The 57671-nt window shown below is 41.4% G+C and carries 59 protein-coding genes, 2 pseudogenes and 3 riboswitches (1 of these 64 running past the window's edge); of the genes and pseudogenes, 13 read left to right on the plus strand and 48 right to left on the minus strand.

The window, feature by feature from the left end:
• Positions 1 to 206, minus strand: a pseudogene (locus M3226_RS22660) (DUF6431 domain-containing protein); the annotation flags it as partial.
• 636 nt (positions 207 to 842) lie between these two features.
• Between M3226_RS22660 and M3226_RS22665 the strand changes: the two are divergent.
• Positions 843 to 1577, plus strand: a complete 735-nt coding sequence (locus M3226_RS22665; RefSeq protein WP_251570916.1) for a hypothetical protein — start codon at positions 843 to 845, stop codon at positions 1575 to 1577.
• Positions 1578 to 1696: 119 nt separating this feature from the next.
• Here the strand turns inward: M3226_RS22665 and M3226_RS22670 are convergent, their stop codons facing one another.
• Positions 1697 to 2104, minus strand: coding sequence for a gamma-glutamylcyclotransferase family protein (locus M3226_RS22670; RefSeq protein ID WP_251570918.1), 408 nt, complete (start codon positions 2102 to 2104; stop codon positions 1697 to 1699).
• Between the two features lie 566 nt (positions 2105 to 2670).
• Here M3226_RS22670 and M3226_RS22675 point away from each other — a divergent pair.
• Both M3226_RS22675 and M3226_RS22680 read left to right on the plus strand, forming a co-directional pair.
• Positions 2671 to 3417: an AAA family ATPase gene (locus tag M3226_RS22675; protein WP_251570920.1), complete on the plus strand. Its 747-nt coding sequence runs from the start codon at positions 2671 to 2673 to the stop codon at positions 3415 to 3417.
• Positions 3418 to 3701: 284 nt separating this feature from the next.
• Positions 3702 to 4622, plus strand: coding sequence for an alpha/beta hydrolase (locus M3226_RS22680; RefSeq protein WP_251570922.1), 921 nt, complete (start codon positions 3702 to 3704; stop codon positions 4620 to 4622).
• A gap of 93 nt (positions 4623 to 4715) precedes the next feature.
• Here the strand turns inward: M3226_RS22680 and M3226_RS22685 are convergent, their stop codons facing one another.
• The 3 genes from M3226_RS22685 to M3226_RS22695 all read right to left on the minus strand — a co-directional run bounded on the left by M3226_RS22685 (position 4716) and on the right by M3226_RS22695 (position 7391).
• On the minus strand, positions 4716 to 5123 hold the full coding sequence (locus M3226_RS22685; protein ID WP_251570924.1) for a hypothetical protein: 408 nt from the start codon (positions 5121 to 5123) through the stop codon (positions 4716 to 4718).
• 196 nt (positions 5124 to 5319) lie between these two features.
• Complete coding sequence (locus M3226_RS22690; RefSeq protein ID WP_251570926.1) at positions 5320 to 5811, minus strand: nitroreductase family protein; 492 nt, start codon at positions 5809 to 5811, stop codon at positions 5320 to 5322.
• Between the two features lie 233 nt (positions 5812 to 6044).
• A complete protein-coding gene (locus M3226_RS22695) occupies positions 6045 to 7391 on the minus strand; it encodes an MATE family efflux transporter (RefSeq protein ID WP_251570928.1) in 1347 nt (448 codons plus the stop codon).
• Positions 7392 to 7646: 255 nt separating this feature from the next.
• Here M3226_RS22695 and M3226_RS22700 point away from each other — a divergent pair, with 255 nt between their 5' ends.
• Positions 7647 to 8996 carry an MFS transporter gene (locus M3226_RS22700; protein ID WP_251570930.1) on the plus strand — a complete coding sequence of 450 codons (1350 nt, stop codon included), beginning with the start codon at positions 7647 to 7649 and terminating at the stop codon, positions 8994 to 8996.
• 60 nt (positions 8997 to 9056) lie between these two features.
• On the opposite strand, the gene M3226_RS22705 is transcribed toward M3226_RS22700, so the two are convergent.
• The 31 genes from M3226_RS22705 to M3226_RS22850 all read right to left on the minus strand — a co-directional run bounded on the left by M3226_RS22705 (position 9057) and on the right by M3226_RS22850 (position 37809).
• Entirely contained in the window at positions 9057 to 9911 is an 855-nt protein-coding gene (locus M3226_RS22705; protein ID WP_251570932.1) for an HAD family hydrolase, read from the minus strand.
• Between the two features lie 118 nt (positions 9912 to 10029).
• Positions 10030 to 10797 (minus strand): 3-oxoacyl-ACP reductase, encoded by a 768-nt coding sequence (locus tag M3226_RS22710; protein WP_251570934.1) that lies wholly within the window; start codon positions 10795 to 10797, stop codon positions 10030 to 10032.
• 14 nt (positions 10798 to 10811) lie between these two features.
• Complete coding sequence (locus M3226_RS22715) at positions 10812 to 12272, minus strand: acyl-CoA reductase (protein ID WP_251570936.1); 1461 nt, start codon at positions 12270 to 12272, stop codon at positions 10812 to 10814.
• Positions 12269 to 13411: a LuxE/PaaK family acyltransferase gene (locus tag M3226_RS22720; protein ID WP_251570938.1), complete on the minus strand. Its 1143-nt coding sequence runs from the start codon at positions 13409 to 13411 to the stop codon at positions 12269 to 12271. The genes M3226_RS22715 and M3226_RS22720 overlap by 4 nt, the downstream gene beginning before the upstream one ends.
• Positions 13408 to 14736 (minus strand): solute carrier family 23 protein, encoded by a 1329-nt coding sequence (locus tag M3226_RS22725; protein ID WP_251570940.1) that lies wholly within the window; start codon positions 14734 to 14736, stop codon positions 13408 to 13410. Before M3226_RS22725 ends, M3226_RS22720 begins: the two co-directional genes overlap by 4 nt.
• Positions 14737 to 14946: 210 nt before the next feature.
• Positions 14947 to 15055: riboswitch (TPP riboswitch) on the minus strand.
• 163 nt (positions 15056 to 15218) lie between these two features.
• Positions 15219 to 16019 (minus strand): HoxN/HupN/NixA family nickel/cobalt transporter, encoded by an 801-nt coding sequence (locus M3226_RS22730; protein WP_251571016.1) that lies wholly within the window; start codon positions 16017 to 16019, stop codon positions 15219 to 15221.
• 28 nt (positions 16020 to 16047) lie between these two features.
• The gene (gene bluB / locus M3226_RS22735; protein ID WP_251570942.1) at positions 16048 to 16692 is read right to left on the minus strand and encodes a 5,6-dimethylbenzimidazole synthase; all 645 of its coding nucleotides are present in this window, start codon (positions 16690 to 16692) and stop codon (positions 16048 to 16050) included.
• A 36-nt stretch (positions 16693 to 16728) separates the two neighbouring features.
• A complete protein-coding gene (locus tag M3226_RS22740) occupies positions 16729 to 17604 on the minus strand; it encodes a GHMP family kinase ATP-binding protein (RefSeq protein WP_251570944.1) in 876 nt (291 codons plus the stop codon).
• Positions 17605 to 17624: 20 nt separating this feature from the next.
• Positions 17625 to 17756: a hypothetical protein gene (locus M3226_RS32305; RefSeq protein WP_285857953.1), complete on the minus strand. Its 132-nt coding sequence runs from the start codon at positions 17754 to 17756 to the stop codon at positions 17625 to 17627.
• A 53-nt stretch (positions 17757 to 17809) separates the two neighbouring features.
• Positions 17810 to 18778, minus strand: a complete 969-nt coding sequence (gene cbiB / locus M3226_RS22745; protein ID WP_251570946.1) for an adenosylcobinamide-phosphate synthase CbiB — start codon at positions 18776 to 18778, stop codon at positions 17810 to 17812.
• Between the two features lie 6 nt (positions 18779 to 18784).
• Entirely contained in the window at positions 18785 to 19483 is a 699-nt protein-coding gene (locus M3226_RS22750; RefSeq protein WP_251570948.1) for an adenosylcobinamide amidohydrolase, read from the minus strand.
• Positions 19484 to 19493: 10 nt separating this feature from the next.
• Positions 19494 to 20105 (minus strand): histidine phosphatase family protein, encoded by a 612-nt coding sequence (locus M3226_RS22755; RefSeq protein ID WP_251570950.1) that lies wholly within the window; start codon positions 20103 to 20105, stop codon positions 19494 to 19496.
• Positions 20102 to 20845 (minus strand): adenosylcobinamide-GDP ribazoletransferase, encoded by a 744-nt coding sequence (cobS, locus tag M3226_RS22760; protein ID WP_251570952.1) that lies wholly within the window; start codon positions 20843 to 20845, stop codon positions 20102 to 20104. The genes M3226_RS22755 and cobS overlap by 4 nt, the downstream gene beginning before the upstream one ends.
• A complete protein-coding gene (cobU, locus tag M3226_RS22765; RefSeq protein ID WP_251570954.1) occupies positions 20845 to 21381 on the minus strand; it encodes a bifunctional adenosylcobinamide kinase/adenosylcobinamide-phosphate guanylyltransferase in 537 nt (178 codons plus the stop codon). The genes cobS and cobU overlap by 1 nt, the downstream gene beginning before the upstream one ends.
• On the minus strand, positions 21378 to 22481 hold the full coding sequence (gene cobD, locus M3226_RS22770) for a threonine-phosphate decarboxylase CobD (RefSeq protein WP_251570956.1): 1104 nt from the start codon (positions 22479 to 22481) through the stop codon (positions 21378 to 21380). The genes cobU and cobD overlap by 4 nt, the downstream gene beginning before the upstream one ends.
• Entirely contained in the window at positions 22481 to 23038 is a 558-nt protein-coding gene (gene cobO, locus M3226_RS22775) for a cob(I)yrinic acid a,c-diamide adenosyltransferase (protein ID WP_251570958.1), read from the minus strand. The genes cobD and cobO overlap by 1 nt, the downstream gene beginning before the upstream one ends.
• 15 nt (positions 23039 to 23053) lie before the next feature.
• On the minus strand, positions 23054 to 23623 hold the full coding sequence (locus M3226_RS22780; RefSeq protein WP_251570960.1) for a nitroreductase family protein: 570 nt from the start codon (positions 23621 to 23623) through the stop codon (positions 23054 to 23056).
• Between the two features lies 1 nt (position 23624).
• Positions 23625 to 24410, minus strand: a complete 786-nt coding sequence (gene cobA / locus M3226_RS22785; protein ID WP_251570962.1) for a uroporphyrinogen-III C-methyltransferase — start codon at positions 24408 to 24410, stop codon at positions 23625 to 23627.
• A 20-nt stretch (positions 24411 to 24430) separates the two neighbouring features.
• Positions 24431 to 25471 (minus strand): nicotinate-nucleotide--dimethylbenzimidazole phosphoribosyltransferase, encoded by a 1041-nt coding sequence (cobT, locus tag M3226_RS22790; protein WP_251570964.1) that lies wholly within the window; start codon positions 25469 to 25471, stop codon positions 24431 to 24433.
• Positions 25468 to 26985, minus strand: a complete 1518-nt coding sequence (locus M3226_RS22795) for a cobyric acid synthase (RefSeq protein WP_251570966.1) — start codon at positions 26983 to 26985, stop codon at positions 25468 to 25470. Before M3226_RS22795 ends, cobT begins: the two co-directional genes overlap by 4 nt.
• Entirely contained in the window at positions 26978 to 28348 is a 1371-nt protein-coding gene (locus M3226_RS22800) for a cobyrinate a,c-diamide synthase (RefSeq protein WP_251570968.1), read from the minus strand. The genes M3226_RS22795 and M3226_RS22800 overlap by 8 nt, the downstream gene beginning before the upstream one ends.
• Before the next feature lie 17 nt (positions 28349 to 28365).
• Positions 28366 to 29487, minus strand: a complete 1122-nt coding sequence (locus tag M3226_RS22805; RefSeq protein ID WP_251570970.1) for a cobalt-precorrin 5A hydrolase — start codon at positions 29485 to 29487, stop codon at positions 28366 to 28368.
• A complete protein-coding gene (cobM, locus tag M3226_RS22810) occupies positions 29487 to 30260 on the minus strand; it encodes a precorrin-4 C(11)-methyltransferase (RefSeq protein WP_144561825.1) in 774 nt (257 codons plus the stop codon). Before cobM ends, M3226_RS22805 begins: the two co-directional genes overlap by 1 nt.
• Positions 30257 to 30958, minus strand: a complete 702-nt coding sequence (cobI, locus tag M3226_RS22815) for a precorrin-2 C(20)-methyltransferase (protein ID WP_251570972.1) — start codon at positions 30956 to 30958, stop codon at positions 30257 to 30259. The genes cobM and cobI overlap by 4 nt, the downstream gene beginning before the upstream one ends.
• Before the next feature lie 2 nt (positions 30959 to 30960).
• Positions 30961 to 32151: a precorrin-6y C5,15-methyltransferase (decarboxylating) subunit CbiE gene (gene cbiE, locus M3226_RS22820; RefSeq protein ID WP_251571017.1), complete on the minus strand. Its 1191-nt coding sequence runs from the start codon at positions 32149 to 32151 to the stop codon at positions 30961 to 30963.
• Position 32152: 1 nt separating this feature from the next.
• Positions 32153 to 33256 carry a cobalt-precorrin-5B (C(1))-methyltransferase gene (locus tag M3226_RS22825; RefSeq protein WP_251570973.1) on the minus strand — a complete coding sequence of 368 codons (1104 nt, stop codon included), beginning with the start codon at positions 33254 to 33256 and terminating at the stop codon, positions 32153 to 32155.
• Between the two features lie 3 nt (positions 33257 to 33259).
• Positions 33260 to 33907: a precorrin-8X methylmutase gene (locus tag M3226_RS22830; RefSeq protein ID WP_251570975.1), complete on the minus strand. Its 648-nt coding sequence runs from the start codon at positions 33905 to 33907 to the stop codon at positions 33260 to 33262.
• A gap of 16 nt (positions 33908 to 33923) precedes the next feature.
• Positions 33924 to 34721 carry a precorrin-6A reductase gene (cobK, locus tag M3226_RS22835; protein ID WP_251570976.1) on the minus strand — a complete coding sequence of 266 codons (798 nt, stop codon included), beginning with the start codon at positions 34719 to 34721 and terminating at the stop codon, positions 33924 to 33926.
• Position 34722: 1 nt separating this feature from the next.
• On the minus strand, positions 34723 to 35682 hold the full coding sequence (locus M3226_RS22840) for a sirohydrochlorin chelatase (RefSeq protein ID WP_251570977.1): 960 nt from the start codon (positions 35680 to 35682) through the stop codon (positions 34723 to 34725).
• Positions 35683 to 35746: 64 nt separating this feature from the next.
• Positions 35747 to 37372, minus strand: coding sequence for a precorrin-3B C(17)-methyltransferase (gene cobJ / locus M3226_RS22845; protein WP_251570978.1), 1626 nt, complete (start codon positions 37370 to 37372; stop codon positions 35747 to 35749).
• A gap of 53 nt (positions 37373 to 37425) precedes the next feature.
• A complete protein-coding gene (locus M3226_RS22850; protein ID WP_251570979.1) occupies positions 37426 to 37809 on the minus strand; it encodes a (2Fe-2S) ferredoxin domain-containing protein in 384 nt (127 codons plus the stop codon).
• Positions 37810 to 37935: 126 nt separating this feature from the next.
• A riboswitch (cobalamin riboswitch) is annotated at positions 37936 to 38119 on the minus strand.
• A 180-nt stretch (positions 38120 to 38299) separates the two neighbouring features.
• Positions 38300 to 38486, minus strand: a riboswitch (cobalamin riboswitch).
• A gap of 285 nt (positions 38487 to 38771) precedes the next feature.
• Between M3226_RS22850 and M3226_RS22855 the strand changes: the two genes are divergently transcribed.
• The gene (locus M3226_RS22855) at positions 38772 to 39557 is read left to right on the plus strand and encodes an alpha/beta fold hydrolase (RefSeq protein ID WP_251570980.1); all 786 of its coding nucleotides are present in this window, start codon (positions 38772 to 38774) and stop codon (positions 39555 to 39557) included.
• A gap of 6 nt (positions 39558 to 39563) precedes the next feature.
• Entirely contained in the window at positions 39564 to 40052 is a 489-nt protein-coding gene (locus tag M3226_RS22860) for an undecaprenyl-diphosphatase (protein WP_251570981.1), read from the plus strand.
• 517 nt (positions 40053 to 40569) lie between these two features.
• Here M3226_RS22860 and M3226_RS22865 read toward each other — a convergent pair.
• Positions 40570 to 41298, minus strand: a complete 729-nt coding sequence (locus M3226_RS22865; protein WP_285857959.1) for a VCBS repeat-containing protein — start codon at positions 41296 to 41298, stop codon at positions 40570 to 40572.
• Positions 41299 to 41693: 395 nt separating this feature from the next.
• Positions 41694 to 42284 carry a molybdopterin-dependent oxidoreductase gene (locus M3226_RS22870; RefSeq protein ID WP_251571019.1) on the minus strand — a complete coding sequence of 197 codons (591 nt, stop codon included), beginning with the start codon at positions 42282 to 42284 and terminating at the stop codon, positions 41694 to 41696.
• 212 nt (positions 42285 to 42496) lie between these two features.
• Between M3226_RS22870 and M3226_RS22875 the strand changes: the two genes are divergently transcribed.
• The 3 genes from M3226_RS22875 (at position 42497) to M3226_RS22885 (ending at position 45622) form a co-directional block, all read left to right on the plus strand.
• Complete coding sequence (locus tag M3226_RS22875; protein WP_251570982.1) at positions 42497 to 42739, plus strand: hypothetical protein; 243 nt, start codon at positions 42497 to 42499, stop codon at positions 42737 to 42739.
• 121 nt (positions 42740 to 42860) lie between these two features.
• The gene (locus tag M3226_RS22880; protein WP_251570983.1) at positions 42861 to 44459 is read left to right on the plus strand and encodes a spore germination protein; all 1599 of its coding nucleotides are present in this window, start codon (positions 42861 to 42863) and stop codon (positions 44457 to 44459) included.
• On the plus strand, positions 44456 to 45622 hold the full coding sequence (locus tag M3226_RS22885) for a Ger(x)C family spore germination protein (protein ID WP_251570984.1): 1167 nt from the start codon (positions 44456 to 44458) through the stop codon (positions 45620 to 45622). The genes M3226_RS22880 and M3226_RS22885 overlap by 4 nt, the downstream gene beginning before the upstream one ends.
• Positions 45623 to 45752: 130 nt before the next feature.
• On the opposite strand, the gene M3226_RS22890 is transcribed toward M3226_RS22885, so the two are convergent.
• Positions 45753 to 46850 (minus strand): GerAB/ArcD/ProY family transporter, encoded by a 1098-nt coding sequence (locus tag M3226_RS22890; protein ID WP_251570985.1) that lies wholly within the window; start codon positions 46848 to 46850, stop codon positions 45753 to 45755.
• Between the two features lie 333 nt (positions 46851 to 47183).
• Positions 47184 to 47615, minus strand: coding sequence for a MarR family winged helix-turn-helix transcriptional regulator (locus M3226_RS22895; protein WP_251570986.1), 432 nt, complete (start codon positions 47613 to 47615; stop codon positions 47184 to 47186).
• A 167-nt stretch (positions 47616 to 47782) separates the two neighbouring features.
• Between M3226_RS22895 and M3226_RS22900 the strand changes: the two are divergent.
• Positions 47783 to 48210: pseudogene (locus M3226_RS22900) on the plus strand (MFS transporter); the annotation flags it as partial.
• The gene (locus M3226_RS22905; protein WP_251571023.1) at positions 48210 to 48611 is read left to right on the plus strand and encodes a hypothetical protein; all 402 of its coding nucleotides are present in this window, start codon (positions 48210 to 48212) and stop codon (positions 48609 to 48611) included. The pseudogene M3226_RS22900 and the gene M3226_RS22905, both read left to right, overlap by 1 nt.
• Before the next feature lie 39 nt (positions 48612 to 48650).
• Here M3226_RS22905 and M3226_RS22910 read toward each other — a convergent pair whose 3' ends face one another.
• The 6 genes from M3226_RS22910 to M3226_RS22935 all read right to left on the minus strand — a co-directional run bounded on the left by M3226_RS22910 (position 48651) and on the right by M3226_RS22935 (position 54480).
• On the minus strand, positions 48651 to 49040 hold the full coding sequence (locus M3226_RS22910) for a gamma-glutamylcyclotransferase family protein (RefSeq protein WP_251570987.1): 390 nt from the start codon (positions 49038 to 49040) through the stop codon (positions 48651 to 48653).
• 86 nt (positions 49041 to 49126) lie between these two features.
• Positions 49127 to 49738: a transglutaminase-like domain-containing protein gene (locus M3226_RS22915; protein WP_251570988.1), complete on the minus strand. Its 612-nt coding sequence runs from the start codon at positions 49736 to 49738 to the stop codon at positions 49127 to 49129.
• 370 nt (positions 49739 to 50108) lie between these two features.
• On the minus strand, positions 50109 to 50870 hold the full coding sequence (locus M3226_RS22920) for an SDR family NAD(P)-dependent oxidoreductase (protein ID WP_251570989.1): 762 nt from the start codon (positions 50868 to 50870) through the stop codon (positions 50109 to 50111).
• 138 nt (positions 50871 to 51008) lie between these two features.
• The gene (locus M3226_RS22925; protein WP_251570990.1) at positions 51009 to 51572 is read right to left on the minus strand and encodes a general stress protein; all 564 of its coding nucleotides are present in this window, start codon (positions 51570 to 51572) and stop codon (positions 51009 to 51011) included.
• Positions 51573 to 51834: 262 nt separating this feature from the next.
• Positions 51835 to 53880 (minus strand): molybdopterin-containing oxidoreductase family protein, encoded by a 2046-nt coding sequence (locus M3226_RS22930; protein ID WP_251570991.1) that lies wholly within the window; start codon positions 53878 to 53880, stop codon positions 51835 to 51837.
• Positions 53881 to 54048: 168 nt separating this feature from the next.
• Positions 54049 to 54480, minus strand: a complete 432-nt coding sequence (locus M3226_RS22935) for a MarR family winged helix-turn-helix transcriptional regulator (RefSeq protein WP_251570992.1) — start codon at positions 54478 to 54480, stop codon at positions 54049 to 54051.
• Between M3226_RS22935 and M3226_RS22940 the strand changes: the two genes are divergently transcribed.
• On the plus strand, positions 54458 to 55969 hold the full coding sequence (locus M3226_RS22940; RefSeq protein ID WP_251570993.1) for an MDR family MFS transporter: 1512 nt from the start codon (positions 54458 to 54460) through the stop codon (positions 55967 to 55969). The genes M3226_RS22935 and M3226_RS22940 overlap by 23 nt on opposite strands.
• 209 nt (positions 55970 to 56178) lie before the next feature.
• Positions 56179 to 56397: a helix-turn-helix domain-containing protein gene (locus M3226_RS32820; protein ID WP_374110670.1), complete on the plus strand. Its 219-nt coding sequence runs from the start codon at positions 56179 to 56181 to the stop codon at positions 56395 to 56397.
• 91 nt (positions 56398 to 56488) lie between these two features.
• On the opposite strand, the gene M3226_RS22945 is transcribed toward M3226_RS32820, so the two are convergent.
• Both M3226_RS22945 and M3226_RS22950 read right to left on the minus strand, forming a co-directional pair.
• Entirely contained in the window at positions 56489 to 57340 is an 852-nt protein-coding gene (locus M3226_RS22945; RefSeq protein ID WP_251570994.1) for a sugar phosphate isomerase/epimerase family protein, read from the minus strand.
• Positions 57341 to 57532: 192 nt separating this feature from the next.
• Positions 57533 to 57671, minus strand: the 3' end of a protein-coding gene (locus M3226_RS22950; RefSeq protein WP_251570995.1) for an amidohydrolase. 1037 nt of this gene lie beyond the right edge of the window; only the last 139 of its 1176 coding nucleotides appear in the window; its start codon lies off the right edge, out of view — the gene reads right to left on this strand; it ends in the stop codon at positions 57533 to 57535.

A 57671-nucleotide genomic window follows, 5' to 3' on the forward strand; every position in this document is an offset into this window, starting at 1 on the left:
CACACCAGGCATTTAAATCGACATATAGGGATTTTCATTGTTTTCTCGTCGGTTAACCCAAATCTCCAATAGTATCCATTTCTATGGATATTTCCTGCACCAATACATTTACAATTAGGGCATTTATCTAATATTGGAAAATCATTTTCCTTTCCTCTTTCTGCATATTCAATTAAATCAATTCCGAAATCATGAGAAATGACCATAAAAAAACTTCCCCCTCATAATATGCAGAAAATTTAGCATATTAATCCAGGAAAGTATAGTATTTAATCTGGAGAAATTTGAAAAAATTCTTCGCATTTTAGAGGAAATAAAGTGACTGTTTACAGCATTTTATTCAGTTTTCTCATCAACATAATCTACACCTTTTATTTTTGCGTTAATGACCTTGTTACTAAAACTGTCTCCTTTCATTACATCATGAAAACTTTGTCCATATTCTAAAAAACTTAATATTTCGCTTTCTGATAAATGATCCATAGGAAATGGAAAGTGTTCCGTTTCTTTAATCGAGTTAACTAATTTTTGAAATAAAGATTCTCCCTCTTTAGTAATAGAGACAATTTCTGATTAAAAAAAATATTCCAATTAATCGAGTGAAAACTCTGTCCTCTCTTTCAAGAGGTCAGATCAATATTCCTGGACTAGTTTTTTCGCTTTCAGTATCAAGCACTCCCATTTCTTCGACTAAAGAACTTTTAAAACACATCTGAGAATTCCGTGATACATACCTATTTCTTTTATCAACAAAAGCTGTGTTTCTATTAAAAGGAGGTTGTAGTCACTACTTATATCAAAATAAGATATAATGATAAAAAAATACATGAGGTGAATAGAAATTGAATTTTCATTCTGAGTCAGAAAAACATACTGAACAATGCAATGACCAAGAATATGAAACAAGAGATTACACGAATAGATTGGAAGCTGAAAAGGAAGTGGATGATAGAGGATTTCAAAAGTGGTTTAAGACTAGGAAAAATACAGATAATGAGAGCAATGGGAAAGTAAGCTCACCATCTAGGTTCCGATCATCAAAAAAGAAAAAGAAATTGGAGATGTCTTGGGTAAAACTTCTCTTTAAAATCATTGTAATAGGAGTTGTCTGTTACAACATCAAATACATTTTGGACTTTATGAAAAATCCTATTAGTAATTTTACTCAGATATTATATGTGGTTGGAATTTGTGCGGGAATAAATTTTATGGCCATTTGGATTCTCTTTTATAAGAATTCGGTCATAAGATTTTATCTTTCCTTAGTTGCCATTATCGGAGCCTTTGCCTATTACTTCTATGTGAATTATACGAATCATTCCTTTTTGGGGGATAACCTCATCACATCGATTCTTGTTATTATTTCAGTTTTGATGGTCATACACCCTAAAGTAAATTATTATCTGAAAAGTACCGTATTACTGTTGATCCCTATAGTAGGAATCTATTTTAGTGGCAATACATTTGCCCTCGTGTGGACTCTAATGTTTAATGCAGGATTGATCCTATTCTTTAGAGTGTCTAAATCAAATAAAAAGAAAGAACAAACAAAGAGAAATAGAAAGCATTCTGCTTAATAGTAGCTATTTGTTTGAGTAAATACCCATTAATAAAAACTTGAGGATTATCCAATGCTCCTCAAGCTTTTTTGTTTGCTGTTAATTAGTTCACCGCCGCTCATCGATCATCCTTTTAATCAAGTCGTTCTTTTCTTTTCCAATCTGTAAAGCTTCCAATCACCTGATTCAATATCATTTTTCAACATGGTTTCATGACGCTCGGCGATGAAATAAAGATAGGCTTCCATTTCACCAGTATCATGATAAACCACTTGCCTTTTGCGGTTGTATAAGTTATTTCGATTATTTGGATGGTAATCTTCCAATTCATCCAGCCTTAGAAGCTGTTCATCGGATACAAGGTACAATTCACCGTAAACTTTATCATTGATCGATTCCTTCAATGCCGGGTAACCGATTCCTGTATCAAAAAGTCGACCATTTGTCCACGCTTGATTGGCGATTAGTGTGGCCCCCTTCATTAAATAGTGATTTGTTTCATTTTTTCTTAATGTTCCATAAACAAACACAGCAATGTGGTTCATCTTACTTCAGTCCTTTCATTCCATACCAGCCTTTCGATTTGACGCAAGGTTCCCTGCAAATTTCTATAATCACGAAAAACCTCGCTTATTAAGGCAGCGGTGTTATAACAGGCTTCAATATTCAAGATTTAGGAAGATGTATGTTCATAGATGTAAACGGCAGAAAGATTGCACTCTGAATTCCATGCATTGCCAAAATTCTTGTGTCACTGCTGACGTCTCCTGTTGTTCTCCATCCTGCCCATCCCATTCGTTTGGCAGCTTCTTCAAAGAATTTCCCGTATTATTAAGGTATAAGGATGATAACTGCCTCAGGATGTGACAATGTACCATTACTTCATCCCATTAAACTTTTTCTTCCGAAATAGTGAAAATCCTCTAAAAATAAAAAGATTTTTTAAACTATATACGATTCACGTTAACTACCTGTCCAGAACCGACATAAGTTCAATCATGTTAAAGAAAAACATATTTTAGATATTTAGTTTTTCTTAACCTAAGAGCATTCTCTCTCTTAGCTAAACGTGTGATAGAATAAAATTAAAAAATAAGGCAGCTGATCGATTATGATAGATTCCCCGTTTGTTAGAAGTGTCATTTTAAACCGAGAAGATGTACCTTCATTTTCTAAATATCCATTTAACCTCCCAAGTATAAAGACTTTAAATCAGCTTCCATTTCATCCCAAGGTTACCTACCTGATCGGTGAGAACGGAATGGGGAAATCTACTTTATTAGAGGCAATTGCCGTTTCCTTAGGTTTTAATCCAGAGGGTGGATCTTTTAACTTCAACTTTTCAACGTTTGATTCCCACTCTGAATTAACAAACTATATTAAACTGATCAAGGGGATTGATAAGCCAAGGGACGGTTTCTTCTTACGTGCTGAAAGCTTTTATAATGTCGCTTCCAATATTGAGGAATTGGACCAGGGGGGGCTTGGTCCGAAGATTATAAATTCTTTTGGCGGCCAATCGCTTCATGAACAATCACATGGAGAGGCCTTCTTCTCAACCTTTATTCACCGTTTTGGAGGAAATGGAATTTATATTCTTGATGAACCTGAAGCTGCTCTTTCTCCCTTACGTCAAATGTCAATGGTTACGAGAATACATGACTTAGTAAATCAACACTCCCAACTAATTATTGCTACCCATTCACCAATCATTATGTCGTATCCACATTCTTACATATACGAATTAAGTGAAGATGGAATGCAGGAGAAAAAGCTTGAAGAAACTAATCATTTTCAGATTATGAAACGGTTCTTAAATGACCCAAAAAGAATGCTTCATCATCTTTTGGAATCATAAGTAGATTGTAAAAGGCATAAAATCAAAGGGAAGCACACGTTCCATGTGCTTCCCTTTGTGCTATGGCTGCAATCTCTATGTTGTAAGTCCCTTATTTCCAAGGCAAGCGCAAAATTTGACAAATTCAACAAAAACGTATGAATAACACAAGGACAATCATCCTTACTTTTCTCCTCTTCTAGTTTTCAAAAACAGGCACAAAAATGGGACTCTAGTATTTTTCCGTTTTTATGCTCATCGGCATACCATATAGTACCGATTGTTTAAATGGAAAGGAGGAGTGGATGTTGAGTAAGAAGAAAAAAGGCAAGTCACTTTGGCGCCCATTATTGGCAGCACCCGCTTTATTTTTTCTTGCCCCTGTTTCCATTGGATTGTATCTAACTCATCCCCTTCCGGCAAAAACCACGAAAACACCGAAGGAATACGGTCTTGATTTCAAAGATATAGAATTTTTCAGCCGAAAAGATCAAGTAAAGCTGTCTGGCTGGTGGATTCCGGCAGCTTCAAAGCAAAGCAAGAAAACGGTGATCACTGCACACGGGTATATGAATGAACGTACCATGGAAGGGATTGAAGGACTACAACTCGCCAAAGTTCTCTCGGAACATGGATATAATGTACTGATGTTTGACTTTCGAAATACAGGCAAGTCGAAGGGAAGAACCACAGGGATCGGATATTATGAAAGGCACGATTTGTATTCCGCAATTGAGTATGCTACACAGGAAAAAAGTCAGGAAAAGATTGCTCTCCTTGGTTGGAGTATGGGAGCTGCTGCTGCACTTATTGCCGGATGCGAACATCCTGCTGTTTCCGTCATCATTGCCGATAGTCCCTTTAGTGAATTAGGACCTTTTTTAAAAGAAAATCTCTCTTATTGGACCAAGCTGCCAAGAAAGCCTTTTACATCGATTATTTATCATTCGATGAGATTACTCCTCAAAATCGACCCTACGGAAGTTTCACCCATCAATCATTTAAAAAATACAAAAGGAAAATCGTTTTTCATCATTCATAGTAAAACAGATGAAGCCATTCCTTATGCTGAGAGTGAAAAAATTGTTCAATCGATCTCATCAGATAACCATAAAGAATTGTGGCTGACGAACGATTGTCCACACATTCATTCCATTCTTTTGAATAAAGAAGAGTATGCACGCCGTGTACTCCAATTTCTAGATCAGTACTTAAAGCTTGGTTAAATCCGTATTCAGCCGAGTTATCCCTTATAAACAAAAAGGGCGATGACACTCTGGCCGTCATCGCCCTTTTTTATGCTTATCATCATGTTCCAACTAAATACAATTTGCGTCCACTACCTGTCCAGCTACCGACATAAGTTCATTTATGTTCACCCATCCGCTAATATTTTGAGATTGATCAACACCTTCTATGGTAAAAGTCAGGCTAATATTGTTGGGAAGTTTCAAAGTGGATCTTTTGCCAATGCAATTCTGTGCTTTTTGCAGTGAATCCACCCTTACTCCTTCAAACGAAATCATATATCTTTGCATCGGTATATAAATTAATACTCCCCTTGAAAGGTCATAGGTCCTAATAAAACCTTCGGCAGTGGTTCCATCTCGGAAAGATAATCTGACCCATCGCTTTTGCTGATAGCAAGCAAGAATTTTTTGAAATAGTCCTTGTCTGTAGTCATAGTAATATAGATAGAAAGGCTGGTAAGGAATATCTGGATACAATGCAGTCTCCCCCTTTCTTTATCAGTACATCTTTTCATGTATATGAGGAAAAAAAAGGGTTGGTGCTTGTCATCACCTGGTATGTATAAAAAAAGCGAATAGTGCTGACTATTCGCTTTTTCTATTTGGTTATCCAATTTATCAAGAAAGGCAATTTGTACTTTATTTAAAGGATTCATAATAGATAATCTCTTCTTTAGAAAGAAAGTTCCTTAGCTTCAGGCTTATTTTCAGGAAATCCAATCCCGAGTATGGCTAATATCCGCCGGTCGTTAGGGATATTTAGCGAGTTTCGAACCCAATCTTCTCGTTTGGCAGATTCTTCTGCATCTTCAAAATTATAAACCGCTCCAAAGCCAACACCAACTTCAAGTTCTGTTGCTCTCAACCACATAAAGGAGGAAGAAATGGACCCATCTTGAATCCAGTATTTACTTACGTCTGGGCGCCCTGTAATGACAATGGCTGCAGAGGCTTCTTTTAACCATTCCATGTAGGGGGTTGTTTTTTCTAGCGTCTCGAGCTTCTGCTTATTTGTCACTAGGATCAATTCTCTTGACGGAAGATTATTCCCTGTGGGAGCTAGGTAGCCTGCCTCAAGAATACCTTCCAGTAGATCATTAGGAACGGGTTTGTCTTTGAAACTAGTAATCTCACGTCGTGTATGAATAGCTTTTAATACGTCCATAAAGACCCTCCTGATTTATTTACTTATTAAATTTGTAAACCTTTATGTTTAAAAAAATGACCCCGACAAATGAAATGGTATAAAATACAATGCCAGTAACGGTGTTCGGAGATAATAAATCAATAAATTCCATTTCATTCCCTCACTTGAAGTCTAGTTATGATATATCGCATTAGGATATATTATTATTTAAATTATATCATGTAAGGTCTGATTGATTAGACCACATTGTCCTAGAATTCAGTTTTAACCGATTTTAACTGAATGGAATCCCAATTTGTTCGATAAAAGCGAACCATTACGCTAACTCCAAACACTGTGAGATAAGAGTATAAGGAGATCCATGCGCCCATACTGCCCCAATCGAGGACAAAAGTGAAGGCATAACTGAGTGGAACAAAAAATAACCATCCTAAAACACAAGAGATTTTTAATAAAAACGATGTGTCGCCAATCCCTCTTAGACCACCGGCATAAAAATTTAATAGTCCATCAAACAGTTGCAAAAATGCCGAAATCTTAACTAATTCTGCGGCTGTTTTATAGACTTGGACATCGTGGGTATAAATCTTTGCAATTGGTTCTGCCCAGCAAAATTCAATGACACCCAAAATCAATAGAAAGATACACCCTAAAACGGACGTGTTTGTCCCTGCTTTTCTTCCTAATCTGGGGTTACCTCTGCCGACTTCTTGACCAACAAGAATGGTCGCCGTTGATCCAAATGCAAAAGCAGGCATGAATCCAAGACTCATGACACTTAGGGCCACTTCATTGGCTGCTAACGCATTCGTCCCTAATCGTGTAACAAAAGCCGTAAAGACAAACATCGCCATGGCCATCGAAAATTCTTGTATGCCTAATTTTGCACTTTCAGCTAAAATTAGTTTTGATTCTGCTCGGTCAAAAGCAATTCTTTTGCGTGTTTCATATTTTGGATGTAATTTTATGAAATAAATATAAGCACAAAAAAGAAACGTGACCAATTCTCCAGTAAAAAAGGCGATACCTGCCCCAATCAAACCTAATTTAGGAAGTGCAAAATTCCCATAAGTCAATCCATAAGTAAGAAAAATCATAAAGGCCCCGCCTAATATGGTACTGATCATTGGTGTTTTAGTATCCCCAATCCCGCGGAGAAATCCATGAATAACAAAGGTGAAAATCGAAAATACCATTGCAAAAAAACGAAATTGTAAATAACTTTTCCCTTCTCTAATCATATCAGGTGAACTGCCCATTAACTTAAAGATGGCTTCTGGAAATAATAAACCTACTAATAAAACCATTGTGGCTGCCGCTATACAAAGATAAAAGGCGATATAGGTACGTTCAACACCTTTTTTCATGTTGTTTGACCCGTAATTTTGTGCCACTAAATAATTGGTCGTATGCCCTATTCCCGAAAATAATGCCCAGGCATTATACATAATAATGTTCGAAACCCCCACGATGGCAATCGCAAGGGCACCCAATTGACCAACTAAAATGAGATTTATGGTTCCTGTAAGTGTTGATGAAGCAAATGAAGCAATCGAAGGTACCGCAAGCAGTAATATCTTTTTCCATTCTTTCAACATGTTGTTAATCCCCTATGATCCCTTTTTAGATGAAATATTCTATCCATTTAAGCATATCCATTCCCTGTATAATAGTTATTCTATTAATTTTGGATAATTCCTCCTATGCATGGTACTTCCCTTCCATGTCCCACAAGCCTGCAGCCCGCTAAAGCCGAGTTCCTCTAAGTACCTTTTTCTACCAATATGTTTTATTATTATTACAATAAATTATTTATCTATTTTTAAATGAATAGCACCGGAGGGGAAAACTTTATGTCTATACCAATCAAAAACCGCTTTCTTTTTATCACTGCCGTTGCTTTGGGAACGTTGCTGAATCCCTTGAATTCTTCGATGATTGCCGTTGCGCTTTCCCGCATCCAAAATCAATTTTCTCTTTCGTTCACAGATGCATCTTGGCTAATCTCCACTTATTATCTTGCCAGTGGCATCGGTCAGCCGGTAATGGGGAAGCTTGGCGATGCCTTTGGCCTCAAGAAAATGTATTTAATCGGGCTGATTATGATTGCAGCAGCATCTTTTGCAGCTCCCTTTTCTCCTAGTTTTGGCTGGCTGATTGCGATCAGGATTTTCCAGGCAATCGGAAGTTCAGCGCTTTTCCCGGCAGGAATGGGAATCATCCGCAAATCCATCACGGAAAATCAAGCACAGGCATTGGGTGTCCTTTCGATTTTTTCATCCGTATCTGCTGCATTCGGTCCTTCCATCGGTGGATTTCTCACACACTACTGGGATTGGCAAGCAATCTTTTTGGTTAACTTTCCATTCATTTTGGCAGCCTTTTTTCTGGGATTATTTATTCTTCCAAAGGATAGAAGAGATAGCAGCCGGAAAGTGACGATTGATTATATCGGAATCCTTTTATTTGCTTTGTCCATTTTAAGCTTGCTATTGTTTTTGCTGTCTTGGGAAAGTGGTGTGAACTGGGTTGAACTTTTGGTAAGCCTTGGTTTTATCTTCGTTTTTTATAAAATTGAAAGCAAACAATCGCAGCCGTTTATCAATGTATTAGCTCTTAAAGAAAACCTAAATATGAGCTTTGTGTATGTGCAGTTTATCCTTGTCAATGTGATTTTCTACTCGATCTTCTTTGGGGTGCCGCTCTATCTGCAAAATGTTCGCCATTTCGATCCCAAGACTACGGGGCTTATTATGCTTTCCATTGCCGGTTTTGGTGTTATTGTGTCGCCACTTGCTGGTCGATGGATTGACAATCGTGGTTCAAAGCCTGCTTTAATCGCAGGGACATCCTGCATGATTGCAGGTTCCTTACTTCTTCTTACCATCCACGGTTCATCGCCGGCGGCATGGATTTTCTTTTCTTTATCAGTCCTTGGATTAAGCAACGGCTTCAATAATCTTGGTTTGCAGACGGCACTTTACACGTTTGTTCCTCCTGCTGAAACCGGCACGGCTTCGGGGCTTTTTATGACATCACGATACATAGGGACGATTTTTTCTTCTAGTTTACTGGGGATTTTATTTGGGAAGCATTTTTCGACAAGCCATTTTCATGTAATGGCCATCATCTGTGTGATCATCGGAATCTTGATTATGCTGTTGACACTTCGGATGCCCCAGTTACAAAAACAGAGTCAATAGCAAAAGGGACACTGAATTGTGTCCCTTTTTTAAACAATGGAATTTGGAGCCTGTCTAATTTTACAGCATCAATTTAGATTTTAGATAATGGTAAACCCCATCTTCATCACAAGTGAAATCAGTCACGTCATCCGCGATTTCTTTAATGCTATCAGGTGCATTTTTCATTGCTACGGAATACTTTACGAGCCGCAGCATAGGCAAATCGTTATCGCTATCCCCAATTGCCATTGTTTCAGTCTCGGACAAATCAAAGTGCTTTAACATCTGTTGGATACCGGTTGCTTTGTTCACGTTCGCCACCATCAGTTCGACGTTATGTTCCGTCGAGATGGAGGTGGTAAAGTCTATTTCTTTCTTTAATTGCTCCAGCTCTTCTTTCCAGCGATTAATCTGTTCTTTTGATCTGGCAAAGAAATAGAATTTGGAGAATTCATCTCCCATAATTTCATCCGACCATGCAATTTTTTCTTTTATCGCTTCCTTACGGGAAAGCCACTCATTCATGCCAACACTTTCCGGCTTAGGGTCTCTTATTTCATTTTCTACATATAGCTGATCCTGTTTTAATGTCATTCTAGGAGTGCCATATGGAAACAGCTCATAATACACTTTGTTCTCCCTTGCCATTTGAATAACAGTTTCTACTAGCTCACGCGAAAGGGAATGCTTAAAAATCACTTCATGGCCTGCATATCCGACCATTCCATTGGAGGCTACGACTCCATCTACTTGAAAACCTGGCGGTACGAGTCCCTCTATTTCCTCAAACGCCCTGCCTGTAGCGATGAAAACCTTGATTCCATGTTCTCTCACTTCATCAATGATTTCTTTCGTATGTATACTTACCTTATTTTGATGGTTTAAAATGGTGCCATCCATGTCTAGAAATATGGCCTTTGGTTTTAAGTTCACTCATATCCCCCCTGAAATGTAAAAGAAGTTCATTTAGTAAGTATACACTTTATTGATATTTCCCACTATAATTCCATCTCCCGTCCTCAATTTCGCAAGCATCCTTTATTATTGAGGGTCATTTCATGACCAAGCCACCATCTACATTCAGGCATTGTCCAGTAATAAAAGAGGATAAATCAGAAGCGAGAAATAATACACTTCCGGCGATATCCTCTGGCCGAGCCAATCGGCGTAAAGGGGTTAACTGAATAATGGCATCTCTCACCTCTTCCTTTGTCTCCTGGCTTGAGTCTGTTGGATAGGTTAGGCCAGGAGAAACAGCATTCACATTAATACCGAATGTCCCTAGTTCTTGGGCGAGATTTCTGGTGAAACCTAGTAAGCCCATCTTTGCGGTTGTATAGTCATGATAAGGAACAATAGGAAAATCGATTAAATTACTAACCATATTGATGATTCTTCCCGACATTTGATTCTTCATGTGAGGCATGGCCGCCTTGCAAATGTTAAATGCCCCCTGTACGCTTCCTGTCCATTGTTGGTTGTAATCTTCCCAGTCGATTTCCCACGCCGTTTTCCTGGTTTTTGGATTAAAAGTATAATGACTTAGTGCATTATTTACTACTACATCAATTGCTCCAAGGGAATCGATAATTTGTTCCATCATTTCATTTACCTGATTCCTATTTGTTACGTCAGCCTGTATAGCGGCTGCCTGCCCTCCCAATGACTCTATTTCACTTACCACACTTTCGGCAAGGGCTTGATTCTTCAAATAATTGACCACCACAAATGAACCTTCCGCAGCAAACCTTCTCGCCATCTCTGCGCCAATCCCCCTGCTTGCTCCCGTAATTAATACAACTTTATCCTGCAAATTCAAAGGTAGCCCTCCTTCTATTCAAAATCTGTATCATACCGTTCCACATTTTGCTCTAGATTCCTTTCAATATCTGTCATCCTAACAAGATCGAGGAGATTAAACCTGCCATCATGGTGCCACCCTGGTTTTGCCTGGTTCATTTCACCGATCGAACATATTCTATTTACACCGTATGTTCCTAATTGATTGGCGAGTGAAACAAGTCTGTTTGGAGAAACAGCCAGACCGCATGATTGTAAATATGGCTGATAAGGCTTAATGGCAGATAGCACACTTTCCACCGATTCGACTGAGTATACATGAACTAACCGATTTAAAGGGGAACCTTCAAATCCAGTTTCTTTATGAAAAATGACTGTCCAGGATGTGTCTGCATGACTAGAGAAAACGGCCGCGTTGTCATGTTGGACGGATTCCAGCTGATAGCGGCTTCTTACCCGTTGAATGGCCATCGATTCTTCATCGTTAAGCTTTGCCCGTGGTCTTTTTTTATGATAACGTTCTAGTTCCGCTCCCAACATCTGAGCAAATTGCTTTGAACTTATGGACCCTCCCTCTTCCACATAAATTGTTTGGGGAGATAAACAGCTTTGTTGGTCGTAGATAGACACATCTTCAGCCATCTTTTTGATGGTGTCATAGTAAAGGTCAGGAGTTAATGCTTCTTTTCCGATGTAGGCAAAGCTGATTTTATGTCCGTAGCTCAAAAACCTTTTATGTGGAGGAACCTTCCGTCTAAGCTTTTCAACCGTTTCATTTGAACCGTATACAATCACCGCCTCGCAGTGTTCGATGGCCGGCTCTTCTAGTTCAATCGTCCCGCCCTTCCAAGGGAGGATGGCGATGGTTTCAGCCAGTTTTTTATCTACCTCCGCTAAGGACTTTGTAAAGAGAACGGGGAACAGTGGTTCAGCCATGGAGGTTTTCCCTATATTCCCTGACTTGACCAAAAGCCCCATGATGATACTCCATACCTGTACTCCCGGAACATTCCCTGAGAAAACATGGAATATGGTATTTGGTCCAAAGGCTTTGCTCATACCTCCTGATTTTCGAGGGCGAAACTCATCCAACATCGCGGGCTGGTCAAACTCCTCGTCAAGAAAGCGCAATAATTCCTTTTTACGAAAGGTCCGTATATATCTTTTTAATTGAAGCCGCACCATTTCTTCATCATAACCAGTAATCATAGGGATCAGATTTTCCGCTAATTTTCGAAGCGGATAGTCAGGCTGAAGCCATTTTTGAACGGCCAAGTCTATTTTTTCCACAATATCTGTAATGGATAAAGTGGATAGATATTGGTCCCGATTCCATTGAACTTGTTCTATGATTCCCTTCAATTCTTCTCCTGTGATCACAGGGAATTTTAATACAAATGTCATGTCCTTTCCTATAACTGTTTCTGAACGAAACTGGTTTAATTCAATCAAATCCGGTACACTGAAAACGTTCAGTTCCTTGATAGTATTCACTGCTGATTCACACCACCTGTATTTACTTGCATAAGCTGGTCAACCGCAATGGAACAACCTCTTGCCTCGGAACCCTTTATTCTCCCAAGCAGCACAAATCCATGCTCCGTTTTATACCCCATATCTTCTGTTAGAATAGCCAGACAGGAATTCCAATTGGCAAGATCATAGTGTGCAATTACGCCTCTTTCCCCATCCTTTACCGGCTCTAACGTGTCTGTGTTTAGTACAACAGTCTTAACCCATGATGGACTTTTTTTATCATAGATTTCAGAATTATTTAGATAAGTGCTTCGTATGGTTTGATCATAGATTTGAGAACTTAGCTCCGTCATTCCGTACATGTTTATACATTGATTGCGTCCAATTCCAAAAAACTCACGAAACTCCGAATATAAATGCTCCATTTCCACTTCACGGGATTGTCCCTTAAAGCCCCCTGTATCAAATATACGGCTATCTTTTGCCAGTTTGAACTGAAGTTGTTTCTCTTTTAGATCATCAATGATATGGACAAATGCAAAAGTCGCGCCTATTAGCAGCACAGGCTCCTCTTGTGACTCACACCATCTTAAATCTCTGATCAGCTCGTCTACATTCAGTCCTTTATCAGTAAAGAAGAATTTACTATTTTCAGTGCCGAAAAAGGAAACTGCATTGGTCAAATATCTAGATAAAGATGAATTTTTGTTCAGATCTTCTGCAGGTGAGAGAACAAAAATGGTGATTTTCTCACGATCAGGCAGCACAAAATGCTTAAAAGGTCCCTTCATTGATGCATCCCATACCGCAAGATCCGGGTGATAATTTTTCCCCTTTGCCTCAGGGTTTGTGGTACCCGAGGTCATAAAAACGTGTTTCACTTCTTCAATTGGCTCACAAGATAAAGTCAATTCTTTATATCCCTGAATGGGCATGGGTGGAATATCCTCCCATCGTTTGACGGAAAGCGGCGTCCTTTTTTTCGCCTGGCAAAACTTCTTATAGGCCAGATTATGCTGGAATTGGTAACGAAACAATTTTAGCGCCAGCTCATTATAGGAATGTTCCTGTTCCTCGTGTTGGTTAAATTTCCCTTCTTCACAACGGTTTATAAATTCAAGAATTTGTTGTGTTAGCATTTTGGAATCTTCTCTCATTTTTGAGCCCCTCTTTTCAGTCTATTGGGTATGTTTACAAGCAACAATTGAAGCAGCACCGATGAAAATGCCCCGATTAATATACTGTTAGAAAGGAATGTACCTAAGATTCCTTTTAGATTCGTGGCATAGTTAGGCAGTGAAATCGCAAGCAGAATGGAAAGCCCCATAATCAAATAGTTTTTTTCTGAATGCTCCGCTCTTGCTAAAATAGAAATACCTGTAGATACAAGCGTCGCGGCAGCAGGTAAAAAGATACCTCCAACAACCGCATCAGGTGTTAAGGCAAGCAAGGCCCCGATCTTTGGAAAAAAACCGAACAACAAGAAAATGGCACCTGCCACCATCACCGGAAATCTTGATCCGACACCCGTCAACCTAAGAAGCCCTACATTTTGTGCATATGCTGTGGTAGGGAAACCGCCAATAAGCGAGGAGAGGAATGAACCGGCGGATTCACCCGCAAATCCATTGCGAATTCGTTTGGAATCTATTTCAGTATGCAGCATCGCTCCTGCTGCTTGATAGACACCCATTGCTTCAATAATCGCTACCATATAGGCCACAAAAAAAGTAAGAAACGTGTCCCAATGAAAAGTTAAATTTCCATAGGGAAGCAGCTGTGGAATCCCGAACCACGGTTTACTATCGATCAAAGAAAAATTGGTCTTCCCTAGAATGACAGCAAGGACATCCCCAATAACGAGAGCAATTAAAAAGGAATAAGATTTCCAAATGCCTTTCCCAAAAAGAGATAATAAAATAACAATAATTGAAGTGGAAATCGACAGTATTAATGTGGATGGGCTGGCAAACGACTCATCACCAGGTGAACCCCCTAAAAATTCGTACAAGGTAAAGCCAGATAATGAAACTCCAACCAGAAAGATGACTGTTCCAGATATAACAGGTGTAAATATGACTCTCAAACGGCCAATTACCCCGGTAACAGACAATAGAAAAACGATAATGGAACTAAGAAAAATACCGCCACTCGCTGCAGCTAAACCATTCGCCTTTCCCGAAGCAATCATAATGGAATCAAAGGCAGCCGATGGGCCTTGAATAATTGGCAATTTTACTAATTTAGTAGCTTGTGTCAAGGTAACGATTCCAGCCGTAATAAATATAGCATTAACGATATTAGCCGATTGTGATAGAGGTAAACCAATCATCGCCGCGACAAAAATAGGATCAAGCCATACGTTTGACACACAAATATGCTGCAGAGCATATAAAAAAGTTTTCCATGCAGGGAGTTTCTCCTCCAAACCAATATTCATTTCTTTGTTACTCATACTATTCACTTCTTGTATCTTTTTCATGATGTAATCTCCTTCTCTGTTTATCTATTTATAAAGGATTAATCGACATTCCATCCCTATTTATAGATTGGGATTTGCAGCGACTCATCTTTGTTTTTCCGGTTTTCGGTGATGCTTATGTTTTTTCAAAAAAGGATTCCTGTGTTTTTTTTATTAGAAAAAGCCAGGTCCAATATTGGACCTGGCTCCGCAGCTTATGAAATAAATAGTCTTCCACCTAAGCTACTTTCCTCCGCTGGTATGGTCCAGATCAGGTCCAAAGGGTTAAAAAACATTTGTTTTTCTCTCAGCCCGTCAAGGGGCACCCCTAGTAGTATTGTATATTTATTAGATTCAGTTAATAATAACTCTTAAATAGATGGAAGTAAAGGTTCAATATTCAACTTTTTTTATTTTGTTGCTATAAAAGATTTAGTAATTTTTAATAAACTTGCGTTAGTACTTCCAATACCTTTCCATGTCAATACGTCATTAGTGGATGATTAATTTTTAACTGTTATTTCCAACTGCTTTTTGATCCGATAGCTTACGATGACATAACTTAGTCCAAATAACCCAAACAGCATAACCCCTAAAATCTCAAAATCCAGTTCAGCCGATGGGAAGAAGAACGTAAACGCTTCATAAAAGGATACCCCATAGGCTAATGCTACAATAACCCAGCCCATGATACGAGAAGCGGATTGCCCTAACCGATTGCTGTCTTTAATCAACCGAAAGGCTACGATGGAATCAAAGGTGTCTGTAATCATCATCCCAGCCATAAAAATGATTCCTAATAAAACCGGCAATAAACTAGCCGTATTCCCTGCCGCAATCGCCCACATCGATGTTTGGCTAACCGTTTCCGCTGCCAGTGCAAATAAGCCGCCAATTAGAATCACAAAAAAGGGATTCGTTGTTTCTTTCAACATCTTTGGCAGGAACTTCCCCTTGATTCCCTTGACCTGGAAATCTTCTTCAGCTGAGGATTTGGTCCGTAAAAGATTAAAGATATTTAAGGTACCAATTGCGAAAAGGGAAACAATGGAGATCCAAGTAACCAGTGCATTCACTAGATCCGGAATGGTAAAACTCTTCATAAAAATCCCTAAGATCGCCGCGATGATCGTTACAACTAACCCGTGCCCAAAGGAAAATAGCAAACCAACCCAGCGGGCAATCGGACTATTCAAACGCCCGTTATAACGGGTCAATCCATCTATACATGCCAGATGATCGGCATCCAATCCATGACGCAGCCCTAACACAAATACAAGAAGAATTAACGAAATAGTTTCCATCAATCAATCCTCACTCCCTTATAAACTCTTATTCCTGATTTCCCCATTCCTCATAAAATATTAGATTCTCAAGTGTTCTTCTTTTCTCCCAGTTCGCTTGCTCTAGAATGGGGGCAGATGGATATTCATTGGTGTATCCAATCGAAAGTAAGGCAACTGGATCAATATGGGGCGGTATATTCAGGATATCTCTGACATCATTTTTCTTATAAAAACTTACCCAGCCCATCGCTAATCCCTCTGCATATGTCGTAAGCCACATGTTTTGAATCGCACAGGCTACCGAAAGAATGTCCGTTTCTGGGATCGAATTTCTTCCTAATACATGGGAGCCCCCGCGTGTGGAATCACAGGTGACACAAATGGTTAACGGCGCCTGTTTGATGCCCTCCACTTTCAGTTCCAAAAATTTCGTTTTTTGTTCATCCTCATAGTGGATGGCCAATGCTTTTCGTTCCTTTTCTGCCGCCCAGGCCAACCGTTCTTTTATTTCGTCTGAAGAAACGATTATAAAATTCCAGGGCTGCATAAATCCTACGGATGGCGCATGATGGGCCGCTTGAAGAACACGTTGAATCACCTCAGGACTTACCGGATTGGGGAGAAAAGTACGGACATCTCTCCTTTTATAAATACAATCGTAAATCACTTCTCGTTCCTCTTGACTAAACATGGTAACCCCCTTTTGAACTCAAACTTTGCGAGTCTTTCAAATTATGATCTTTTCCTTGCTTTCATAATGAAATAAATTTATAGGAACACCCTTGAAAGCGAGTGACATTTCCCTAAATAAGTGTTTGACCACCTCATCACCGTTTGGAAGGTTTCCATCTAGTAAAATCCCCGCGACCGTTCCACTGTGGGCAACAACAATTCCGCCCTGATAGCAATCGGCCAGCTGATCTAATAGAGGAAAAACAGCCTTTGGCAATATTTTTTGATTCACCCGTGCACTGAGGGTTGCTGCCCCCCCAATATAAGTTAAATTTTTCTCCTTAAACCCTTTTGTAACGAGATCAAAAGCTTTAATAAATTGCTGTTGATCGTTCTGGCTGTATTCTTTCGGAACTTCATTAAATTCAATTGTATTGATCATCCCACCCAAGTCGATACCAACGAGGATGAATGGAGGTAAGTCCCCAAAGCTTTCGATCAACTGACCGTTGATATAGTCATAGGCCACTGTCTCCTCATACATCACCCCATCGGTCGGCTCCACTTTTGCAGCAATCATCGAGATGATTTCATTTGTAAGCGGAAGAGAGAAGCTGTCAGCAATTGCTCTTAATGCGGCCACAATGTCGGCCGAACTGCTGGCCATTCCCTTGCCGGCTGGGATATTGGATTGTATTTCGAGATACCCTCCTCCTCTTATTCCAAAGAGTTGCAGTAACAATTCTCCCGCTTTCTTCGCTTTCATCTTGTAATCTACGACTCTGATTCCGGAAACGGCTCGTTCTGGCACAAATCTAGCCTTACTTCGTAAACTTGGGATAGGTAAAGTGATTAAAAATGGGCGCTCATTGATGATTCCTTGGACCAATTCTCCAAATGTTCCATTGCAGCTTCCTTTTCCTAGTTTCATATCATTAGACTCCCAAGGCTTTAAATTTGGATTGGCTCACTTTCCGGGGACATTGGCTCAATTTTGGCAGGGATTGGCTCATATTCCGGAAACTTTGGCTCATTTTGGGCAACGATTGGCTCATTTTTCAACCAAATTGGATTATTTTCCATATTTACCCAAAACAGCCTATATAAAAAGATAAATATGCATATTCTATTACCAGCTACTTTAAACCCATTACCACTACTATCGATATGACTACAAATAAAATCACGCAGATAGTTGAGGTGGTTTTCATGATTGTTACGGCTCGGACTATATCATTTGCTTCAATGGACCGCAACGGTTCGCCCATTTTTGCCCGCTCAGATGGTACACCGAAATAATAATTCGTGCCCCCCAGTTGAATTTGAAGCGCCCCTGCAATGGTTGCTTCAGGATAACCGCTATTTGGACTCGGGTGAAGCCTGGCATCCCGTTTCATCATTTTCCATGCCCCCGCTATATCCAGTCGGTTCACCCAAGAAGCGAGCAGCATCATTCCAACCGTTAACCGGGCAGGAAGATAGTTTAATAGATCATCTAGTCGGGCCGAGGCCCAGCCTAAGTTTTGATATTTGTCATTCTTATAACCAACCATTGAATCTAACGTATTAACCGCCCGGTACAACATTGCAAGCGGGGCACCCCCGATCAGGGCAAAGCATAACGGTGAAATGATGGCATCGACAATGTTTTCCGCCACGGTTTCCACAGCCCCCCTTGAAATTTCACTTTCCTCGAGGTTTTCTGTATCTCTTCCGACAATCATTCCCAGACTTTTTCGCGCAGCCCTTACGTCCTGATTTTTCAAGTGACGGAATACTTCCAAGCCTGCATCAGCCAATCCTTTTGTCGCAATGGTCGTTGAAATTAACCAGATTTCCGCAAGGACAGCAAGAACGTGATTCAGCTGATTGAGGCCGTAAAGCAGAAACGAAACGATTAAATAGCTGCCGCCAGCAATCAGAAGCGGGAATAAGAGACCTGCCAGTTTCAAATACCTTTCCTTTACGATGATAGAACGAATCGCTTTTTCCAGTAGACTAATAGACTTCCCGATGATGACCACCGGATGAGGCAGTGAGCGAGGATCACCGATGATTCGATCAATAAAATAGGCAAAAACAATATAAATGGCATGAACTAACACGAATTCTCAGCCCTCCTGATTTCTTACTGCTTCACATGTGGCCTCATAAACAAGGCAGCCAATCGTATTCCCAATGGTGGTGGCGGTTCCGGCAAATAGATGGGTAGGAAGATGATCGGCTTGACTGGCTGCCAAGACAACCGAATCGGTGGTCGTTCCAGTCGCAAACTCTCCGGATTCTACTTTTATCTGTAAATCTTGCATTGCAGCGGCCTTAGCTTCGGTCGCTGTGATAATACCATTAATCATGGCCGCCTCTGTCAGTCTTCCATCAATAAACAAAAACGTATTAATGGTCCCGCATTGGTACGCAGAATACGTCTTTCTCTTTCTTCCTGCCCTTTCACGATTTCCTACTCCTGCGGTCACACAGCAGACGATCCGAAATTCATCGCCATGTTCCTCTTGGATGGAGGCACAATGAATTTTAGCCGCGGTTTGTAAGCCTGCCGTCTGTTCCAACGGATATTCCCATTCGGTAATTTTTTGTTTCATAAGTAAAATTGGGTCATTGGAGGCATAATCCAAGGGTACCTGCCAATTGACAAAATGGCTGACCTGTTGGAATCCCCCGCCATGAACGGCACTGCTGAAGGCGGCCAATCGGCGTGGGAATTGAAATAAGAGATGGTCCTCTTTTTTTACCATCCTTAATTCGGGCCATATTCTCGATGTGATCTGATTCTGTTTGCGAAATGGCTGCACCTTGTCCTCCTCACCCTTCTATCTTTTTTCCTAACGTAAAGATTCTCGTTTGGTCATTCCACTTCATCATTATGGCTTTGCCGTGTCCGAGTCCTTCGACGTTCCAAAATTCGTTTGGATCCCCTTTTACCCATTTACTTAGAATCCAGCGAATGGGCCCCCCATGACTGACGATGACGATTGTTCCAGTTGGTTGTTCAGTATTTAAAGTTGTCTCCAACCAATCATCGACCCTTTTCCCCAACTGGATTAGTGTCTCTCCGTTAGGAGGAGCGATCATATAAGGATCGAGTATCCACTTCTCAAGTCTTTCTGGATCTTTCTGCCTAATTTCTTCATAGGTCCTGCCATCAAAATCACCGAAGTGTAATTCTCTTAGGGCAAATATTGGTATTGGTTTTAACTGAAACTCATTTCCAATCACCTGAGCACTTTCGACGGCTCTTACTAGATCACTAGAATAGATGGCAGTAATCGGTTCAGTTTCCGTCCTTTTTAAAATCTCGCTCAAGCCCTTTAGCTGCTTCCGTCCCTGTTGATTTAATGCTGCATCAAAATGTCCCAGATAACGTCGTGCAGCATTTTCATTCGTTTCCCCGTGCCTGACTAAAATGATTCTCATCCCATCAACCTTCCAATCGCCAAGGCCAGAAATAGAGAGACACATTCGCTCCATTCCACAATCGCGCCATAACAATCCCCTGTTAGCATGTTTAATTTTCGGTAAATGTTGAAAATAAACAGGACGGTCAGAAGGCTCGTCATTAATAAGAGCACAATCCCGTTTAATCCTGTTACCCAATAGCTGATCACCAAAATCAAAACCAAATGGATCAACATAATAGGGTATGATAAAAAGGCTGATAGACCGGATCCTAGTCCTGATTCATTTCGATACGGCCAGAATTTGATCGCACAAATGAGCAAAAATCGGGCTATCCAAGGACTTAAAACAAGTATCAGCGGCTCATGAAATTCAACTATTTCATACACCGCAACGATTTTTCCTGCGATTAGGCAGATCGCGGCAATCACACCCATCGCACCCACGCGGCTATCCTTCATGATTTCGAGCATTTCGTCACGGCTTCGATTGCTGCCCCATCCATCCGCTAAATCCATCCAGCCATCGATATGTAAACCACCTGTAATCCATATCCAGGCAAGAACAATTAAAAATGCACTGACAGGAGCCAGAAACAACTTTCCAAATCCAAACATAGCCAGCCATAACAAGCCGCCAATCAACAATCCAATCAACGGAAAATAAACAGGGCTTTTTTTCCAATCGGTATTTGAAACCTCCATCTTCGGAACGGGGATGCGCGTGAGGAACATCAGGGCTGCTAGGAACGCCTTCATTATTTCAGTCTCAGTGGCAGACCGGAAAAGACGGCATAAGCTTCATCCGCTTCGGCTGCAATTAATTGATTGATTTTTCCGAGAACATCCTGAAAAAAACGCCCCAACGACGATAACGCGACCCCGCCCATACCGACCTCGTTCGAAACGACAATCACATGCTGTTGTTTTTCTTGTATCCCTTTAAGCCAGAGTTCCACTTCCTCTATCAAACTGGTTTTCTTGTTGTCTTCCTTCAGTTCCGGCTCTGTTAACCACATGCAATGATTGGCCAGCCACGAAGAAATACAATCAACTAAAACGACATCATAGTCTTGATAGACGGTTTGAACAGAGGTGAGTTCGGTGGGTTCTTCTAATACGCCCCATTCACTTGGGCGCCGCTTCTTATGGATATCAATTCTTTTTTCCATTTCTTGATCGGTTTGAACGCCAAACGCGACATAAAGGACTCGGCCTGCTTGCCTGAAAGCCACCTGTTCCGCAAATTCACTCTTTCCGGATCGAATTCCTCCTGTGACATAGGTTAAGGTCATAATAGATCCCCCTCTTTGCATACTTCCATTAAGGCTTGGATCAAACATTGATTTTCTTTCTCGGTTCGAATCGCAATCCGAAAATCCTGATCCGTTAACCCCGGGTACATGGCACAGGAGCGTATTAAGATTCCTTTCTGACCTATAAGCCACTGTAAATGAGCCGCCGTGATGTCAGCTGTTATCCTTACTAACAGAAAATTCGCTTGTCCCGGAAAAACCTGCCACCCTAACTTCTCCTCAATCGCGCGTTTAACATAACTCCTTTGCTCCTGAATCAGGGCGATTGTTGCTTCCTCGTATTCTTTTTCATTCAGGACCGCTTCTCCAGCCATTAGGGCCATTTGGTTGACGCTCCAAGTTACTTGTTTCACCTGCAGGTTTAAAATCAGGTTTGGATCGGCCACCATATACCCCAGCCGGAGACCAGGGATTGCATAGAACTTTGTCATCGAGCGAACCAGGATTACCTGTTTCCACCGTTTTAAATCCTCAAGCAGCGTGATTTGTGTTTCGAGCGGAAGAAAATCAATAAATGCCTCGTCTATTAACAAATAGGTATTCGTCTTCACTGCCTGTTCTGCCATCTCAACGAGTTCTGCCTTTGAATACGTGACACCAGTTGGATTGTTGGGATGTCCAACAAATACAAGATCGGTTTTCGCTATTAATTGAAGAATATCCGATCGAACCGGCTTAAAATCATTTTCTTCCCTGCCATAACATGATTGGATTTTTGCACCAAAAGCTCTAGCAAGCTGTTCATATTCCGAAAAGCAAGGATAGATGACACCGACCGTTTCAGGCTGCAAGCCTAAAATCGCAAGGGAGATACACTCGGCTGCCCCATTTCCAATCAAAATCTGTTCAGGTAAAACAGAGTGCTTTTCTGCCAGCTTTTGTTTAAGGACACGCTGGGCAGGATCTGGATAATGAACGATTGACTCCAGCTGCTCCTTGATCAACTCGATTAGATTAGGTGGAGGACCAAGTGGATTGATATTCGCACTGAAATCCAACAGCTGAGTAGAATCTTTCCCAAACAGTTGCCTGGCCGTCAGTAAATCGCCGCCATGTCCAAATTTTTCAATGTAGACCATTAAAACTCAATTCCCTTCACGGCAGGAATTCCTTCATTATAATAGTGCTTAACGGGCCTCATTTCGGTTACTAAATCAGCGCATTCGATGATCTCCTCTTTGGCTGACCTACCGGTAATGACCAGATGCATTCCCTTGGGCCGCTGCTGAACCAACTCCAATACTTCTGTCAACGGAAGGACATCATCAATCGGGAATTTATCAATCGCGAGTGCATTATTCAGTTCATCTAAAATGACAACATCGTAACCGCCAAACTGTACCTTTTCTTTCGTAAACGCCCACGCTGTTTTTAGTGCTTCGCGATGTTCCTCCGGTGTTTTCGTCCACGTAAAACCGACACCTGTCTGTACAATTTCAATCCCTAATTTTTCGAACGTGATTTTTTCACCGTATGTTCGATCAGGCGATTTGATAAATTGAATCATGAGCGCCCGTTTTCCCCGCCCGGCGGCACGAACGGCGAGCCCAAGGGCTGCCGTCGTTTTCCCTTTTCCATCACCGGTATAAACTAATGTAAGACCGCGCTTTGCTTTGTTTTCTGTTACCTCTTCCATCCGCTTCACTCCTCGTTACAGCCAGACTGTTTTTTCTTCAAACGATGTCCGAGCCGGCACCTTCGCCTTTTTTAATACTTCTGGATCGGGATAACCGATAAACAAATTTCCGATAATTTTCTTGTTTTCGGGTGATCCAATAAACTCAACCAATCGTTGGTCGCGAACAAGTCCGACGCCCCTTGTCCGCCAGACCAGCCCTAGTCCCAATTCTTTGGCGGCAAGCCACATCGAATGAATTGCGCAGCATACGGCATATTCATTATCGGCAGAGGCCTCTTCATCGCCTGGGACGATGTCGGCTGTCACGACAATATGAACGGGTGTGGTTTTCAGTACTTTTAAGGAGCTTTCAATTAAATTTGGTTTGGTTGGAAAGCGTTCCTGTAAATAGTCATAGGCCAAGGCCTCATAGCGTTTTTTCGCTTCGCCTTTAATCACATAAAAGCTCCATGGTTCCCGCATCCGGTCATTCGGTGCCCATGTCGCTGCTTCTAATAAGCTATGAATCTTTTCATCTTCGACATCTCGCGCCGCATAATCACGGATCGCTCTGCGATTTTTGATTTCCGCTATAATCGACATCTTAGTCCCTCCCTATTCCAACTATTTGTTTTTCATCTGCTTCTTGAAACCAGCGTAATTTCTCGCGCAGGCCGACCACATCACCCACGAGAACAATCGCTGGATGAGTAATCCCCGCTTCTAGCACCCGGACTTCGATATCCTTTAAACTTCCGGTCACCGTTTTCTGCTTGGCCGTCGTCCCCCATTGGATAATGGCGGCTTTCGTATCAGGGCTTTTTCCGTTCTCGATTAATCTCGAAACAATATAGGTTAAATTTCCAATTCCCATATAAAAGGCAATCGTATCGATTCCTTGAGCAAGGGCTGGCCAATTTAATTGATCCTCATCCTGTTCCGCTCGGCTGTGGCCAGTGACGATCGCGAAGGAGGAAGCATAATCGCGGTGGGTCACCGGAATTCCGGCATAAGCAGGCGCTGCAATACCAGCAGTAATCCCCGGCACCATTTCATAGCGGATCCCATGTTCCGCGAGAATTTCCGCTTCTTCTCCGACACGGCCGAAAATGCAAGGATCGCCTCCTTTTAATCTGGTGACCGTCTTGCCCTGCCCCGCTTTTTCAATTAACAGCTCGTGAATTTGATCCTGAATGATCTGGTGTCTTCCTGGCTGTTTGCCGCAAAAAATCAGCTCTGCCTCCGCCTTTGCATATTTCAGCAGTTCCTCATTTACTAAGCGGTCATATAAAATCACATCTGCCTCTTGGATACACTCCATCCCGTAAACCGTAATTAACTTAGGGTCTCCTGGTCCAGCTCCAACGAGATACACTTTTCCATTTGTCATCTTCTCGCTCCTTTCCTCCGTTACTCATTTGAAATTCCGGCTGATGCAAAGGTGGCCATTTCTTTCAGCATTAAGGTCGCTGATTGTAGGATAGGAAAGGCCACTGCCGCCCCGCTTCCTTCGCCAAGCCTCAAATCTAAATCAAGCAGTGGCTTTTTGCCTAATAACTGCAGCGCAAATTCATGTCCAGGCTCGACGGAACGATGACCGACTATCATATAATCCGCTGCTGTTTCACAGATTTCCCTTGCCAAAAGAGCTGCTATCGTGCAAATAAATCCATCTACCAATATCGGGATCCGGTTCCGAGCGGCGGAGAGCATTGCACCAGTCATACCGGCTATTTCTAAACCTCCAAGTTTAGCTAAGATATCGATTGGATCCTTCCGGTCAGGGTTTCTATCCTTTAGTGCCCGTGTGATGACCTCTTGCTTATGTCGGATTTTTTCTGTCGCAATCCCTGTTCCCCTGCCAACAAGGGCACTGATGTCCTGTCCGCTTAGAACCGCTGCGATCGCACTGCTTGGCGTCGTATTGCCAATCCCCATTTCACCAACAATTAGGCATTTAATTCCCTGTTGAATCATCTGTTCCGCCCGTTCATAGCCCACGGCGATGGCTTGTTCGGCCTCTTCTATTGTCATGGCATCCTGCTGGCAAATATTATTCGTTCCATAGCGAATTTTCCGATTCACAAACCCATCTGCCTCTATATCTGCTGCTACACCAATATCGACGACTTCAAATTTGGCTCCGATTTGCCGGCTAAAGACATTGATGGCCGCACCGCTGTTTAAAAAGTTCATGACCATTTGCACGGTTACTTCCTGCGGAAAAGCGGACACCCCTTCTTCAACCACGCCATGATCAGCGGCAAACACGATCACTCCAGGCGGTGACACGACCGGAAAGGAGTCAGATGTCATTTCCGCCAGTTGAATCGCTAATTCCTCTAATCTCCCCAAACTGCCCGGAGGTTTGGTTAACGTATCGATATACTTACGAACTTGCTGCCCCATTTCTCTGTCGAGAGGCTGGATCGCTGTTTTTGCGCTATTCATTGGGTGATCCCCCTTTTTTGGTAATCCTTCATTAATTGTTCTATGACATCGAGTTTTACATGTTCCCTAACATGTTCTGCCAGACGGTCAAACGCTTCTTCCCTCAATTGGTTAAAAGATGGGCGGTTGTGGATCGGCTCCAAGCCCTTTTTGCGTCGGATCTGATTAAGCAATTCCTCGCGAAATTCATCATTATGAAATATCCCATGAAAATAAGTGCCAATAATGGTTTCGTCTGAAGAATGACAGCCATCCCATTTTTCATTCGTAAAAATAAGCCCTTTAGACATTCCCGTCGTCAAGGTTTCGCCCATATGAATCTCGTAACCTGTCACATGAAAGTTTTTACCGAAAAGATGCAACATCCCATTTGATAGGATCGTCGTCTTTTCTTTCGTAATGGTCGTTTCAATTGGCAGTAACTGAAGAGCGTCGATTTCTTGATGGAGCGACTCGATCGCCAACGGATCCTCAATTTTATCACCGAGCATTTGATAGCCGCCGCAGATTCCGAAAAGGACGGTGTGTTTCTTTTTCTGTAATTCTGCTATTTTTTGAGCGATGCCGCTCTTTTTTAAAAACAGCAAATCTTCAATTGTATTCTTGCTGCCTGGGAGAATCACTAAATCTGGGTCGTGCAATTGATCTGCTCTCGTTATAAAACGGACATGACAATCAGGCTCGGCAAAAAACGGGTCGACATCGGTGAAATTGGAGATTTTCGGATACTGGATCACCGCGATATCCAATTCTTTTTCTATATTTTGAGTGGAGGTATATTGATTTAAAATCACGGAATCCTCGGCATCAATATTTAGATTTTCCAAGTAAGGAATCACGCCGAGAACGGGTTTACCTGAATACTCCTCAAACCACGTTAATCCAGATTCCAGCAGGTGGATGTCGCCGCGGAATTTATTGATAATCACGCCTATCACTCGGTCGCGGTCCGCTGGTTCCATCAGTTGAAGGGTGCCTACTAAACTAGCAAACACTCCGCCTTTTTCGATATCCCCAATCAGGATCACAGGGGCATCCACCATTTTGGCTACTCGCATATTGACCATTTCCCGATCATTCAGATTTATCTCGGCCGGACTGCCTGCCCCTTCAATGACAATCCGTTCATAATTCTGGGACAGGGTGGAGAGTGATTGTTGAATCAACTCCAATCCCGTTTGAAAGAATTCCCGGCGGTACTTTCCTGCTTCCATATTCTTATATGGTTTACCATGGACGACAATTTGGGATTGGTTATCCCGGTTCGGCTTTAGTAGAATCGGGTTCATATCGGTGGTTGCCTGAATCCCTGCGGCTTCGGCCTGAACTCCCTGTGCTCTGCCGATTTCTTTTCCGTCCACGGTGATATAGGAATTTAACGCCATATTTTGTGATTTAAACGGAACCGTTTTATATCCGTCCTGGGCGAAAATCCGGCAAAAGGCCGTCACGACGACACTTTTGCCGACATCCGAATTGGTACCTTGAAACATAAGTGGAAGAGCTTTAACCATTTTGTTTGAACTCCTTACATTTCTTCACCCAATTTTCCACAAGCTCAGGGCATGAGCCAAAATGAAAATGGGTATAACCTGCAATTAAATTCCCTTTCCGATAGCCCTCCTGCTTAAAACCGCGCATTCCTTTCGTTTGGTAAGCCGGGTCAAAATCCGTTCTCGGATGAAAGGTAGAGTAGTGAAATTCATGGCCTCTTGCACTCAGATTTCCCGCTAACAAGAAATTCTCTCCTTCTGCGGTGATTTCCCGGTATCCCAAAGCCGCTAGTTTTGTCTGCATTTTCACTTTTCCGGGAATGATCCCGACCATTTCATAATTTGTTTCATCTGTCGTTTCTAATGATTCGGTTAAGTACATAAACCCGCCGCATTCCGCCAAGGTTGGCAGTCCTTTTTCAATGGCCGATCGAATCGAGTCCTTTACCTCTGTCAGTTTGGTCAGCTCCTCGGCAAATTCCTCTGGGAACCCGCCGCCGATATACAAGCCATCGACTTGTTCCGGCAGGCATTCACCCTTTAATGGAGAGAACTCGATCAGCTCTGCTCCGGCGGCTGCTAACATGTCGAGGTTTTCCTGATAGTAAAAATTAAAAGCGGCATCTCTTGCGACTGCAATTTTTACAGTTGCCTTCTCCGCTCTCTTAAACTGCGATTCTTTTACCTTTAAGGGGCAAGCTTTCGCCAGCTCATATAAAGAATCTACATCGACGGTTTCAAGCACTAAATCACCAAGCTGCTCAAAATATGGATCCAATTCTCCCCGTTCAACGGAGGGTATCAACCCTAAATGCCGTTCCGGAATCGAGAGTTCCTCGTTTTTTTTCAAATAGCCAAGGACGGGAATGCCGCATTCTTGTTCAATCGCGGTTTGGACGATTTTAAAATGCCCTTCGCTCCCCACCCGATTGGCGATCACCCCGACAATATTTGCTTCCGCCAGAAACGTTTGAAATCCCTTCACAATGGCCGCAGCACTACGGGCCATGCTGGCACAATTCACGACCAAAATGACCGGGCTTTCGGTGATGAGACTGATTTCCGCAGTGGAGCCGGTATTGTTAAGTGGATTTTTCCCATCAAAGAATCCCATTACCCCCTCGATAACGGAAATATCCGCGCCAACACTTGCGCGGTTGACAATCTCTTTGACCATCTCGTGGTTGAGCATCCAGCTGTCAATGTTTCTTGACGTTCTTCCCGTGACGGCCGTATGATAGGTCGGGTCGATATAATCTGGACCGCATTTAAAGCCCTGGACGGTATAACCTTTTTTCCTTAAAGCAGACATCAGCCCAATGGTCAGAGTTGTTTTTCCGACACCGCTGCCTGTCCCTGCAATTACAAGTCGGCGACTAGACATTCTATTTCCCTCCTCTATCAATAGGGAATCACCGCTACTGATATGGTGACATTACCTGATTTCTTTTTCATCAACGCTAATTTTTCTGCACCGCTGTACAATAAGGCGGCCGGCTCACTGACACCGTACGCACCGGTATATTTAAAAACCGTTTCAGAAGGGTTCTGAAGTTCAATGGTATTCAATTCAGCTGGTGTGTAATAAATAAATTCCCAGCGGTTTTTATTCACCACTTCGAGCAGCCCCGCTTCATCCTTTTTTAGATCAATCGTGCAAATGGCTTTGACACTTTTTTTCGAAAACCCTAATTCCTCAAGCGTTTCGTCGATTACTGCTTCGATTTCAGCAGCAGTGGTCCCGCGGTTGCAGCCCATTCCAAGGACAATCACCTTTGGTCGATATAAAACACCATTATGTAAAATCTCCGTTTCGTCTGCGGATAAATTCCGATGGGTTACTACTAGAGCAGCATCTGGCTTTGCGGCCAGCGCTTTTTGGATCGATGAATAGGGCTGAATATTTCCCGGGAGCGGGCGGCCATATGGCCACCAGTCTTTTTCGCCTGACTCTTGGACCACGGCGATTTTTTCTTCGTTCACAACCGAAGCGCTAACGGGCGTCAGCTTTTCAGCCGAGTCCCAAATCCAGCCAAACCGTTTTCCGAACAAATCAACCGCAATCGTTTCCTGAACATCTGAAGCTGTGGTAATAATGGGACGAGCCTTTAAGGCGGCCGCCACTTCTTTCGTTAGTTCATTGGCACCGCCGATATGGCCTGACAGTACGCTGATTACATGTTCGCCCTTATCGTCGATAACGACAACGGCAGGATCTGTTTTTTTATCCTTTAAAATAGGCGCAATCATTCGGACCACGGCTCCAAGGGAAATGATGATGATCAGCCCCTTATAGGCCTCGAAAAGAGAGGGCAGAAGAAGGCGAACGCTTCCGGTGAATAACTGGATGTCCTTGTTCCGCTCATCTCCTTTTTCAAACTTCGCCATATAGTACACATCGGCATTTTGAAACGAATTCCCCAGCTTGCGGGCCAGTTCGACCCCATGCTTTGTAATCGCAACAACGGCATAGTCACCCTTCTGCTGAATGACCGCCTTTTGCGCTTCTTGGAGCTCGATCATTACGACTCCACCCCCCGGCGGAATCCATGTGTAAATGTTTTGTCATACAGCTTGGAACGATAATCTTGTTCGTGGATGTTTTCGTCTAGCGCCCAGCCGGCTAAGATCATCGCCTGTTTACGAATCCCATTCGTCCGCATATCTTCATCCAACCGTTCTAGTGTAGTCCGGACAATTTTTTGATCCGGCCACGAGGCTTTATAAACAACCGCAACAGGGGTATCCATGCTCCAGCCAGCCCCGGTCAATTCCTTGACAAGCTTTTTCGTTAACGTCGCACTTAAGAAAAGCGCAATCGTGCAATGATGTTTGGCTAAATCCGCCAGCTTTTCAAATTCCGGCACAGGTGTCCTGCCCTCAGCTCTTGTCAGAATCACGGTTTGCGTTAAATCAGGAATCGTCAGCTCGGCTTGCGCGGCCGCGGCAGCTGCAAACACAGAGCTCACACCCGGAACAATCTCTACTTCGATTCCTTTCTTCCTTAACAAGACGATTTGTTCCATAATCGCCCCATAGACAGCCGGATCGCCCGTGTGGACCCGAACGACCTTTTTCCCTTGCTGGATTCGCTCAGCCATGACGTCAACCATTTCTTCTAAATGCATCCCGGCGGTTTTCAATATTTCGGCAGAAGGTTTTGCTTTAGCAATTAAGTCTTCGTTTACAAGAGAATCCGCATAAAGAACGACATCTGCCTCCTGAAGATGCTGAAGACCTTTTACCGTGATTAAATCAGGATCGCCTGGTCCGGCACCAATGATATAAAGCTTCATTTTCTCACCACCATTAATGTTAAATATTCAAGCTCCGCTCCTTCGAGCTCATCTGCCCGCCAAATAATCTCCTCATCCGATGTTACCTTTGTGACAACTGAAGCCTTGTCAAGCAAATCTAAATCACGTAATACTTCAAGCATTAAATCAATGACCTTCGCTACTTTTATAAAAATGACACAATCATTGTCTTGAATGACTTTTTTCATGGTTTCATAGTCATCCCGTGCTGGAACAATCGCCACATGCTCATCGCCATCTGCCAATGGAATTCCCAGCCTAGAAGCCGCCCCATTGATGGACGAAATCCCAGGAACGACTTCAATTGGAACCTGCGGATACTTTTCCTGCATCAAACGCATCATATGAATAAACGTGCTGTACAAAAGAGGATCCCCCTCAGTTACAAAAGCGACATCCTTTCCCTCCTGCAGCTTCTCCCACACATTTTCCACGGTTTCCGCCCATTTTCGTTCCAATGTGGCTGGATCCTTTGTCATCGGAAAGACAAGGCCGAGCATTTCTTTTTCGTTCGGCTGAAAATAGACATCAATGATTCGATGGGCATAGCTTTTGCTGCCCTTTTGTTTTTTCGGATAGGCAATCACGGGTGATTCCTTTAATTTACGAAACGCCTTAACGGTAATGAGCTCGGGATCTCCCGGGCCAACCCCTAGGCCGTATAATGTACCTAACATGTTTACTCCCCTTCCTTGCGCCATGCTTCTATTATGTAAATCGGATTTAATGCATCAAATCTTGTCAGATTCAAAATGGGCTTGCTTCTGGATATTTGAGCAAGAGTAATGTGGGTCTCATATCCCCGCTCTTTAAACGCAAGCATCGCTTCTGAAAGATTTTCAATCGTGACGGCATTTAAGACAATCCGTCCACGCGCTTTCAAGCGGCTGCAGCAAATATCCAAAATGTCTTCCATCCCGCCTGCCGTCCCGCCAATAAAAACCGCATCCGGATCTGGGAAGGTATCTAATCCCTCTGGTGCTTTCCCGTGAACGAGTGTGGCATCCACACGGAACTTCGCTAAATTTTGCTTACAGTTTTCCAGGTCGCCCTCGTTCTTTTCGATGGCAAACACTTGTCCTTCCCTGGCGATTTTCGCTGCCTCAATCGCAACAGAACCTGTGCATGTGCCAATATCCCAAACCGTACTGTCTTCCTTTAACCTTAGGGCACTAATGCTTAGTGTGCGAATTTCCTTTTTGGTAATTAAGCCCTTATCCGGTTTTCGCTGAATAAACTCCGCATCGTCAATGCCAATCGGCCAATGTGGGCTTTCCCCTTTTCTCTTGAGAATTACCACATTGAGCGGTGAAAACTCTTCATCCTTCATTTCATCAAGGGTAAACCAGCGGCATCGTTCCTTGTCACTGCCAAGGTTCTCTCCCACAAACGCCTCATATTCAGTCATGCCAAAGGAATGCAAATACTGAGCAATTTTATTTGGGGAATTTTCTGTGTCGGTCAAGATTGCGACCGTTTTTTTTCCATCCACTCGCTGTGCCAGCCCTTTTATACTCCTGCCATGAACGCTGGTGAAATACGCATCCTGCCATCTTTCTTTCATTCTGGCAAAAGCAAGCTGGATCGAACTTAAATAAGGATAAATGTCCAAACCGATTTTAGAAGATAAATAGCTTCCAATTCCATAGAACAACGGGTCTCCGGAAGCTAGAATCACTACGTTTCTCGTCTCCGTCTGCAACCGTTCGACCAGGGACGAAAGCCCGCCTTCAATCGCGATTTTTTCGCCGGCGAATTCAGGAAAAAAGGAAAGCTGTCTCTTTCCTCCTACTAATAGTTCACTTTCATTAATCCACTTTTCGTACATCGGGAGCAGACTTAATTTTCCTTCGTCCCCAATGCCGATCATTTTAATTGATGCCACTCTTTCGCACCGCCTTTCCTAACAATTCCCCCTTCATGGTATAAAGGGTCGTATCTATATCGATCCCGCCATCGACTTCCTTTAACGCAGCAAGGCAGCAATGGTCGCTTAGCCGTTCAAAAAAGGAAAGATGGCCCTGTGAGGACATCATATCGCCAACCTGTGATGCCGTATTGGCCGTTCGAATTTGCTCAACCAGAGCGGCATCCGCACCGGTACTGCTTGCTACCTCAGCTAAAAAATCAAAATCAACCGGGGCGCTTTTTGAGTGGACCATCATGATCCCCATTGCGACTTTAGAGAATTTCCCCATCATGCCGACCATCGACACTCTTTTTACCCCTTGCTTCTTGCATTGTTTAAGGGTAAACCCGACAAAGTCACCCATTTCGATAAAAGCTTCCTCAGACAGCTCGGGGAATTGCTTCATCGCATTTTTCTCGCTCCGCCCGCCTGTTGTAATGACAACGTGCTCGCAGCCACTGGCCCGGGCAACACTAATCGCCTGGATGATACTGGCCTTATAGGCGGCTGTGGAAAAAGGAACGACAATCCCGCGGGTTCCGAGGATAGAAATCCCGCCAATGATTCCTAAGCGTCCATTGAGTGTTTTTTTGGCGATTTCTTCACCGGCTGGTACAGAAATGACGATCTTAATTCCTCTCGTAATCCCGAATTCTTTTAAAACCCCTTCGGCTGTCTCACGGATCATCCTGCGGGGAACAGGGTTAATCGCCGCTTCGCCGACGGGAACGGGCAAGCCGTCCTTTGTGACCCGGCCAACCCCGATTCCCCCATCAAGCACAATGCCTGGTTCATCAAGCCATGACACGGTGGAAACAATCAAGGCCCCGTGGGTAGCATCTGGGTCATCCCCCGCGTCTTTAATCGTACTGGCGGTGGCTGTTTGTTCCTTTACCTCACAGCTTTCTATCTGAAAGGTTGCAAACCGCTTGACGGGCAAGTAAATGGTCGATTCTGTTTGCTGCTCACCGGTTATTAATGCCGTTAGCGCCGCTTTGGTGGTTGCCGTTGCGCAGGCCCCTGTCGTATATCCTTCCCGCAGCTTTCCTTTTGGTACTTCCTGCATGGGTTATCCCCGATCGGCCATAATGGAAATGGCGTTTAATGCAGCAACGGTCACGGTACTGCCGCCTTTCCTGCCAATATTGGTGATGAATGGAATATCGAGCTTGGCTAGTTCTTCTTTTGACTCAGCGGCAGAAACAAACCCAACAGGCAGACCAATGACAAGACCTGGTTTCGCTTCTCCTTCTTTAATCAGGCGGATGAGTTCGAGTAAGGCGGTTGGGGCGTTCCCGATGGCAAAAATGCCTCCATCTGCTTCTTTGATCGCTTTCCGCATCGAAATAATCGCCCTTGTGGTATTCAGACGTTTGGCTTCCTGGATGACATCCGGGTCAGAAATATAGACTTTGATTTCTCCGCCGTACTTCTCAATTCGCGCTTTATTCGCCCCGCTTTGAATCATTTGAACATCGGCAACTACCATTTTCCCGCTCCGAATCGCCCGAATACCGGACTGAATAGCGTCAGGATGGAAGAGGACGCTCTTCCCAAGTTCAAAGTCAGCGGATGCATGGATGATCCGCTGGACAATCGGATATTGCTCCTCGGTAAACGGGTGCTCCCCAATTTCTTCATTAATCATTTCAAAACTTCTTCCTTCGATCTGTTCCGGTTGGACGGTTAACGGTTTAAATTCGGTACGAAAATCCATTTCTCTCACTCCTATATTAAAATGATTGTTCTGTTGTAACGGTTGGTGTGGAACCAATCTTTTTATGTAATTCTGCGATGACATCGATAAAATGAGCATAGACAGTGCCATAATTCAGTTTCGGCCGTCCAATTAGGATGACTTCAATCCCCAATTCCTTGGCCGCTTCGACCTTTTCATCGACTGATCCGACTTTCCCGCTCTCTTTCGTCACCATTAAGGTCACGCCATATTGCCTATATAGAGCTTTGTCAAACTCTTTTGAAAATGGCCCCTGGATCGCAACAATATTTTTCTGCGGCAGCCCTAGCTGCTCACATTTTTCCATATTATCCACACGAGGCAGCATCCTGGCGATCAAGCGGATGTCCGGATTACCTAATAGTTTTTCTGTGAAAATTTGAAGCGTCTTGCTGCCGGTCGTCAGCATCACCACGCCTTTTTTGGCCAATGCAAGCTCCGCTGCTTCCTCGTAGCTTTCGACGACTATCATGTTGTCATATTGGAAAGTCTGTGACTCCCGTTCATACCGTATATAGGGAATTCCCGCCGTTTGGGCTGCCTTGATTGCGTTTTTCGAAGCTTCTTCCGCAAACGGATGACTGGCATCGACAACCGCTTGAATCCCTTTTGTGTCAATCAACCCCACCATGTCTTCATCGGTTAATCTTCCAACTTGAACAGGTATCCCTGACTCCCTTAATTCAACCGCTGCATTTTCTGTGACAACGGAGGCCAAGAGATCAAAGCCCTCCTTTTTTATTTTTAAAGCAAGGGCTCGTGCATCACTTGTACCGGCTAATACGAAAATCATCCTAATCTCCTGCCTTTTGCACTGCATGTTCGTGATCATGGTGATGGTCGTGGTCATGATGGTGATGGTCGTGGTCATGATGGTGATGGTCATGATGGTGATGGTCATGGCCGTGATGATGATCGTGATCATGATCATGGTGGTGGTGATGATCGATATGTTCCATCACATTGAGACGGTATTGGCAGGTATCGCAGTTCATCTTCACCTCATCACCAAGGGCTTCTTCCGCCCGATCGATTAAAATCGTCTGTAATTTTGGATGATAACCAAAATAGTCAGCCAATTGAAATTCAACCGCGGAATATTGATTTTGAATAGGAACCATCATATCTTCTAACCGTTTAATCAGGATGCCGGTGAATAGAAAGTAAGGCAGGATTACGACTTTTTTTGCTCCAAGCTTAATACAGCGCTCAATCCCTTCGTTCACAAGGGGATCGGTCACCCCCATAAAAGCAGGTTCGACGATTTTATAGTTTGTTTTTTCCCATAGTAATCTAGCAATTTTATATAAATCACTATTGGCATCAGGATCGCTTCCGCCCCGTCCCAACAAAAGGACAGCTGTATCGTCTTCAGGTGCCTCCCAATTCTCGCCAATTTCCATTAATCTCGTTTTTAGAATTTCAAATGTTTCCTCATGAACACCAATTGGCCGGCCATAAGTAAATTGAACAAGTGGATATTTATTCTTTGCCTCATCAATAGCTGCTGGAATATGAATTTTGGAGTGTCCTGCCTGTAAGAGCATGATTGGAATCACGACAATATGGTCGGCCCCTTTCTCCACACACAGATCGATTCCTTGATTAACGGTTGGTCGTTCAAATTCTAAAAAGCACGTCTCAACTAGGAAAGAATCGTCCCAAGTCTTTCTTATCTCACCGATAAACTCGCGAACCTGCTGATTTCCCTCAGGATCTCTGCTCCCATGCCCCACAAATAAAATTGCTTTCAAAATATTTCCTCCCCTTTGTTTGTAAATGCCTAACCTGCCAATTGACCGCTAGATCTTCTCCCCTTTACTCCCCACAAACAGCCGCTTCGATTTTAAGGTTTGGTGTGATATCCTGGTACACAAAACCTTGAACCTCCTTGACCCGTTTAAAAAATTTATAGAAACGTTCATTTGGATAGGCCTTTTGTTTGTACTCTTGAACAATCCCCTCTATGACTCCGACAATTTGGTCCGGTGCGATTCCTTCCGCTACGATTTGGCCGGGATGTGCAGTTCTTCCAGCTGTCTTGGCTCCTAAAAATAAATCAAATGCTCCCTTGCGGTAGACAATGCCAATATCCTCTTTTACGGCTCCATAACAGGCCATGCCGCAGCCATTCACACCCAGTTTCAATTCTTTGGGGAGTTCCATGCCGCCAAGCCTTTCCTGCAGTTCATCGGCATAAGGGATGGAATCCTTCTTTTCTCCGTCACAAAAATCACAGGCTTTTACGGTTAATACGTCGCCAACAGGAGCAATCAAAAAGTTGGCCGCCGTTAGTTTTTCAACAATCTCATCGGGCTTAGAGGTTAAAATTTGCAGCTTCATATAATGGTCTTGTGTGTATTCCATGACACCTTCTTCTCCGACAATTTCGGAAAGAATGACCATCTGAGTCGCGGTAAATTTTTTATTGGCGACACCAGGGCTGACCGCTACCTCAAAAATAGATTGAAAGTCTTGCTTCACCAGTAAACCTTGGGATGGTCCATCGTTCTCACCAAGGATCATTTGCAAAGCTTCCTCAGCCAGCTCTCTTGGCGACTCTTTCACTGAGGTTGGGGTGACTAGTTTCTTGTTTACCGGCGTTACATCTTCCATTTGCTCCAGTGCCCATGGTTCGGCTTCCTTTTGCAAACGCTGATGCGGTTTCAACGGCTGTATTGCCTGATTTAATGTATACTTCCGCTGATAACCGCGCGGAGTGATGATCAAGCCGTCGTAAAAAAATGTGGAAGAGTTGCCAATTAAAACGGTGGTTAACATGCCAATTTCATGTTCGAGCATCTCTTGTAAATTAGTTAAGACGATTTTTTGACTATCACGGAAAGCACTCTTTACCAATCCTACAGGAGTGTCTGGCGAGCGATATTTTAGTAGAATTTTTTGTGCTTCCATAATCTGCCGTGTCCTTCTCCCGCTTTTTGGATTGTATAAGGCAATCACAAAATCAGCTTGAGCGGCCGCTTCGATTCGTTTCTCGATCAGACTCCAAGGTGTCAAATGGTCACTTAAGCTGATTGTACAGGCATCATGCATGACCGGCGCGCCTAATAAGGCAGCACAGGAGTTGATGGCGGAAATGCCAGGGACCACCTCCACTTCTACCCCTGAGTCTTTTTTCCAGCCTTTTTCGATTAGCACTTCGTAAACCAGTCCTGCCATTCCATATACACCCGCATCACCACTCGAAATGACCGCTACCGTGTAACCGAGCTCCGCCTGTTTCACAGCCTCCTGGGCACGGCTCACTTCTTCTGTCATTCCTGTGCTGATGATTTGCTTTCCAGTTATTAATCCCTTGATTAAATCAACATAGGTTTTGTAGCCGATGATGATATCACTTTCTTGGATGGCTTCTTTTGCCCGACCGGTAATATGTTTTTCATCACCAGGGCCAAAACCAATCACCAATAATTTTCCTTTCACACTATTACGCCACCTTCCAAAATTTCAAACTAGAATCCAGCTACTATCCGCTGTTACATCTTTTCTTTAACCGCTTTTTGTACTCCTTGGATGCATTCCGAGCCATCTGGCTGTATGAATCCTGCTTCGGAATATTGATAGATCGCATGCTCCTGAAGGCAATGACCTTCCGCCAGATGACGCTTTACAATTGTAGTTCCCACTTCTGGGGTTACGTTTTTATACCAAGTCCCGGATGGATAGACGATGGCAACGGGAGCGTCCTTACATCTCCCATTGCATCTCGTTCTAGTTGTATGTATGAGTGAATCTAAGTTTAAATTGGTGATTTCATTCCGAATCGCTTGTGTCGCTTCCTCCCCACCCTTTCTCATACAGCTGCTGCCGTTGCATATGAGGACATGGTGTTTCGTCCCTTGTAAATTCCATGTAGTCATGTCACACTCTCCTTTTTGTTTTTTACGTAAAAAAAGCACCCCTATGGACATAGGGGTGCAGAATATATCACACAAAAAATAGCGATGTATGTTCAGCACTTCTACCTATGTTCCCGTAGGTTGATTGAAGCTTTTTAGGTATAGGCAGGTCTCCTGACTTAGGTTCATCATACCATTGCGTCTTCCCGAATTCCTTCAGTGACATTTGCAATGAACTCCCCATACAGTGGCGGGTACCGTGACGGATTTAAACCGTACTTCCCTAATTAAGCACATATTTTTAATGCGCACCTATTCCTAATCTATTCAATTGTTAAAAAGGCTTGTTTCTTCTAAAGCTAAACTATGAGAATTAAAAATGATTTAGAATCATCCAAACGAAAAAATCCGTTCAACGTTAGTTGAACGGATAAAACGTCAGCACAAAAAGAAAGTTAATCAATAATCCTTTTTGTCCTAACGTTCCATCTTCTCAACCCCCGAAGAAATCGAAACTATAAAAGCTAAGACAGGTCTCCTGACTTGTGTATCTTCCTACTTTAGACCCTTCCCGTATCGTCCATAAATACGTCTCAGTGGTTTGTCTATTTCGTCCACACTCACAGTTGCGGGGACAGTTCTGGTATTGCACCAGATTCCCTATTAAGCCCTAAGGCATCTTAACTAATTGTTAACAAATTCGTATGTAATTTTTAAGAGATAATAATTATACTAGTCTAACAAATAGAATATATCAAGTGCTTTTTTAATTCCCTTAATTTATATTCCATTTTGGTCAACTCCGAGGATCGATCTTGTCTGGCTTTTTTTAATAAGAATATTATCATACTTATTAAAAATGATGACACAATTTAAAGGTTCTAAAAATGCTAGGAAGACCAAGCCTTTTTGGTATGATTCAACAAAATGAACCAAATAATAAATGAAAGCAAATCAAGAAATTATTAATTTGAGGTGATATAATGCCAATCCTCGAAGTTGAGGAGAGTACCCTTTACTACACTGTTAAAGGTAACGGGATTCCAATCATATTTATTCATCCACCCGTTCTAACTTCAATAAATTTCATATACCAGTTAGAAGGACTTTCTCGTTATTTTCAGGTTATCACCTTTGATATACGAGGACATGGAAGGAGTCCTTTTTCAAGAAATCCTATTACCTATCCACTAATCGTTGAGGATATAAAAAAACTAATGGACCATTTGGCTATTAAGCAAGCCATTTTATGTGGGTATTCAGCAGGGGCATCCATCCTATTGGAATTTTTATTATCAACATCAAAAGGGCGTGCTTTAGGTGGAATCATTATTAGTGGAATGTCTGAGGTAAGTGACTGGCGTCTAAAAAACAGAATTCGCCTTGCTAAAAACCTTGCAAAGATTGGGGCATTGCCTGTTTTAGCCCGGTCAATATCCAATAGTAATTCAAATACAAAAGAGTTGTTCCACAAGATGTTTCTAGAAGCTAAAAAAGGTGATGTTAGAAACATCTTGCAATACTATGATTACTGTTTGAACTATAACATTTCCGATCAACTAGAGAACATTACTATGCCAATTTCCCTTATTTATGGTGGAAAAGATAAAACATTTTATCATTATGCACAACAACTACATACGAAACTACCTCAAAATGAAATAACCTTTGTTGAAGGCATTAAACATCAGGTCCCAACAAAAGCAGCAAGTAAATTAAATGATGTTATTTATCACTTTATCCAAAACCTTCCAGGAAAACAGAGGTGAGTAAGCTTGGATGTTAAACTATTTCATTTAATAAATTCGCTTTCCGGACGTCATTTATTAATAGATAAATTAATGATACTTATTTCCAAAAAGATGAAATTTGTTTTCTTTATTATTTTAGTGATTTTGCTTTTTAAAAAAAGAAATGTAACTATTGAAGCAGTAGTGTCTATCATGATTTCGTTATTCTTGCATTTTATAATTAAGTTATTTTATTTTAAGCCCCGCCCATTTATTGAAGGGAGAGTAGGGATACTTACCCCTTCTAAATTCGATTCGTCCTTTCCAAGTAAACATACTCTAATAGCTTTCGCCGTATCAACAATAGTCCTGTTTAAACAACGCATCCTTGGATCTATTATGTTGGGGTTTTCTTTTATAACGGGATTGTCACGAATTTGGCTAGGACATCATTATCCTTCTGACATTGCAGGAAGTGCTGTATTAGGCTCTTTTACAAGTGCGATTATTCATAAATTATTACATAGGAAATAGCAATGAAAACTCTTAAGAAAATTGCAGCGCCTATGAGGTATTATGATTTTTCATTAGAAAATGTTGACAAAAAATCTGCTGGTTTAGTTTAATAAGAAAAGGTGATTGCCTTTTGTATTAGTAATCACCTCCTGTCTTTTCTAATCAATAAAGTCTATTTTATTTTGCCGACACCACTCAATCGCAATTTGTTTAAAAAACTCGTTTCGGTATGAATACCATTAGTCTTCCATTCCACAATCTATAATTTTGTCCTTAAATCTTCTAAAAGCACCCTTTCCCTTAATTGCCCTAGATAAGGTTTCCTCCTTTCGATGATCTCATACAGTTAGGCAAAAGTTTCCCATTATCTGATATTCATTTACATCCTATTTAGTAGGTAATTCTATATAATTTTCAAAGTTTTCAACTACATCGATGCCACCCTAGCTAATTTTGGATTAACAATTATTCCATTAGGCCTCTTAGGTTACGTAAATAAATTTTGGTTCATTTCTTTTATTAAAAGGTCCCATTGTTACATCTCCCCACCAAAGGTGGCCACCGTCTGTCTGTCAAGACCAAACTCATGACCATTCCATTTCAATACAGTTTGTACATATCCCAGGCTGTCCGCATTATACCTGCCAGCTATCCTTTGATATACTTCGAGTTCATAGATATCGTCCCTGTTAAAATCAATCGGGTATAAACCAGACAAAGGATTCACCCACCCCTTAATAGGAGCCTTTAAAATTCCTTGGGGGTTATAGATTTCCGATAAATATTCTTTCCCCTTATAAGTAAGGTCAAGAATATACTTTTCTCTGAGATGAAAACTGATTACCTTTGCTTTGTATTGATTTTCATATGTCACATCGTACTTATAGGAATCATTGAATGCATCTGAATCAAAAATCTGCTTTATTTGACCGTTCATATTAGAAAAGATATACGCATAAATTGTGCCGGCACTTCCTCCGGTATCGATGACCACTAAAATATCATCGCCTTTTTTGCCTGTAAAATTCCCCAGAAACAGGGCTGGATTGTATCCAGAGTTATTTTTAAAATGGATGTATTCATAATGATGTGTTCTCCCATTTTGGATTACCAAAGTGATATCTTTCCAAAATGGACTATCAGGGGTTTTATTGGCAGTAAGAAAGACATTATCTTTTATCCCATCTCCGTCAATATCACCCCTTTTTACTGTTACGATGGATGGACTATTAGTATTTATCTGTCTTGAATCAGCAGATTGCAGTCCCGCCCGTATTTCAAAAAGTTTATGCTTTGAAGGATAAGGATTGGGAAAAGACAAAGCCAGATCAATTGTTTGCAGTGCTTCATTTGTTAATCCAGCTCTTGCTTGCGTTTTAGCCAAACAGTACCAATAATAGGGATTATTCGTCTCACGTATTTTTGTGTAATAATGATGGAGCTCTTTATTAAAATCATTGGTGTCCACCTGCAACCCACCTGTCATATTATTCTCCATAAAGGCTTATGTACGAATCCACAGGAGCATTCCAAGGTCTGTTTTCCATGAGTTAAAGTCTCGTAGGTTCCATCTTTTTTTCCATAAAAAAAGCAGGTACCTGAGCTATTGCCAGCCATTACCTGCTTTTTTTCATGAAGTCTCTCTAGATATCCTTGGTGCTAACGGTACCGTTCTTCTTTAAATGGATTGGCTGTCATCGAATAGCCAAACTCTTCCCAAAAACCTGCCTCATCTTCCTTCATAAACTCAATCCCTGACACCCATTTGGAGCCTTTCCAAAGATAAAATGTTTCTGGTGGAATAAACCTTAGTGGATAACCATGTTTGGGATCGATATCCTGCCAATCATGATGTTGATCCTTCCAACGGTAGACAAACAAAGAATCGTCCCCTAGTAAAGGCTCGAGCGGCAAGTTGGCAGAATAACCAAATCTATCCCCATTATAGTAACCGTAAATTTTAATGTATTTAACCTCTTCATCGATTTCTACAAATTTTAATAACTCTCTAAGGGCAATGCCTTCAAAAGTGGTATCAAACTTAGACCAGGTTGTAACACAATGCATGTTAACGGTTGAGATGGTCTTTGGAAGCCCCATGATTTCTTTATATGATAAGACCTTTTCTTCTTTTACCTCACCAAAAAGTCTGAAATTCCAATAGGTCTTATTAAACACGGGGATATCCCCTTTGTGCAGTATGGGCCATTTTTCTGTTTCAAATTGGCCGGGTGGAAGCTGCTTTTCCATCATACACCATCCTTTTTTCCTCATTAAATCACAGTGTTTCGTATAGTATACTACAAAATAAATCAAGAAAACCAAGTTAGTGTCCTGCCTAGATCAAATGAAAAAGGGTTCCGTCTCCACTTGAAGACAGTACCCTTTTCACTTTCAATCCTTAAAATTCTCTGTTGTTGCCTAAGTTCGTAGTTGATTCAAAGAAGTGACCGGAGTATTGTATGGAACATTTGATCTTACGGTTCCGTCTGTATCGTTTTGGTTTACACTGGTATCAACTCGTTGTCCTTCTCCTAGACGGTTTTGTCGGCGTTCCGCCACAACAAGGAATTTACCCTCTTTTACATAACCTTGGTAACGGTCAGCCTCTTCTTCAGGAATTCCTAATCCATATCGTCCTCTTTATAATTTCCTCTAACTATCAAAACTATCTGTCTAATGTGATTGATAAATTGCAACGCTAATTTATTTTGCTTCGTTATAGGTAATTTCTTAAACGGTTCAAGTGTGGCAAAAGGAATGATTTCTATCCGTTTACAAATAATAACAGAATCGAATTCATTAAAAACTGAAAGAGGAAACTAAATGCGCAGTTTATTTCAATCATTAAAGAAAATCATTCCTCAAAGTCTATCCTCTAAACCCAATAAACAGGTTGTTACTACTGACGAATATATTGATAAACACTTGGCAGAAAACCTTTCTTTATTAAAAAATATTTTTAGAAAAACGGATGATATCCTATATAGAGAGTTTGAGTTTTTGAACCAAAAGACGTATAAGGTTTTCATTTGTTATTTAGATGGATTAGTGAATGATGATTATATAAATTTACATATTTTAAAGCCGTTAATGGAACCCAATTTTTCAACTCAACACTATGATCAAAGCAGTTTACTTACCATTACAAGAAATAGGATTCTTCACACGGCAGATATCCAAGAGCTAAAAAAGATAGATCAAGTTATTGACAGTGTTTTAACCGGAAAAACCGTTCTTTTTATAGATGGATTTGATTCGGCACTCGCCATGAGTACACAAGGTTTTGAAACAAGGAATGTAACCGAGCCAGATACTGAATCAAGTGTACGAGGATCTCGCGAAGGTTTTAATGAAGTGTTAAAGGTCAATACTGCGTTAATTCGCAGAAAAATTAACAACCCCCGATTAAAGTTTGAAAATATAAAGCTTGGCAAACAAACCAAAACGAATATTCGTATGGGCTACATCGAAGGGATTGCCAATGAAAAGGTTGTGGAAGAGGTACGTACTCGGCTGCAGCATATCAATGTGGATTCCATATTGGAATCAGGATATGTGGAACAATTTATCGAAGACAGCCCTTTTTCGCTATTTCCAACTGTTGGAAATAGCGAAAAACCTGATAAAGTTGCTTCAAAATTGCTGGAAGGAAGAGTGGCAATACTCTGTGATGGTACACCATTTGTCTTGACCGTTCCCTTTCTATTTGTAGAGGGATTACAAGTCGGAGAGGATTACTACTCCCGGCCTTATTTATCCTCCTTAATTCGATTACTAAGATTATTAGCTCTATTCATTGCTGTTGCGGCCACGCCCTTTTATATCGCCCTTACCACCTATCATCAAGAGATGGTTCCGTCACTCTTGCTGGCAACAATGGCTGCTGGGGAAGAACGTGTCCCCTTCCCTATCTTTATTGAAACATTGTTAATGGAAATCGTCTTTCAACTTCTGAGAGAGGCAGGAGTAAGGATGCCCAGGCCTGTAGGTTCTGCGATCAGCATTGTTGGTGCCTTAGTCATTGGAGAAGGAGCCGTTCAAGCAGGTTTGGTCAGCTCGGCCATGGTGATCGGTATTGCCATTACAGGGATTGCCGGGTTTGTGGTATCTGCATTTAATGATGCGATTATTTTATCTAGAATTCTTTTGCTGATATTAGCGGGTGCATTGGGTTTATATGGAATATTAATGGGTTTTATGATGATCCTGGGCCATTTATGTTCTCTCAGGTCTTTTGGAACCCCCTATTTAACACCACAAGCGCCTATTATTTGGAGTGAATGGAAGGATTCGATTATCCGCCTGCCCATTTGGCTTTTTAATTCTCGGCCGCAATCCATCACTCAGGAAAATTCTAAAAGGTCAGGATTTGGCAACAAACCTAGTATTCCCAATAAGGATGAAAGAGAGGGTCAGACGTGAAAAAGGTGGTTATCTGTTGTACTTGCTTATTGCTATTGACAGGTTGCTGGGACCGGACTGAATTAAAGCAGCTGGGAATCGTAATGGGTATTGCCGTTGATAAAGATCCGGATTCCGGGGAATTTATTGTTTCCACTCAAATGTTAAGACCGGAGGCACTAAGTACACAATCGCCCAGTACCGAAAAGCCCGTTGAAAAAGTAGTTACTACGGGAAAGACCATCTTCGAAGCCATAAGGAAATCCAATTTAGAATTCGACCGTAAAGGATTTTATGCTCACAATAAAGTCATTGTAATCGGTGAAGACTTGGCAAAAGAAGGTCTGTTGCCAGTTCTTGACTTTTTTCAGCGCGGGAAAGAAATCCGGGGTTATGTGTTCGTATGTATAGCAAAGAATGCACAAGCAAGAGAAATTCTGGAATCAGATACAGGGGGAATCGAACCCATCCCTGCTTTAAGATTAAGAGATATGATTGAAGATACGAAATTTCAGTTAAAAGCAACTAAAATCAATCTGCTTAATTTTTATAAAGAGTCGATCGGAAGCGGAATTGAACCCGTAGTTGGGGTGTTAGAATTTGAAAAAGACAAATTTTCAAAAAAACATGTAAAATTGTCCGGCGGAGCTGTTTTTAATAAGGATAAATTAATTGGCTATTTAAATGAACGTCAAACAATCGGCTATCGATGGTGTAAAAGTGAAATAGAATCGGGAGCGGTATCCATCCCCTCACCTGTAAATGAAGATCGATATGAATCGGTTGAAGTGAAAAAATCCGATACAACCATAAAACCAACCGTAAAAGGAAATGACATCTCTTTTACCATTAACGTTGAAGGTGAAGGGATTATCACCGAACAGGAAGTTATGACATCACTTGAAGACAATACAAGAAAACTTGAACATATGAAGAAGACAGAAGAAAAAATGAACAAGCAAATTGAAAAATATATCAAATTAGCTATAGAAAAAGCGCAAAAAGAATTCCATTCTGATATTTTTGGTTTTGGAAGAGCTTTAAACAAAGAAGAACCAAAGGTATGGAATCAAGTAAAAAATGATTGGAATGAACGTTTTGCTGAAGTCCCTTATACAGTAAATGTTCATTTTAAAATCAATTCTACCGGGTTAATGCGGGGACCATTCCAAGCCAAAAATTAACGCCTGAACATTAACGTAAACAGATGGAAAGCAATCAACAGGAGAAAGGTCAAAATAAACATGAAACTTCCGATTAATATGAAGTTACTTATTAAATCAGCTTTCCTGATTAATTCTAGGATTACCATCTCTATCTCCTCTTTTTTGAGCTCATCACTTTTTTCTTAAGAAAAATAACAATTAATAATAATATGCTCATAAGGTTGATCATGGCCATCGCATACGTGTGAACCTCAAAACCAAGCCACCGGTGATAGGCCATATTTTCAAATCGCATATTATTGTAAATCGGGAAGATTAGTCCTAAAGCAAGAATCACCCATCTTATATTTTGGATTTTAAATATCCAGATAATTGCAAGGACACCGGCGTAAAAATGCAAACTCATTTTGTAAAAGCCGCCAATAAACATGATTAAAACGGCTAGTAAGTCTAAATTCGTGATGAAGTCAGCGATGTTAATAGATAGAATCGTTTGCAATAATGGAACCTCAGTATTCGCTGTGAGATCTGGCCCCAAAATAGCAAGCATGATAATTAGTGAAAAGATGATTAAGAATGTTGAAAACGCCACAGCCAAAAAGGTAATTTTCCGTATGCCTTCCTGCTTATTAACAAAATGCCAAAACATAATAAAAACGACAAGCTCACCAAAAGGGAATACCACAACGTCGAGTAAGGTTTTCCCTAAAAGCGGTTTAATTCCATTTCCTAAAATAGGAAGTAATCCATTTATATCAAATTGACCCGAAAACATGGTGAAAATATAGATAGTAATCAGAAAAATAATAAAGACTGGCAATAAAATTTCACCGGTTCTTGCTAATACTTCAAAGCCTAACGATAGGATGTAGATCGATACCAGCATAAAAAAATAAAGGATAACGAGAAGAGGTGTCATCGGCAGCGCCGTCATTTTAATCAGTGCTCCAAATTCATAAAAATTGTAACTGGCACTGTCTAAAAAATAGGCTGCGTAAATAATCAACAAAGGAATGGCTAATTTTCTTCCTACTGCCGTATTTAGAATTTCGGAAAAATTTTGATCAGGACAAATTCTTGGGATTTGTGTAAATACCCATATCAAACCTGTTCCGATAAAGAAAGCTAGTAAAACAACCAGCCAAGCATCCTGTTTAGCAGCGATTCCAAGCGCAAAAAGGGTTGTGCTTCCCACTTCAAATAACATAATGAGCATAAATAATTGAATTTTGGTGATTTGAATCATTCTTTTATTGCCACCTCGAGTTTTGATAAGAAATGATTCTAAGAAGGAAATATAATGGAACATTCAATAAACTATTTTAGACAAAGAGTTTTTTGATTAAACATAACTTGCGGACCGTTCCCTTAAATATTTGGGTTGGCATGTAAAAAAATAAAAGCCCCATGGAAAGGGGCTTGGAATGAATAAGAATAAGCGGATATCGTTTATGTACTGCGTGGCTTCCCAGTTAGAACACTGTTTTTTAATTGCACTGTATGTTTGATGAAAAGAAACGAATAACTAACTAAATAAAGACATGGAATAAAAATGGGTTTACCAATTAACTTGATATCATTACACCTCTTTCAAATGCTCAACCAGCCGGCTAAGTAAATCGCTTAAAACTACTATTTCTTGATCAGTATAAATATGATAAGTCTCGACATTAAAATCATTTCGTAAAGATTTCAATTGCTCATAAACACGGATTCCTTCCTCTGTTATCTTCACCCGAGTTCTTCTTTTATCTTCAGGGTCTTGAAATAGAGTAACTAAATTGGATTGCTGCAGGCGATTGATCATCCCGGTCATATTTTGTTTCGTTACAAGCATTTCTTCTTTAAGTTCACCAATTGAAATTTCTCCGCTATTAATGATGGTTCTAAGAATCACCCATTGCTGTATGCTATTGAGTCCAACATCTGCAACCATCTTTGCTCCGTATCTGCTTAAGAGATTGGAGAGCCTAAAGATATCTAACGTAATGTTTGTTTTAACTTCTTCCATATAAACCTCCGCGTCCATAGATTATTGATTATCTTAATGGGATTGAAAAATTTAGTCAAGTTGTTGACTAAATTACGAAGATAACTTAAACTAATTTAGTCAATACCTTGACAATTAGATTTTGCCATATTTTTATTTTACTATTTTTTAAATGAAGGAGACAAAACATGCCAACAACAACAACAAATCGTAAAATGGTCACCGTTGCGATGCTGGTTGCTATTCTATTAGTCGCCAATGATGTTACGGTCGTCAGTACCGCCATGCCGCGGATTGTCAGTGACCTCAGCGGGTTAAAGTTAATCAGCTGGGTATTTGCGATCTATACGCTTACCACTTCTGTTACGACGCCCATTTACGGTAAATTAGCTGATTTATTTGGGCGAAAAAAAATTTTTATAACTGGCGTTATTTTATTTGTGGCAGGCTCGATGTTATCAGGTGCTGCTTATACGATGACTCAATTAATTAGGTTCCGAGCCTTTCAAGGAATTGGGGCTGGTCGGTCATGCCGTTAACCTTTACGATTATTGGTGACCTCTACCCTGGAGAACAGCGAGCTAAAATGCAGGGAGTGTTTAGTTCGGTCTGGGGATGGGTTACGCGACAACTCCAACAACCGTTCTTGTTCAATCAGCGGTTGGCTGGCAAATGCGTGGAGCGGCAACCGCATCAAATACCTTTACTAGGTCCATTGGCCAAACGGTTGGGGTTGCTGTCTTTGGAACGATTTTTAACAACTCACTGATTACTTTTGGAAGAGAACATGCAGCCGGAGGATGGAGCGGTGGAGGCAATATTAGTGATGTTTTAAGTTCAGAAACCATTAATAAGCTGCCTGCAAGTGTTCTTACGATGATCCATGAGGGGCTCGCCCATGGGATGCACCTTGTGTTTATTCTTGTGTTTTTTATCGGGGTGGCTAACCTCATCGCTACTTTCTTCCTTCCATCACACAAGAAGGTAATGGAGCATCAAAAGCAAGTCCAGCATTAATCGTTAAGCCGCCCTAGGGCGGCTTTCTTCATACTTTTACTAAGATGTGTAAAGCTTCCAATCACCTGATTCGATATGATTTTTCAACAGTGATTCCTGATGTCCGGCAATAAAATATAGATAGGCTTCTATTTTATCAGTATCATAAAAAACAACTTGCTTCTTGCGGTTGTATAAGTTATTTCTATCATTTGGACGGTAATCTTCCAATTCATCTAGCCTATACAGCTGTTCTTCGGATACAAGATATATTTCACCATAGACTCTATCGTTCATTGATTCCTTCAATGCTGGGTAACCGAGGCCTGTATCAAAAAGACGTCCACTCGTCCACGCCTTCCGGGCGATTAATGTAGCCTCCTTCAGTAAATAGTGATTACTTTCATTTTTTCTTAATGTTCCATACACAAAGACATAAATGTTGTTCATCCAACTTTCCTCCTATTGTTCAATTCCAGCATTTTTATTTGACGTAAAATTCTTTGCAGGTTTCAATGGTCGCCGAAAGACCTCGCTTATGACAAAATATCGGGTAGATGGTGCTTGTACATTTCTAATGCATTTATATTACTTTGTAAAGTAGTGATTGTTTTAGGATTTGGTGTAGAAAAAATAGTCGGATAATCTATTTCATCGAACTTTTCTTGAATTGGAAATGCTAAAATTTCTTCATCTATAGAAAATTCTGCTTGGACTCCAGGTTCATTTCCACGGGCATCTAAGCGAATCCATCGGTTAAGTGAACTAAGGTAAACTCCATTTAGCGTATGTAGTGAATAACCTTTATCTGGTGTATCGAATATCATAAGTCGTTGATAACAAAAACCCGTCGGTATTCCCTCCGACCTTAATAAAGCAGCCAATAAATTTGATTTTGCGTAACATATACCCTCTTTGTATTTAAGTACCTCTGAAGCTTTACAAGTAACTATTGTACTTTGAATGTCCCATGTATGAGATATTGTATCTCTTACAAATTCGAAGGCAGTCCTCACTTTTTCAATTTCTGTCTGTCCATCATGAAACATTTCAGCAACCGCTTCTTTAATTAAAGGATGCGAAAAATCGACTTCATCTAATTCTTTTAAATAATCTTTTAAGTCTGCTGATTCCACAATCAGTTCCAATTAACACCACTCCATATTTTTTTACATAATTAAACATTCGTTTATATTAATATACAACGTTGGTATGCAACCATTCTTTAACTAAACTTACTAATATAATAATAGACAACATAATTTCTTTAAAGAGTGATTCAATTGGCTCCTAAATTTTTATCTAATAATGAAGTTACCGGTTACTTGAGGAAAACCTATTTTATCTATGCCGTGGCTGTTATTTTTTTAGGGCTTGCTTCTCGAAAATACAGTACATATTTGCCTTTATATATCATTAAGTTCTCCAAATAAGTTCAAAAAACAGAAAGTAAATACAAAACTGACTCAAAAGAGTCGTCATTTATCGACCCTTTTGAATCAGCCTCATCAATTCATCTTAAAAATTCATTTTCGACTGTCCGCCATCCACATTAATACTCGCACCTACAATCCATGATGCTTTTACGGAGGCTAGAAACAGCGCCACATTGGCGATTTCCTCCGGTGTGCCGAATCGGCCAGCTGGAATTTCCTTTTTCACAAATTCTTTAATGCCTTCCGGATCTGCTTCGATGCGTTTTTGCCAGTTGGCCGTTTCATGCAAGATGCTTCCGGGCGCGATACTGTTTACCCTAATTCCATATGGGATTACCTCATCTGCCAACGACTTCGTAAAACTGATTAGTGCGGATTTGGCATTATTATAAGTAACTTTCCCTCCGCTTTCCCTTCCATAAATAGACGTAATATTGATAATTGAACCCGATCGCTGCTTTTTCATATGCTCCACAGCCAACTTGCTTAAATGGACTGCTGAAAAATAATTCAGCTCCATTGCCTGATAAAACATATCCATTTCCGTTTCAGTTGCTTTCCCGCCATTGCTCCCGCCAGCATTATTAATTAGGATGTCAATCGTTCCGTATTGTTCTATAACCGATTGAAACATTTTTCCACGTTCGTCCGCATTGGTGATATCTGCTTGGAAAATAGAAACGCTGCCCCCAAGCTCTTGTTTTGCGATTTCTAAAGCTTCCAGCTTTCGGGCCGTTATTGAGACATTCGCTCCCTCCGCCACAAACGCGTTGACGATGGCTTTGCCAATTCCCTTTGAGCCACCAGTTATGAGTACATTTTTTCCATTCAATTGCAAGTCCATTTTAAAATCTCCTTTTCATGTAAACTATTATCCATTTTAGCGTCATTATCGAAAAAAATAAAAGACGAAAAAGGGTACCGTCTCCACTTGAAGACAGTACCCTTTTCACTTCTAATCATTAAAATTTTCTGTTGTGTCTCAGCTCGTAATTTGATTCAAAGAAGTGACCGGAGTATTGTGTGGACCATTCGATCGAATGGTACCGTCTGGATCGTGTTGGTTTACAGGGGTATCCACTCGTTGCCCTTCTCCTAGACGGTTTTGTCGGCGTTCCACCACAACAAGGAATTTACCTTCTTTTACATAGCCTTCGTAACGGTCAGCCTCTTCTTCAGGAATTCCTAATCCAATTAAAACTCCTGCCAAACCACCTACTCCTGCTCCAGCAACCGCCCCAGTCAGGGTAGCAGCAATTGGTCCGGCCGCTACAATAGGTCCGACACCTGGTATAGCGAGGGCTCCTACGCCAGCAAGGAGTCCTAATATCCCACCAAGTGCACCGCCTGTTGCAGCTCCAGTAAGAGCGCTTTTTTCAGTTGTCGTACCAATCGTATCATTAATGTCTTTTACAGCGTCTTTGTTTTTCCCGATAACTGAAATATCTTCGGAAGCATAACCCTGTCGTTTTAAATCTTCAACCGCCTGGATTACCTCTTGTTCAGTATCGTAAACTCCCACCAAATGTTTTTCATGTTCATACATTGAAATTCCTCCTTTGATTGGTAGTTCTTATTATAGCTACCCGCCCTAGGGAGGAATGAAACATTTATTCTTTAAGTATAAACATTCTGATCACGAAATTGGTTTATTTTGTATTTTCACTCAAATGTTCCTAATGGGGTGGCTCTAACCTTAAGACAGAAAATAAGTGATGATATTCAAAATGTGAAAAGGGAAGAGCAAAATAAACCCGATGAACAATACAGGAAATATAATAAGTAACATCTATGGGTGGTTTTTGGTGTCAGGCACCAGTTAATTTTTCGACCGTAACTCTGCCTGAAAAAAAAGTGGCACCCCCGCCCATGTCTGCGATACGGTCTGGAGTAAGAGTGTTGACCAGTTGTTTTGTTCCTTTATCTGCTCCCCAAAGGCCTTGGGTCACTGCTACACCTGGAAGGACGCTGTTACCAACACTCGCTTTAAGGATACATTCTCCTTGTTCGTTCCAAACTCGGACCTTCTCTCCATGTGTTACTCCCAATTTTTCAGCATCGTAACGATTTAAAACCACTTGAGGCTCTTTTTCGAGCCTAACATGCGTTGACTGGTTCGCAAATGTTGAATTTAAAAAGCTATGGTTCGGCCCCGCTATAAAGTGAAAAGGGTGATCAGAGTCATTTTTTAAAGGTTCATAGGTTGGTAATGGAGTATATCCGTCCTGTTTCATCTTTTCGGAAAATAGCTCAATCTTTCCGCTCGCCGTTGGGAGCCTGTCAGGAAATTTCACTTTTGCCTTAAGATAATGATGTTCCCTTAAGGATTCGTAAGTTATTTCTTTCATATAAGAATTCATGGGATTCGCTAGTGATTGCCCAATCAATTCTGCTTCTGTCTCATCAAAAGCCGATTCAGTAAAACCCATTCCTTTAGCTAGCAGTCGGAACACCTCCAGGTTTGACTTTGCGTCCTCGAATGGTTCGATTACAGGCTGTTGAAGCTGAATATAATGATGCCAATACGATGTATAAAAATCGATGTTTTCAAAAGAAGATGTGGCTGGTAGAACAATGTCTGCGTAGTTTGCCGTTTCTGTTAAAAATAAATCATGGACAACAGTAAATAAGTCTTCACGTTTCAATCCTCTTCGAACCTTATTGCCAGCTGGCGCAACAACGGCTGGATTACTCCCATATACATAGAGCGATTTTAATGGAGGATCTAACGTGAGCAGGGCTTCTCCCAGCAAGTTCATATTAATGACCCGCGTTTTTTTATTTTTCAACAAATCTGGCCGCTGTAAATTAACAGTATGGTGGGCCAGGTAAGCGGAATTTCCTTTGATAGCCCCTCCTCCTTTTACTAACCACTGTCCTGTTAGAGCAGGGAGGCAGGAAATCGTTCTTACAAACATACCGCCATTGTCGTGGTGCTGCGGGCCATTTCCAATTCGAATAAAGGCCGGGGAAGTTTTCCCGTACATCCTTGCCAGTTGAACAATATCCTCTGCCGGTATGCCGGTAATACTTGATACAGCAGCAGGGTCATACTGCATAACATGTTCACGCAGTTGCTCATGACCGACTGTATATTGCTTCAGAAATGCAGAATCCACCATGTTCTCGGAGAATAAAATATGCATCAATCCTAAAGCCAGAGCGGTATCAGTCCCAGGTAAAATAGGAATAAACCAGTCTGCTAATCTAGCAGTTTGATTTTTATGGACATCAATAACAATGATTTTAGCGCCATTTTGTTTCCGGGCTTGTTGGGCAAGAGCAACTTGGTGCATGTTGGTACTTACAGCATTAATCCCCCAAAAAATAAACAGCTTGGTGTGGATTGTATCCTCAGGATCTGTTCCGAGACTTGCGCCCATTGTATATTTATAACCAACTGCACCTGCAGAGTTACAGATGCTCCTGTCGAGTTGAGAGGATCCCAAACGATTGAAGAAGCGGCGGTCCATCCCTTCAGCACTAAGGTTTCCCATATTTCCATAAAAGCTGTAGGGCAGAATACTTTCGGCACCCTCGTTTTGCAGCAGTTCCTTCCAGCGGGTGGTAATCGTTTCAATGGCTTCCTCCCAGCTTATTCGGACAAATTTCCCTTCACCTTTCGCACCGTTGCGTTTCATTGGATATTTTAGCCGTTTTTCATCATAGATTCGTTCCGCCATATTACGAACCTTGTTGCAAATAAACCCCTTTGTGACTGGATGATTAGGGTCACCCTCTACCTTGATAATTTTTCCGTTCTTTTTATGAAGGAGCAACCCGCATTGATCCGGGCAATCTAGCGAACAAACCGAAGGGAAAATACCATTTGGGCGATCAACAAAAGCGGTCATAAATGGTCTCCTTTCCATTGGTGTCAGGCACCATTTGTTATGTATAATGAATGTTTTCTATTCTGATTAATTCGACATAAACTCGCCAAGACCTGTACAATTCAGGACCGTATAACTAAATAAAGGAAATGATTAAAGAACTCGGTTTACCTATTAACTGGATATCCATTACTCCTCTTTCAAATGCTCAACGAGACGGCTAAGTAAATCGCTTAAGACCACTATTTCTTGATCACTATAAATATGATAGGTCTGGGCATTAAAATCATTTCGTAACGATTTCAATTGCTCATAAACACGGATTCCTTCCTCTGTTATCTTCACTCGAGTTCGTCTTTTATCCTCAGGGTCTTGAAATAGAGTAACTAAATTGGAGTGCTGCAGGCGATTAATCATCCCGGTCATATTTTGTTTCGTTACAAGCATTTCTTCTTTTAGTTCACCAATGAAAATTTCTCCTCTACTAATGATGGTTCTAAGAATCACCCATTGCTGTATGCTATTCAGGCCTACCTCCGAAACCATTTTTGCTCCATATCTGCTTAAGAGATTGGAGCTCCTAAAGATATCTAATGTAATGTTTGTTTTAACTTCTTCCATACAAACCTCCGAGTCCATAGATTATTCAGTCGCCATTGATGTCACAGTTGTCAGTACCGCCATGCCGCGGATTGTCAGTGACCTCAGCGGGTTAAAATTAATCAGTTGGGTCTTTGCTATTTATACGCTTACCACTTCTGTAACAACGCCCATTTACGGGAAATTAGCTGATTTATTCGGCAGGAAAAAAATTTTTATCACTGGGGTTATTTTGTTTGTGGCCGGCTCGATGCTATCAGGTGCTGCCCATACAATGACTCAATTAATTTGGTTCCGTGCTTTTCAAGGAATTGGTGCCGGTGCGGTCATGCCGTTAACCTTTACGATTATTGGTGACCTCTACCCTGGAGAACAGCGTGCCAAAATGCAGGGAGTATTTAGTGCGGTCTGGGGAATTGCCGGTCTTCTTGGCCCATTGGTGGGCGGATTTTTTGTGGACCAAATCAGCTGGCGGTGGATTTTCTATATCAATTTGCCGGTCGGTTTAGTATCGCTTGTGTTAATCACTGTCTTCTTCCATGAAACAGTAGAATTGAAGAAGGACCGTAAAATTGATTATCTTGGAGCAATTACTTTTACCATTGGAATTTCTACTCTATTATACGCACTTCTAAATGCTGGTCCGGGACAGAAATATGCATGGAATTCAACAGCGATTTATACACTGTTTGCTGTTTCGGTGCTCTTTATTGTACTCTTTGGCTATATTGAAACCAAGGTGAAGGAACCGATGCTTCCTCCATCATTATTTAAGATTCCAGTGATCCTCGTTTCCAATCTGATCGGCTTCCTAGCAAGTTCTGTCCTCATTGGGGTGAATGTTTATTTGCCAATGTGGATTCAAACGATTCTTGGACACAGTGCGACGAGCTCAGGACTAACGCTCATGCCAATGTCGATTGCCTGGCCTTTAGGTGCCACTTTTGCCGGGCGTTATATGTATAAAATTGGTTCTAAATTAACGGCGATTCTTGGTGCAGTGTTGATTGCCCTCGGTGGAACATGGCTGCTGGCTGTGGAACTTGATTCACCGTATTGGTATTTTGTAGGGATTATGATTGTCATTGGTCTTGGGATGGGTTACGCGACAACCCCAACAACCGTTCTCGTTCAATCAGCGGTTGGCTGGCAAATGCGTGGAGCGGCAACGGCTTCCAACACCTTTACTAGGTCCATTGGCCAAACAGTTGGAGTTGCTGTCTTTGGAACGATTTTTAACAATTCGCTAATTTCTTATGGAAAAGAACACTCAGCCGGAGGATCGGGTGATGGAGGTAATATTAATATTAATATTAGTGATGTTTTAAGTTCAGGAGCCATTAATAAGCTGCCTGCAAGTGTCCTTTCGATGATCCATGAGGGGCTCGCCCATGGGATGCACCTTGTGTTTATTCTCGTATTTTTTATCGGGGTCGCAAACCTGGTCGCTACTTTCTTCCTTCCTTCACATAAGAAGGTAATGGAGCAGCAAAAGCAAGTTCAGCATTAAACGTAAAGCCTCCATAGGGCGGCTTCGTTTTTGGTTCTATAGACAAATACAGAAATGTGTCCATCAGACTTCACTCCTTTTGTAAAATAATATGAACGTTAGAATGTAACCATTCTTAAACTAAACTTTCTGATATAATAGTAAACAAAATAATTCGGCTCATTAAATATAAATGAGGTATCGGAAGTCTTTGGATACAGCCGCAGCCATTGTACGCGATTTTCACTCAAGTCTTTGGGAGTTCCCCAAGACAGTACTATACCAATTTGAAAGTTAAAAAAGCGAAAGAATTGTTGTTGTTAACGAATAAAGGGGTCGATGAAATATCCTCTGAATTAGGTTTTTCCTCTGTATTTCATTTTAGTAGACAATTTAAACGCTGGACTTTCAAATCTCCTTCTGAATATAGATTGAATCCTACCAGATAAAAAATTAGAGGCACCTTAATGTTTTCATTAAGATGCCTCGTTTAAATCATTATATTATTATGGAACTACTAAAATAACTTTCTCTCCCTAATCAATCCGCACCTAAACCTTTAATATATTCATAGCTCTGCATAACCGCTTCATCTCCAGCAATCTCCAGAGTAGTATGACCATTGAATCCACTTGCAACGAGGGTTTCAAAAACGCCTTTAATATCAATAACTCCTGTACCAAGTGCAATCGTACTCATTCCACATCCAAACTTTGTTCCTCTCACACTTTCCATATCAGCAGGGAGGTCTTTCCAATGAACATGTTTGATTTTACTAGCAAATTTTTGGGTGAAATCTACAGGGTCAGTTCCGCCTAACCAGGAGTTTTCTGTATCTAGATTAATTCCAAGGTGATCTGGGTTACCCAGTCCGTGGATCAGTTTTTCTAGACTGGGAATCGAATCCGTTAATTCTCCATGTGGTTCTAATAGGAGAGTCACGCCATAGTCCCTTGCTAATCGAAGGGGTTCATACAGCTTTTCGATAACGGTAAAAATCTTCTGGTCTTCTGTCAACTGATGGACAAACTCAGTTGAAGGCTCACCTTCCGTTGTAATGACATAATCCACACCAATTGCCGCAGCTGAACGGATGGCTTTAATAATCTGAGACGTACCATAACGCCACGGGGCAGTAGGATCAAGTAAATTGGCGTGAGCGCAAAAAGTGGTGATGGTAAGTTCTTCCTTTTCAAACATACGTTTTAAATCATATGGGTTGCCATCTAAGCTTGCTGTCGCAGCAAAACCAAACTCGACTCCAAGCTGTCCCCCATCACGATTATCTATAACATCCGCATAACGGAAACCCATTTCCCTAATACGCTTCAATTGATGCTCTAAAACAGAAAAAGGATCTACTAAAGCAAAGCAACCAACTGTTATCGCCATTTAAAAGCCCCCTTTGTCTTAACCGAATACTATTTTAAAACATCTAGGAGGTTATTAGAATGCCAAATTGGTTCATGTGTTTGACCATTTGTAGCTTAACGGCATTTTGTTTCTTTTAAATTTCGTCATTGGTTTATCTATTAATTTTCCAGAAAAATGAAAAGGCACCTATCGAAGGTACCTTTATTAGTTTTATTGATTTAGATAAGTCCAAGCGTATTGAGCGTACAGTTCAGCTCCTGTAGTTAATGCCTCTTCATCAATATTGAATCTACCATGATGGTGTGCCCATTCTGTATCTTTTTCTGGATTACCGCTTCCTACCAAAGCA

It is taken from the genome of Neobacillus cucumis (assembly GCF_023715505.1).

Bases quoted from the DNA above. Each gene is read 5' to 3' on its own strand.
- cobU (WP_251570954.1), bottom strand. From the start codon at position 21,381: ATGACCTTAACCTATGTCACAGGAGGAATTCGATCCGGAAAGAGTGAA.
- cobM (WP_144561825.1), bottom strand. From the start codon at position 30,260: ATGAAGCTTTATATCATTGGTGCCGGACCAGGCGATCCTGATTTAATC.
- M3226_RS22670 (WP_251570918.1), bottom strand. From the start codon at position 2,104: ATGAACCACATTGCTGTGTTTGTTTATGGAACATTAAGAAAAAATGAA.
- M3226_RS22890 (WP_251570985.1), bottom strand. From the start codon at position 46,850: ATGATTCAAATCACCAAAATTCAATTATTTATGCTCATTATGTTATTT.
- M3226_RS22730 (WP_251571016.1), bottom strand. From the start codon at position 16,019: ATGGAAACTATTTCGTTAATTCTTCTTGTATTTGTGTTAGGGCTGCGT.
- M3226_RS22920 (WP_251570989.1), bottom strand. From the start codon at position 50,870: ATGGACTTGCAATTGAATGGAAAAAATGTACTCATAACTGGTGGCTCA.
- M3226_RS22680 (WP_251570922.1), top strand. From the start codon at position 3,702: ATGTTGAGTAAGAAGAAAAAAGGCAAGTCACTTTGGCGCCCATTATTG.
- cobT (WP_251570964.1), bottom strand. From the start codon at position 25,471: ATGAATAGCGCAAAAACAGCGATCCAGCCTCTCGACAGAGAAATGGGG.
- M3226_RS22855 (WP_251570980.1), top strand. From the start codon at position 38,772: ATGCCAATCCTCGAAGTTGAGGAGAGTACCCTTTACTACACTGTTAAA.
- M3226_RS22800 (WP_251570968.1), bottom strand. From the start codon at position 28,348: ATGTCTAGTCGCCGACTTGTAATTGCAGGGACAGGCAGCGGTGTCGGA.
- M3226_RS22940 (WP_251570993.1), top strand. From the start codon at position 54,458: ATGTTTGTTTTAACTTCTTCCATACAAACCTCCGAGTCCATAGATTAT.
- cobO (WP_251570958.1), bottom strand. From the start codon at position 23,038: ATGGAAGAGGTAACAGAAAACAAAGCAAAGCGCGGTCTTACATTAGTT.
- bluB (WP_251570942.1), bottom strand. From the start codon at position 16,692: ATGTTTAGTCAAGAGGAACGAGAAGTGATTTACGATTGTATTTATAAA.
- cobK (WP_251570976.1), bottom strand. From the start codon at position 34,721: ATGATTTTCGTATTAGCCGGTACAAGTGATGCACGAGCCCTTGCTTTA.
- M3226_RS22850 (WP_251570979.1), bottom strand. From the start codon at position 37,809: ATGACTACATGGAATTTACAAGGGACGAAACACCATGTCCTCATATGC.
- M3226_RS22725 (WP_251570940.1), bottom strand. From the start codon at position 14,736: ATGAAAAAGATACAAGAAGTGAATAGTATGAGTAACAAAGAAATGAAT.
- M3226_RS22805 (WP_251570970.1), bottom strand. From the start codon at position 29,487: ATGATCGAGCTCCAAGAAGCGCAAAAGGCGGTCATTCAGCAGAAGGGT.
- M3226_RS22700 (WP_251570930.1), top strand. From the start codon at position 7,647: ATGTCTATACCAATCAAAAACCGCTTTCTTTTTATCACTGCCGTTGCT.
- M3226_RS22880 (WP_251570983.1), top strand. From the start codon at position 42,861: ATGCGCAGTTTATTTCAATCATTAAAGAAAATCATTCCTCAAAGTCTA.
- M3226_RS22910 (WP_251570987.1), bottom strand. From the start codon at position 49,040: ATGAACAACATTTATGTCTTTGTGTATGGAACATTAAGAAAAAATGAA.
- M3226_RS22895 (WP_251570986.1), bottom strand. From the start codon at position 47,615: ATGGAAGAAGTTAAAACAAACATTACGTTAGATATCTTTAGGCTCTCC.
- M3226_RS22935 (WP_251570992.1), bottom strand. From the start codon at position 54,480: ATGGAAGAAGTTAAAACAAACATTACATTAGATATCTTTAGGAGCTCC.
- cobA (WP_251570962.1), bottom strand. From the start codon at position 24,410: ATGACAAATGGAAAAGTGTATCTCGTTGGAGCTGGACCAGGAGACCCT.
- M3226_RS22795 (WP_251570966.1), bottom strand. From the start codon at position 26,985: ATGGTTAAAGCTCTTCCACTTATGTTTCAAGGTACCAATTCGGATGTC.
- cobS (WP_251570952.1), bottom strand. From the start codon at position 20,845: ATGAAGGCGTTCCTAGCAGCCCTGATGTTCCTCACGCGCATCCCCGTT.
- cobD (WP_251570956.1), bottom strand. From the start codon at position 22,481: ATGGTCTACATTGAAAAATTTGGACATGGCGGCGATTTACTGACGGCC.
- M3226_RS22695 (WP_251570928.1), bottom strand. From the start codon at position 7,391: ATGTTGAAAGAATGGAAAAAGATATTACTGCTTGCGGTACCTTCGATT.
- M3226_RS22690 (WP_251570926.1), bottom strand. From the start codon at position 5,811: ATGGACGTATTAAAAGCTATTCATACACGACGTGAGATTACTAGTTTC.
- M3226_RS22830 (WP_251570975.1), bottom strand. From the start codon at position 33,907: ATGGATTTTCGTACCGAATTTAAACCGTTAACCGTCCAACCGGAACAG.
- M3226_RS22925 (WP_251570990.1), bottom strand. From the start codon at position 51,572: ATGTATGAACATGAAAAACATTTGGTGGGAGTTTACGATACTGAACAA.
- cobI (WP_251570972.1), bottom strand. From the start codon at position 30,958: ATGTTAGGTACATTATACGGCCTAGGGGTTGGCCCGGGAGATCCCGAG.
- M3226_RS22905 (WP_251571023.1), top strand. From the start codon at position 48,210: ATGGGTTACGCGACAACTCCAACAACCGTTCTTGTTCAATCAGCGGTT.
- M3226_RS22675 (WP_251570920.1), top strand. From the start codon at position 2,671: ATGATAGATTCCCCGTTTGTTAGAAGTGTCATTTTAAACCGAGAAGAT.
- M3226_RS22870 (WP_251571019.1), bottom strand. From the start codon at position 42,284: ATGGAAAAGCAGCTTCCACCCGGCCAATTTGAAACAGAAAAATGGCCC.
- M3226_RS32305 (WP_285857953.1), bottom strand. From the start codon at position 17,756: ATGGAAAATAATCCAATTTGGTTGAAAAATGAGCCAATCGTTGCCCAA.
- M3226_RS22945 (WP_251570994.1), bottom strand. From the start codon at position 57,340: ATGGCGATAACAGTTGGTTGCTTTGCTTTAGTAGATCCTTTTTCTGTT.
- M3226_RS22740 (WP_251570944.1), bottom strand. From the start codon at position 17,604: ATGAAACTAGGAAAAGGAAGCTGCAATGGAACATTTGGAGAATTGGTC.
- M3226_RS22720 (WP_251570938.1), bottom strand. From the start codon at position 13,411: ATGAGAGAAGATTCCAAAATGCTAACACAACAAATTCTTGAATTTATA.
- cbiE (WP_251571017.1), bottom strand. From the start codon at position 32,151: ATGATCGGCATTGGGGACGAAGGAAAATTAAGTCTGCTCCCGATGTAC.
- M3226_RS22755 (WP_251570950.1), bottom strand. From the start codon at position 20,105: ATGAGAATCATTTTAGTCAGGCACGGGGAAACGAATGAAAATGCTGCA.
- M3226_RS22825 (WP_251570973.1), bottom strand. From the start codon at position 33,256: ATGCAGGAAGTACCAAAAGGAAAGCTGCGGGAAGGATATACGACAGGG.
- M3226_RS22930 (WP_251570991.1), bottom strand. From the start codon at position 53,880: ATGACCGCTTTTGTTGATCGCCCAAATGGTATTTTCCCTTCGGTTTGT.
- M3226_RS22780 (WP_251570960.1), bottom strand. From the start codon at position 23,623: ATGTCGATTATAGCGGAAATCAAAAATCGCAGAGCGATCCGTGATTAT.
- M3226_RS22875 (WP_251570982.1), top strand. From the start codon at position 42,497: ATGGAACATTTGATCTTACGGTTCCGTCTGTATCGTTTTGGTTTACAC.